This window comes from Tumebacillus permanentifrigoris, from assembly GCF_003148565.1.
GTDB lineage: Bacteria > Bacillota > Bacilli > Tumebacillales > Tumebacillaceae > Tumebacillus > Tumebacillus permanentifrigoris.
This window is the reverse complement of the sequence record NZ_QGGL01000020.1, coordinates 1-57,671: the sequence shown is the minus strand read 5'-3', so window position 1 is coordinate 57,671 and position 57,671 is coordinate 1. Positions and strand designations below refer to the sequence as shown.

Here is a 57,671-nt window from a genome sequence, read left to right as displayed (position 1 = left end):
GCGGTTGCAGATCGCCAGCATGATGTGCGTCTTGCCCACGCCCGGCGGGCCAAAAATGTAGAGGCCCTTGAACGGATCGGCTGCCGTCTGACCTCGCCCGCCGAGGTCGATCCCGCGTTGCAGTTCTTGGCGACCCGGGTTGTAGCAGTCCGCGAACTCGAGCGCGGCTGCGTAGAGTTCTGGGAATTTCCGAGCTTGTTCGGACGGGAAATTGTCGAATCGGAATCGTTTATCGGCAGCGCTTTTCTGCGCGTATTCGTTCAAGCTGTCGATCTGGCGGCGTTCCACGAAGTTGTGGTACTGCGGGCAGTGCGTGGTGCGAATCGTCAGCTGGTCGTTGTAGACTTCGAGATAGTCATACAAGCCTTGCGCGTCGCCTTCCTTGCCACATTGCTCATAACCTTTGCAGGCCCCGCAGACTCTTTCTTGCTTGATCTGATCGAGCAGGAGGATGGCACCGCGTTGGATCGCCCCTTCGCTCACCTCCATCGACCGCAACTGCGGAACTTGGTCGCGGAAGAACTCCGGGGTGTACTGGTTGCGGCTTTGAAACTGTCGAGCAAATTGCAGCGTCGATCCGATGTGATCCAAACGTCCTCCTCCTCTCCGTATGTCTGATGTTTACATACTAGCACGGAGTTATAAAAGATGCACACCGCTCGTCTCCGGCTTGAGTTGAAGAATCCGCGTGGCGACGCCCTGCATCGCAAATGATCGGCGCATCGCGTCGCCAATCTGCAATTCATCCCGGGTGGTCAACGCCAACAACGAAGGTCCTGATCCTGAGATCGCGACGGCAAAAGCGCCTGCGTCCTTGGCCGCTTGCGCTGCCGCCTCTCCCCCCTTGATCAGCGGGAAACGGTACGGTTGGTGTAGATGGTCCTGCATCGCATCGGTGAACACCTGCTGAATCATCGCGAGGTCACCGCTTGCCATCGCGGCGGTGAGCAGGCTCGCGTTGCGCACGTTTTGCACCGCATCCCGGTAGGAAACTTGCTCAGGCAGGACACGTCGCGCCAAGCCGGTCGAGAGCATGTAGCCTGGCACCGCCACCACACAGGACAGCCCTGGTGGTGGCGTGAAGCGCAAGGTGTGCAACCGCGCCGTGGGGTTATTTTCGAAAAGTCCACTGGCGACAAAGCCTCCATAGATCGCGGGGGCCACATTGTCGGGGTGGCCTTCGATCTCGACGGCGAGCCGCAGCAATTCCTGACGGTCGAACGGACGCCCGTCGATCAAACAGGCTGCACAGAGTCCGCTGACGATCGCCGTCGCACTGGAACCGAGTCCGCGCGTGACCGGGATCTCGTTGTAGAGGTGCAAGCGTACGCCGGGAGCAGGTCGTCCTCGTGCGGAAAAGTAGCGGGCGAATCCGCGATGAGCCAGGTTGTAAACGGGCACGCGGGGCACATCCTCCACGCCTTCGCCTGACACTTCGATGCGAACGGAACGGTTGGGCCGTTCCTCAAACTCCAAGATGTTATACAAGGAAAGTGACATTCCGAACACGTCAAAGCCCGGTCCCAAGTTCGCCGTCGTCGCCGGCACCCGAATTCTCACGCTCATGCGGCGCGACCCCTTTCTTAGCTGTAGCCGACGATCTCCGCTTTGCGGACACCGTGCATCTTCTGGAGGCTGTCGGTCAACTCATCGAGCGAGCCGACCAAGTTCTTGACGTCCACCGTCATCGTCAGGTGTGCCGCTTGACTCATCGGAATGCCTTGGTTGATCGTGATGATGTTGCCACCCGTCTGGGCGATGGAGTTCAGCACCGAGGACAGAATGCCTTGGCGGTGTTCGAGAATCAGGGACAACGTGATCAGACGACCCTGTCCCTCTTCTTCATATAGAAAGACCAAGTCGCGATATTTATAAAAAGCGGAACGGGACAGCCCGACTTCGTTGACCGCTTCGTGTACGGTGTTTGCTTCGCCGCGTGCCAGCATGTCCTTGACCTGAACGGTCTTGACCATCGCTTCGGGCATGATCTCTTCCGCGACGAGGAAAAATTTACGTCGTTTCATATTCATCGGAACCACCCCTTTCGAAATTGTAACGAATTCATGTATCTCGAATATACTCCATCTGTGGCGGACAGTATACCCCCAAAGTAAAGACCCTCCGAAGTTTTTTCGGAGGGTCTTTTGCTTATACGGTTTGTGCGTAATGTGCGCGACGCTTCTGAATGTTCGGGGTGACTTCCGGCTTGATCTGCACGGAACGCTCCACGTAGATCTGATGCCAGAGCAAGAACATCAGCACGGTCCAAACTTTGCGGGCGTTGTCACGCACGCCGTTTTTGTGTTCTTCGAGCAGGTTCAGGACGAACTTTTTGTTGATCAGATGGTCGACATTGGACGAATCGATCAACTCGCGCGCCCAGTTGTAGTGCTCGTTGCGCAACCACTGACGGGTCGGGATCGGGAAGCCCAGTTTCGGGCGTTCCGCCACCTCGCGCGGCAGGATGTCCTTGACCGCTTCGCGCAGCACGTATTTGGTGGTGCCATTCATCAAGCGGTACTCCATCGGGATCTTGGAGGCAAACTCAAAAACTTCCTTGTCCAAGAACGGAACGCGCAACTCCAGCGAGTTCGCCATCGTCATCTTGTCCGCCTTCATCAAGATGTCACCTGGCAACCACGTGTGGAAGTCGATGTACTGCATCTGCGTGACCGGATCATAGTTCGACGCACGGTCATAGTGCGGTTGCGTGATGTCGAGGTAACGGCGCAGGTTCATCGTCTCCGGGTTGAGGCGCACAAATTCTTCCTTCATCTGTTCGCCAAAAATAAACGCGTTGCCGACGAAACGCTCCTGCAAAGTCTTCGAGCCGCGCATCATAAACGAGCGCCCCTTCAAGCCTTCTGGAAGCATAGAGGCCATGCTGCCAAGCGAACGACGCACCGACAGCGGCAGGTAGTCAAACATTTTCAATGACAACGGTTCACGATAGATCGTGTAGCCGCCAAACACTTCGTCGGCCCCTTCGCCCGACAACACGACCGTGATGAACTGACTCGCAAGTTCCGAAACGAAGTACAGGCCGATCGCCGACGGATCTGCAATCGGTTCATCCTGGTGGAACATCAGCTTCGGCAGCGCTTCGAGATACTGCTGCGCTGTGATCGTCACATCACGGTGTTCGGTGCCGAGGATTTTCGCCGTCTCGCGAGCATACGCCAGTTCAGACTGACCGCCTGCCCCTTCGAACCCGACGGTGAAGGTTTTGACTTGCTCCATTTCCTTGAGCAGTGCGACAATCGTCGAAGAGTCAACGCCAGAGGACAGGAACGCCCCGCGTGGAACATCGGAGTTCATGTGCGCCTGAACGGAATTGCGCACAATCTCGCGGGTTCCCTCGACGTAGTAAGACAGTGGGCGTTGTTCTTCCTCGAACTTGAGGTCCCAATAGCGCTCCATCGCCCGAATCTTGCCGTCCTTGATCACCATGTAGTGCGCGGCAGGCAGTTTGTGGATGCCTTTGAACATCGTCAGCGGGTCTGGTGCGTACTGGAAGGTCAAGTAGTTCCAGAACGATTCCGGGTTCACTTCACGACGCACACCCGGGTGTTCCAGCAAAGACTTGATCTCAGAACCCCAGAGGATCGCATCGTCCGTTTCTGTGTAGTAGCAAGGTTTGATCCCGAAGTGGTCACGAGCGACCATCACATGCCGGTTTTTGGAGTCATAAATCGCGAAACTGAACATTCCGCGCAACTCTTTGACACAATCGACGCCCTTTTCTTCATAGAGATGGACGATAACTTCCGTGTCAGAATCAGTTTTGAACTGATGACCGCGCTCCAGCAACCAGCGGCGGATCTCTTGGTAATTGTAGATCTCCCCGTTGAAGGAAATCCAGACGGTGCCGTCCTCATTGGAAAGCGGCTGGTGACCGCCTTCTAAGTCGATGATCGAGAGCCGGCGGAATCCAAGACCTATGTTGTCCTGCAAATGAACACCCATGTCGTCCGGTCCACGGTGGACGATCTGGTCGCTCATCCGCTCCAACACCGATTGATCGACCGGTTGACCCGTCTTGTTAAACAAACCTACGATGCCGCACATATCTATGTAAAACCTCTCTTTCGTTACGCCCAAGGTGTGCCAAACTACTTTGTAGTGTACCCCCAGTCATTGTGCCCGTCAATGTTAGGAGGCAGACAGTTTCCTGATGATTTCCATGACAATCTCCTCAATCTCGCGCCCTGTGGTAGGGAGGGTAAGTTCCGCAAAATCATAGAGCCCGGCACGCGTTTCCATCAATTGGACGATCCGTTCGCTCAGGTCGTCCGCTTGCAACAGCGGACGGTTCGGGTCATCGGCAACCCGCCGGACGATCTCCGCAACCTCTGCTTGAAGTCCGACGACGAAGCCGCTTTTGCTCATCCATTCACGGTTCTCAGCGGCCAGCACCGCACCGCCACCCGTCGTGATCACCGCTTGCGGCACTGCGGACAATTCGGTCAGCACGGCGGTTTCCAACTGACGAAAATACGCCTCCCCGTCCGTAGCAAAAATCTCGGGGATCGGGCGTCCCACTCGCTTCACGATCTCGTGATCCGTATCGTAGAGCGCCCAGTTCAGCTCCTCGGCCAATCGCTTTCCGACCGTGGTTTTGCCCGTCCCCATGAAACCGATCAGAAAAATGCGCTTCTCCACAGTATTCGCACCCGCCCTCGTCTTTTGGTCTCATCGTATCGCTCGTTGATCGGACACGTCAACGACTCGACAAGATGTCGAAAGAAATCAGTAGAACCCCGCTCGGGTCTTGCATAGAATCCAATGTGTGATCTTCTGTAGACCTATACGTTCAAGAAGTGGGGGAAACGCACCATGAGCTATCAAGTGCTGTCCGGGAAAATTGAAGGGTTGCGCGCGGAGATGATCCGCGCTGCCGAACGTGCCGAGAGTTTGCATGACCCACAACTCGTTGCGATCAGCCAACAACTTGATCACTACCTTTTGCACGTCCAAATCCTTAGCCAACGTCCCCCACACTCAAAACGTTCCGGCTATCGTGACTGATCGGCAAGACCACTTCCACACTCGTTCCTTGACCCATACGGCTGTGGAAACGGATATCTCCTTTGTGATCCTTGACGATTTTCGAGCTGACCATCAGCCCTAGCCCCGTCCCGCGTTCCTTGGTCGTATAGAACGGCTCGCCAAGCTTCGGAATTCGATCCGGGTGAATCCCACATCCCGTGTCGAGCACTCGCACCCGCACCGCATCCTCCCCCTCTCGCTCGGTGAGGATCATCAAGTCACCGCCATCTGGCATCGCTTCGATGGCGTTTTTCAGGATGTTGACAAACACTTGCTTGAGTCGGTTCACTTCGCAGGTGATCGGGGGCAGGTCATCCGCGAACTCCGTGAAGATCTGTACATTGTTGATGATCGCCTGAGTCTCGATCAACGCGGTGATGTCGCCCAACAAGTCCCGCAGTTCGGCACGGCCATAGGTGACGGCTTGCGGTTTGGCGAGCACGAGAAACTCGTTCATGATAAACTCGATGCGGTCCAGTTCAGACAGCATGATATCAAAGTAGTGGTCAATTTCCGCAAAACGTCCCTTTAAGAGCTGGGCAAATCCCTTGATCGAGGTCAGCGGATTGCGGATTTCGTGCGCCACACCTGCCGCGAGTTGCCCGACGACCGCGAGCTTGTCCGACTTGCGCAACAGCTCCTCGGCGCGGCGTCGTTCCGTGATGTCGCGCCCGATCACGACGATCCCCATCACATCCCCCAGCGCATCGAATACCGGCATCCCTTTCATATCAATCCAGACATAATGGCCATCAACATGCAGCTGGCGGTATTCGCGTTGCATCGGCTCCTTGCTCTGGTACAGCAAGGCGAGACTCTCGACCACCAGTTGATGGTCCTCTGGGTGGACTTGGTCCACGTTGTAGCGCCCGATATAATCCTCTGCATCAATACCAAAAATCTCCTTCACAGAGGGGGAAACATACTGCAAGACAAAATCGTTGTCATACAAGGCGATGATGTCGGTGGTATGCTCCGTGATCAGACGATGCAGGGACTCAATCTCGCGCAAGGCTGTCTCGACGCGCTTGCGTTCGGTAATCTCCCGCCCGATGCCAGCCAACAACGAAAACTCCCCATTGGCGTCGGAAATAATCGAGACAGTGATGCTGACATCAATTCTCGTGCCATCCTTGCGCACTCGCACCGTCTCATAGTCGGTGAGGTGGTTGTCCTGTGCCAAGCGTCGCCGGAGTTCCTGCACCTCCGCTTCGCATTCGGAGGGAATCAGCAAATCGAACGGTTGCCCGACGATCTCTTCAGCTGACCACCCATAGATGCGTTCAAAGGCGGCATTTACCCGAATCACGATGCCTTCATGGTCGATGAGATAGATCGCATCGGTCGTGTTGGAGATAAAGGATTCGAGATGTTCCTTGGTTTTGACGAACTCTTCGTGGGCGCGAACCTCCTCGCTAATATCCTTGGCAATTCCGTATACGCCGACGATCTGGTCGTCCACCACGATCGGTAGATTGGTCACATCGAGATACAAGTAGTGTCCTTCGCGATGTACGATCCGACAGCGATAGTGTTGCGCCTCACCTTGCACGGTGCGTAAAAAACGACTGTGAACCTCCTGTGCGTCTTCGGGAGCGATAAATGGCAAAATCGATTGGTGCATCGCATCGTTCAGCGTAAAACCGGAGATCGCGACACACATCGGATTGGCCTCGATAAAATTCCCCTCTAGATCACAGGAAAACACCATGTCTGGATGGTTCTCGAAGAGCGAGCGGTAGCGTTGCTCGCTCTCTTCGAACACCCGCTTGGTCAAACTGCGCTCCAGCACCATGTCGTCGCGCTTTTCTTCCATATATTCGCTAAATTTATCCTCGCTCTGTTGCAAGGCTACTTTCAGACGTTTAATCTCGATCGCTTGGCGCCCCAACAGCCCGTATACGATCAACCCAGAGATCAGTCCGAAGCAGAGGTCAGCCCCCAGGCTTAACTTCGTGAGCAGGATGTCACGCCCTGTCATCCAGAAAAACGCTTCATGAAAGAGCACCACCCCGACGCCCCACAACATCATATACACCGTGAGGGAGCGAATCGGTACCATCCGCGTATCCAATTCTGTATCCTTGTTCAATTGTTCGCGCATCCCCTACGTGTCCCCCTCTCGATTCTTAAAATGTAGATTGACAGTTCAAAAGTATTAGCTTCAATATCCAATATTTATGAGTACTCGTCAACGTTTGGGCAAACGGGCTCTGCAAATTTCGCCCCCGAATCTGTGAAAAGGCACCCTGATGGGTGCCTTTTTCATTACAGGGTTACAGCGTGAACCGCCCAATCTGCTCACGTAAGGATTGTGACATCTGGTTTAGTAAATGCGCTTGTTCACCAAGTTCTTGCATGACGACGACTTGTGTCGTGGACAACTCTGAGATGGCTTGAAACTGTTCATACGAGTCGCGCGTCACGGCGGAGATCTCCGATATGGTCGCGGCCACTTGCTCAGAACTGGATGCCATCAATTCCGAGGAGGAGGAGATCTCCTGAATCTGCCCCGCGATCTCATGCGAGGACGCGATGATGTGTTGAAACGAGTCGTTCGTTTCCTGCACGACAGTTCGCCCGCGCTGCACATCTTGGATCACATCGTCCATCGATTGGACAGAGTTTACGCTAGCTTCTTGAATTTGCTGGATCAGGTCGTAGATTTCCTCCGCCGACTTCGCCGTTTGTTCGGCTAATTTCCTCGTCTCGTCGGCCACAACGGTGAAACCACGCCCAAACTCCCCCACGCGGGCCGCTTCAATTGCGGCGTTCAGTGCCAACAAGTTGGTTTGACCCGCGATCACTTTGATAACCTCCACAATTTGATGCACCTGTTTGGAGCGGGCGTGCAACTCCTGCATGTTTTCTGCGGTGAGTTGCACGGAGTCCTCGATTTTCCCCATCTGGTACACGACCTTGTCGATCGCCTTGTTCCCATCTGCCGCACTCCGAGATGCTGTCTGCGAAAGCTCCGAGACCTCGTGGGTCGAATCGGCGATGCGTTGAATGTCGTGACTCATCTCGTTTATCGCGTCTGAACTTTCCTCTGTTCTGCTCAACTGGTGGTCGGCCCCTTTGACCGACTCCTGTATCGACAAAGCCAGTTGCTGGTTGGCTTTTGATGTCTGGTCGGCGATGGAAACCAGTTTGTCAGAGGTGACGCTCACTTGTTCCGCTGTCAGCTTGCTGGAATTGATGACCAGTTTGACTGCCTCCATCATCGAATTGAAGGCCGTCGCCACATCCCGCATCTCATCACGCGTCTGGACAGGAATTCGAATCAGCAAATTGCCAGTTGCCACTTCATGTGCGGATGTGCTCAAGGTACGAATGGCATTCATGATCGACACGTAAAAAGCGGCAAACACATAGAGCACGAGGACAAAGACAACGAGCACGAAACTCATGACAAAATACTTGATGGAAGCATAATGTGCCCTTCGCTCCACCAACAACTGATCCAACTGCTTGGCTTCTACTTGATAGAGGGCGTGGATGTCCTCCAGCGTTTTCGCTGCCTTTTCTTCATATCCGAGATGTGGGTTTTGGAGTTGCTGTGCGGCAATGTATGTGGTGTTTAGCTCTTGTTTGAACGCCGAGAACGACTGATCGAAGGGGTGTATGCGCTGCTCCAGATCAGCTTGAAGCGGGGGATTCTGTGCAGAGATGACGGTTGCGCCCTGTTTGATCGCATCGAAGCCCGACGTGATCGCGGCCATTTTGTAAATCAGTTGGGTCGTTTCTGCGTTGGTGATGCCTTGGCGACTGTCCAACCCGCGACCTAGTTCACGCAACTGGGAGATCTCCTCAGCGAGAGACGGCAACCTCACCATCGTCGCATCCATCAGATAGTAGCTGTCTAGATCTGGATCTAGGATCAAATTGGACTTGTCCCCTACACGGGACATCAACGCGAGCAGATCCGCAAGCAACGCCGTATGTTGATCATATTGGTTTTGGACGGTCGCACCTGCCGATCCTGATGCAAGGTCTGCCCACTTTGCTTTGATCTTCGCCCAGACTTCCTGCGTCTCAAAACGGTTTGCCAGATCCTGCTCCACAACATCCACTTCGTGAAGAGCCTGCTCTACATGGCTGTGTGCGGCTTGTAGTTGATCGGTTGCCACCGTCCCACCGCTTTGCGTCACATCAACCACACGGCGGTTCTCCTGCACGCGGGTTATCACCTCGAGAACCGCGTTGTTGTAACGTAATCCCATCCGTTCTTTTTCAGCAAACACGATGTCCTTGTTCAATTGTCCGAGCAGAAAGTACATTGTAACTGCCACCAGAAACAGCATGAGCAAGCCTACCAAGGCAAATTTTTGCGAGTACCGTAGCCTGTTTAACATAGCAAGGCACGGATACAAAACAGTTTGCACAGCGGTCCCTCTCCCCGTCCTATAAATTTCTCTAAATTTATATTTATATCCTAGTGTTTCATATTTTTTGATATGTGTAAAGCATGATCTCCGAACTTCTTACTATTTGAAAAAAGGCACGTTCCCACAAGTGGAAACGTGCCTTTTTGCAGAGTTCTCCTCCATCGCTTTCCCATCTAGTTGCTTGTGGGTACTTGCCCCCAGTATTTTTGCAATTTGATCTTGGCAAGTCCCACCGTCCCTGTACTGTTCAATGCGAGTTTGCCTCCACCGAGATCTGTGACGAGCACAGAATACGTGCCCGGACCACAGGGCACGTTTTGCAACGGCCCACGCCAAGCAGGGTTCATCGTGAGCTGTTGACCCGCATGTCGCAATCCCGCCTCCGCGAGAGCAGAGGCTTGCTCAGCGGCGATGAACGCCTCCGTCATCTGCAAATCCTTGGTGTTGAGCGAGAGCAATGCGCCCAGCAACAGGCTGGCGAGGGTGAGCAGCGCGAGTGGGAGCACGATCTTCATGGCGACACCTGCGGCACGGCGAGTTGTTCCTCCAGTTCAACTGTCGCACGACCGACCTGCGTGGTGAGTTGCAGGTGGAGGAGCGGCGGGCTGGCATCAAGCGCCCAGCGGCAGACGGTGAGTTTTGCCCCGATCACCGTGTTGCCAACCCCCTCCTCCACCCGTTGCAGCAGACCCGTTCGGGTCAGTTGGTATTGAACCAGCCGGTCGTGAACGTCTAGAAAAGACACTCCATTGCTCTGCACCTTGAAACTGTGCCCGTCGCGTACCTCCCCTTCCACCTTGCGAAGGACAGCGAGGGCTTGCTCGCGCGCTTCAAGCCGTTCACTGGCACGGGTGTACGACTGGACGGTAAAAAGCAACCCACCTGCGATCACCGGAAGCAGAAGCGCCCAGATCGTCAGCGCGATCAGCAACTCAAGGAGCGTGAGGCCCTGCTCCTTGTTGAGGTTGCGTCTCATGAGATAGAGTCGCCCAACGTTGGACATAGGTACGGCCTCCTTCTTGCCACGTGTACGTGAATGTGATGCGCTTCAGTCCGCTGGCTGGATCAGGCGTGATCTCCGTGGTTTCTGTGGCACCGGCTACCGCAAGTGTGCGGGTGCCCACGATCGGTGTGGAGGAAACGCGGGTCAGTTCAATCATTGAGAATGCTCGCCGGGAGAGCAGGAGTTCCGTTTGGGTTCGACGCTCCATTTGTCCGCAGGCTTGCCAGAGTTCGGTGATCAACAACAGCCCGAGAGAGAGGATCAAGAGTGCGAGCAAGGTTTCGAGAAGCACGAAGCCTTGCTCGTTTTTAGGGAAAAAACGGTGTGTCATGGATGAACACCTTCATAGACAACCGTCCCCGTCGTCAGGTACACGTTGAGATCTGCAGCTTCGCGGAGCTTGTTGAGGAGGCGCACCTGCCCGCCTCCTGTCAGCACGCCGGTGGCGTCGAAGCGAAACACGGCGGCTGACGGTTCTAAGTAGCCATTCAGGTATTGGATCGTGTCCGGCAGTTTGACTTGTCCGGTGAATTGACCGTTGCGCCAGAGTTGGTATTGGGGTTTAAAACGGTTCAACCAGATCTCTTGGACATCTGCGCGCGACCAAGCGGACATCTGGTCATTGCGCATCTGCGTGGCGAGTTGACGAGCTGATACGTCGAGCTCATAGTGTTGAAACAAGCGTTTGAGACTGGGAAAAGTCATGGCGAACAGCGACGAGAGGAGGAAGAGCGTGACCAGGAGTTCGAGGAGGGTGTAGCCGTGTTCGGCGTGGAGAGGGTGCGGTTTTTCCGTGGAGATATTCGATGGGATTTTCGTGGAGATCATAGACCGAGGGCTCCGTGCTTGGTGCAATCGACGGTGACGGAGCTTTTGTCAGCGGAGAGTGTGAGGTGGTAGGTGCCACCTGCAGGGCAGATGGGGAGGGATTGGAGGTAGTTGGTGGTGACCAACTGTTGCAAGCGATCCGCGTCGGTGAGTGCGTTGGGGTAGCCATGTTCGGTGAGATAGTAGTTTTCCAGTTGGGCGCGCAGGAGGCGTTGGTTGCCTTCGCAAGTGACTTTTTGCGCCTTGTCACCAGTGCCGCGCAAGTTCGGGATGGCAATCGCGATCAGAATCGAGATGACAAAAATTGTAACGGCCAGCTCGATCAAAGTAAAGCCGCGTTGGTCGCGCCAGAAGGAGCGAAGCGTTTTTTTCATCATGTGAATCTCTCCTCTCAGGTGTCAGATCGATTGAAGCAAGTCCAGCATCGGCCAGAACAGGAACAGGGCCACGAGCCCAACGAAGCCGCCGACGATCAACAACAGCAAGGGTTCCACCAGTTTCAACAACATGTCCATCCTCCGTTTGCGTCGCTGGGCCAACTCCTTGGCGGACGTCAACAGGGCTCGTCCGAGATCCCCCGTCGCTTCCGCCACTTGCACAGAGAGCACCAGTGCGTCATCGAGCCGTTCCCTGCTCAGCGTGTTGCTTAGAGTTTGTCCACGGAGAATGCCAGCACGCACGCGTTGTGAGACTTCCACTTGGGCGCGGGGCATGGCAAGACCCGCCTGAATCTCCAACGCCTGCAACAGCGGCACACCCCCTTCCAGCAACACGCCTAGAGTGACCGCCCATTGATGCGTCCGGTCGATCCTATGATACGTCCGCAACAACGGCAACCGCTCACGAGCGGCACGCACAGCCAGCAGAAAGACGCTGGTCAGGAGTGCCAGCAGCCCAAGCAGCCACACATCATGTCTCGCCAGTGCGAACATCAACAGTGGGCCAGGCCCGATCTGCACCCCCATACTTGCGTACAAGTCGGCAAAGCGTGGGATCACGAACTCAAACAAAAAGCCGGTCAGACACACCAGAAGTACGCTGAGCAGAGCAGGATAGGCCATCGCTTGCCGCCGCTCCTTGCGCCACAGTTCCCGCTCCGCACAGGAGGCGGCGGCTCGTCCTAAGTTCGCCGCCAGATCCCCGTTGTGCTCGCCCGCTTGCACCAACGCGAGAATCAACAGCGGGGCCTGTGCCACGCGCATCGACTCGGAGAGCTTGCGACCTGCACGCAGATCTCGATCCAACCGCAACGACAGCGCTCGCTGTCGCTGCTCGCCCCGTGCAGCCAGAAAGCGCAAGGACTCCAGCAGTGGCACCCCCGTTTCCAACAAGCGCCCCAACCGCTCCGCATACCGCCCCCATGCGGCCTCTGACAGTTGAAACCTGCTTGGCGCAAGGAAGATCGCTTGGCGGCGCAGGATGTCCACTTTTTTGCGCAGGAGACGTGCCGCCTGTTTGTTCCAGGCGGTCGTTTCGTGACGGTCGGTCATCGGAGTCCTCGCTGATCGAGGTGGCGGTCATACGTTTGGTCGTCGATCAACCCGTGATCGAGCCACTCGCTGAGGATGTCTGGGAGCAGACGACATCCATCGCGACGAGCCCGCACTGTGAGTTCGTGCGCATCGGCGCGGTGGTACAGTCCTTGGCGAATCGTCTCGCTGATCGGCAGGCATTCGAACACCGCCCGACGCCCCTGGGCCGTTTCGATCAAACGCTGTCCGATCACCCCGCGCACGGAAGTCGCCACCACCTGTGGCGCGATCCCGAGGTCAATCAGTCGCAGCAACGCCCCCACCGCGCTCTCGCTATGCAACGAAGTCAACACGAGATGCCCGGTCAACGCCGCACGAGATGCCGCCTCTGCTGTCTCCCCATCACGGACTTCACCGACCATCAGCACATCAGGATCTTGGCGGAGGATCGAGCGCAACGCGGTCGGAAACGTCAGTCCCATGCGCGGCTGAATCTCGACTTGGTTGATCCCTGGCAATTTGATCTCCACCGGATTTTCCAGCGTCGAGATGTTCACACCTGCGTGCTGGAGATGCAAAAGCGTCGCATAGAGCGTGGTCGTTTTTCCAGAACCGGTCGGTCCCGTGACCAGTACCATGCCGTGCTTGGCCTCCACCCACGAACGAAACAGCCGCAACTGTTTCACATCGAACCCCAGTTCGTCCAACGCATGCCGGGCGCGATTGGGCAGCAGGCGCAAGGCTAATTTCTCGCCGTGAATCGTCGGTAGCGAAGAGACGCGGACATCAACCGATTCCCCTGCCCCCATCCCCAGACGGAAACTCCCGTCCTGCGGCAGTCGGCGTTCGGCGATGTCCATGCGCGCCATCAATTTGACGCGCGATACCGTTTGCTCCAGCGTCCCCTCGCCAGATTCCCAACTCTGCAATCCCCCGTTCACGCGCACCCGAATCGCATAGTGCTGTTCCTCCCCTGGCTCGATGTGGATGTCGCTCACCCCGCTGGCATACGCGTTGCGGATCAGCCCTTCGATCGGGTCGGTCATTGCTTGTTCAGACTCATTCATGTTGTGGTAGCTCCTTTTTTCCCTTGGTGTCGGATGCGCATCTTGATTTGGAATTTACCATCAAAATTCGTGCTTGGCAAAGGGTATTTTACTCAAAAAACAGAAGTAAATAAACCCCTCCACTTCGTTTAACAACCGAAATTGTGCAAGCGGAGATGGAGAGTTTCGCGTCACTTTGACCGATCCTTTTCATTAGAATGCTCGACAATTCTTCGATTGAGAAATTAATTATCATTAAAAACATTTATCATCTCTTCAGTATCGGTTGTGAAAAAAAGTTATGTTCACCTGCCACCACCTGACTCATTTAACTCAGAAAAAACAAAACCCCGCGCATGAGGCGCAGGATTTCTCGGCAAATTTTTCTCAACTTGTAACAATTCTAGCAGGAAAACGCCTCCTCCAAAACGAAAGGGTAGGCCAACGCTGTTCCATCGCGCACGAAGCAACTCCGAATGTTCCCCAGCATCTTCGCCGTATACCATCACCCAAATTCCACCCCTGCGATCCTTACCAACCGGTCTTATCACACCCAGTTACGCCATTGCAAATGTGTAGGCAGATTCAAAAAAGCACCCAGACACAATGCCGGGTGCTTTCAATCTCAATCCCTTACAGCGGTTTGGTTTGCTCTGGCAGATAGCGGATCAACTGCTCGATCCCACGACCCCGATGCACCGACTCGTGTGCGACCACTGCTGCCTCCTCCACCCATCCATACGCCCAACTCTTCGGTGAGACGTCCGGGAAGTGTTGCTGGACGGGGATCACACCATCCTTCAACGGCCCGCGGAACAAGGCGATGTCAAACAATTTCGCCGCCTCTGCACGCGCCGTCGATGCGTTCGGGTTGAACTTGCCTTTGTCGTCGCCGTCCACCCAGCGCAACGCCTTCGCCGTGCCGATGAATTCCTTCGCCCAGTTGTCCTTGGTATCGTCGAAGGAGTCGAACGACAGCGCCTGCACTCCGCGCATCGCCAACACCAAGCACACCAACTCCGCGCGCGTGATCGGAGCGTCTGGACGGAACGACCCGTTGCCGTCACCACTCATGAAACCCGCGTGCGAAACTTTGTTGATGTACCCTGCCGCCCAATGGTTCGTCGGCACGTCAGAATAGGGTTTGACCAGCGCCGTTCCATCTGTCAAATTCGCCACACGTGCCACGACGGCCGCCGCTTCTGCGCGGGTGATCTGCGCATCCGGGTGGAACAAACCATCCGGGTAGCCGACCAAGTAGGGCTGATCGATCTCCGTACCGGTTTTGAACTTGATTTTCGGCGTCTCCATCTTCCATTTTCCATCCTCTTCCACTACGCAGGACAGTTCGTAATTGGTGTTCACCACCACGTCCGCTTTCACCTTCAAGTTAAAATGTGTGACGCGTGCTCCATTCGACTCGACGTCCTTCAAGTTCCACGTCAACAAGCGAGTGCCCGAGTCCCACGTGGCCCCACCGTTCTCGTTGGGGTCGATGTCCAGACCTTCTGGCAGTTTGACTTTCAGTTGGACGTGGGAATTGTTGCGGTTCTCCACATTGTGGTAGAGGATGTGGTACCCGATCTCCCCGCCTGCACCCACGCTCTGGTAATCCTCGACCATCTGTACACTGAGCTTGTCGTCCGCCGCCTGCACGACACTTCCTGCCGACACAAACCCGAGATAGCCACCCGCCACCGCACTAGATGCCAAGACCAACGCCATTTTTTTCAAGTAAGAAGCCACTCAAAACCCTCCCATGAATGATCCGAGATTCAATTTTCAATTCATGTGAAGTGTACGGCTGAATACTCAAGCAAATGACCATCAAATTCTTGCAAAAAGTTCGCCGTTTCGACGAACACAAGCCCGAGGAAGGAGGTGGTTCACTCCGTGTGGATCATACTGATCGTCCTGTTCGCTATTGTCACCGTGGAGCGGCGTTGGTTTGCCGATCCGACCGCACCCCCCTCTCACCTCGACGATGACGAATGGTGGTGAGCGGCAACTTCCAAGACAAGAACAAGGCAACGAGCAAGAGGATCAGCACGATCCCGAACACATTTTCGTAGGAGAAGGCTTGTAACAAACTCCCGCTGAACACCGGCAACAACGACAACGGTGCTGTACACATGTTGAGATACGCGACCAGTCGACCACGCGTGTGGTCGTTGGAGATTTCCAGCAGGTAGTTGGTGAATCCGATCCAACCACCGCTGACCACGCCCATCAGGCAAAATGCCAGCACGACCAATGACTGTTGCCCCACACCGCCCGCTTGCTGCCCGGCGTACAGGATGAGGATCGGAACCCCTACATTGGTTAGCACCGCCCAGCGAATCGTCGTGCGGTTGTCAAACTTCTCGCTGAGCAGTCCGAACAGCAGTCCGCCCACCATCCCACCGACGATCTGCGCGATGACCAATCGCCCGATCAAGTCCATTTCGACCCCTGGCATCTCTTGTACATATAAGATGTAGAACGGCATCGCCAACTGGTGTAGCCCGATCAACATCTGAATCAAAGTCAACCTGCGAAATGGCAGGTTCTGGCGCAGCGTTGCCGCGAGCGTCTGCGAGGGCTCGGAACGCTTTTTTTCCGGTTCGAGGGGCACCTCGCTTCTACGCACCCCTTCTCTGACATATAGAAAGGACAGAGTCGAACAGGTTAGCAGCAGAAACGCCATCGAGAACACGATCAGGAAGTTCAGTGGATAGGGAAACCGCTCCGGGTGGCTGAGCACGTGCTGGATCAACAGGCCAGCGGCAAAGGAGCCGACCGCTCCGAGCGTCTGCATCAACCCGAACAGTTTGCCGTGATTTTGTGGACGAATGGTACGTCCGAACAAATCCATCCAAGGAACTTGAATCAGCCCTTCCCCGAGGCAGAACAGCGTATGCCCGATGAAAAAGCAGATCAACACCCACGGAGATTGGGAGTTGAAAAACAACATCCCGATCACCAGCAAGAAGCCGAACCGACAAAACAAATAGGTGCGGAACACAAAACGGTTGAGGCGCGGGATGCGGTGCATCCATTTGGCGATGAACACTTGTGGCAGGACAAAGCAGAGGTGGCGTATCGCGGTGGCAAGCCCGATCAGCAGCGGTGAGCCGCTCACGTGCTGGAGGAACAAGGGGATTAAGATCGTGGCATCGAGGAACGTCAGGGCGACGAAGTAGAGCGCACCGTCGACTGTCAGCCCTTTGAAGTTTCGTCTTTCCAGCGCCGAACTGAACCAGTTAGGACGCACACTGGGACGCATGGGAAATAAGCCTCCTCTCAGGATTAAGCAAACAAGTCTACACGCGCAATGGGAAAAATTCATTGCGTGCGTTACAATAGAGAGAACGATACAGGGCTAGCGATTTCAAAAGCTTCGACTTGGAAATCGTAGCGAATGCTGGGAGGTGCGTTGTTACACTCATGATTCCTTCACTCCTTTTAGTTTTGATCGGCATGCTCGCCGGATTTTCCGGCTCGATCGTCGGGCTCGGCGGTGGATTCATCGTCGTGCCTGCCCTCGCGTTCTTGCATGGTGACTTGGCGCCCGCGCACATCACGGCCACCTCGATGGCGGTGCTGCTGTTCAACTCGATCTCGAGCACGATGGCGTACACCCGCCAGAAGCGAATCGACTTTACTGCTGGGTTGTCATTTGCAGCCGCTTCGATACCCGGTTCGATCATCGGGGCGTTGGCGGCTGAGCGGATGACGGGCAAGGGCTTTTTTGTCGGGTTCGGCTGTTTCTTGATCACCATCGCCCTGTTCTTGGTCTTCAAGCCGAAAAAGCCGTTGAATCTGGGCCTGCCGGTTACGGTGCGCCGCTCGTTTTTCGATGCGGGTGGCACGAAGTTTGAGTACGAGTACAATTTGTGGTTGGGTGTGGCCATCTCCTTTTTTGTAGGATTCTTGGCTTCGCTGCTCGGTATTGGCGGCGGTTCGTTGCTGGTGCCGACGATGACGCTGCTCCTGTTGTTCCCGCCGCACATCGCGACAGCCACCTCGATGTTCACGATCTTCCTGACGGCGATCGTCTCGACGGGCACGTACTGGATGCGTGGCGACATCGAATGGTGGCTGGTCCTGTTCTTGGCACCAGGTGCATTCCTCGGAGGACAACTCGGAGCGCGCGTTGCTGCCAAGTTGCCAGCGAAACTGATCTTGCGCATCCTCTCCGTGATGCTGATCGTAGTGGCTTTGCGCCTGATTACAAAATGATACGCCAGTCGTACACGAAAAAAGAACACAAAAAAACAGGACGAAGGCAATCGTCCTGTTTTTATTTGCCGAACTTGTAGGCATTGCATTGAGGCGTCTCCCCTGCAAACGAGAAGATGACGCACCAGAGGTCGGGATAGTGCCAGTGGGATTGGTCGTAGTCTGACGGAACGGCAGGTGTGGTCGGATGGCTATGCACCAGCGCGAGCGGAATTTCACCACGCGAGGACACTGCACGCAAGACCGCAATCCAATCCTGCGGCTGCACCGCATACCGCACCAACCGATCCTGCGCCGCATTCGGCAAAAACGTCCATGTCCGCACGTCGCGTCCATGCCCGCTCCACAACCCGACGCCCTCCTCAGGGAGTACGTTGCACAGATCTGTGACTGTGTGATGCAACAGAGACGCTGAAATGGCTAGGGAGTCAGGATGATGAACATCCCCAGCGTCCCTAGCGTCCCCAGCGTCCACCTGTCGCAACGCAACGGGTCGGAACCTGCCTTGGCTCATGCAGTCCGACTATTCCACGAAGTCGAAGCTGTATTCGCCAATCTCAATGGTATCGCCTTCCATCGCGCCATTTTTGCGCAGTGCGGAATCGACACCTTTTTCCTTCATGATCCGTTGGAAGCGCTTGACCGCATCGTACTGCTCGAAGTTGGTCATCTTGCACAACTTCTCGATCCAAGGCCCGTTGACCACGTAGGCTTCATTGTTGCGCGTAATCCAGAAGCGATCCACATCGTCTTCGAGACGGTAGACTTTGCGCTCGTCCTTGTCTTCCACTTCCTCAAGGTCGATCGTCGTAAAGTCTGGTGCCGTATCGAGCGTATCGGCAATCGCAAAGAGCAGTTTATCAAGACCTTGATGGGTAACCCCGGAGACTGGATAGACCGGGTATTTGCCTTCCGTCTGCTCGATGAACTTTTGCAAGTTCTCCTCGGCCTCTGGGAGGTCCATCTTGTTCGCCACGACGATCATCGGGCGCTCCTCCAAACGGTAGTTGTAGAGGCGCACTTCCTCGTTGATCTTGATGAAGTCTTCATACGGGTCACGACCTTCCGTCCCCGCCATGTCCAAGACATGGACGATGACGCGGGTACGTTCGATGTGGCGCAGGAATTGGTGACCCAAGCCCTGACCTTCGGACGCGCCCTCGATCAGACCGGGCAAGTCAGCCATGACAAAACTACGTCCATCCGGCACGCCGACAACGCCCAGATTCGGGGTGATCGTCGTGAAGTGGTAGGCCGCGATCTTCGGTCTGGCAGCCGAAACGGATGCGAGCAAGGTCGATTTCCCAACGGACGGGAAGCCTACCAGACCAACGTCTGCCAACACCTTCAACTCGAGTTGGATGTTGCGTTCTTGGCCCGGTTCGCCCTTTTCCGCGATCTCTGGCGCTTTGTTGTTCATCGTGGCAAAACGCGAGTTCCCGCGTCCACCGCGACCGCCGCGCGCCACGACCAACTTGTCACCGTGTTGGGTCAGGTCGCCGAGAAACTCCAGCGTATCCGCATCGGTGATCACCGTGCCCGGCGGGACTTTGATCGTCATGTCGTCCGCTTTGGCACCGTGTTTGTTGGAGGTTTTGCCGTACTCGCCGCGTTCGGCTTTGAAGTGGCGCTTGTACTTAAAGTCAAGCAGGGTGCGCAGACCCTCGTCGACGACGAGGATGATGTCGCCACCCTTGCCACCGTCACCGCCACCAGGACCGCCCTCCGGGATGTACTTCTCGCGGCGGAATGAAACGATGCCGTTCCCTCCGTCGCCGCCTTTTACGTAAACTCTAGCTGTATCCACGAACATTGTGCCTTCACCTCTATTCTTGCAACTGAAAACGCACGCGGTATTCGATGCCGTCCTCGACAGGTTCCTGTACAAGTTCGACCCCTTCACCCGCAAACGCCATCGCCCATGCTGCCCAATCGTGCGGCACATCGGCGAACCAACCTATCTCATAGCCTTGACGGAATGAGACAATCCATACATCAATCGGCAACGGCTCAAGCAAAGTCTTGGACGTTTCACCCAAGCTGTCGAGCAAACTTCCGAGCAAGCGGACGGCGAGCCATTCGGCCGCCTCAGTCGGTTCCTCCTGTTGCTCATAGGAGACATGCAGTTGCAGCATCTGAAACTTGATGTCACGGGAGAGCACCACATAGGACACCATTGAACTTGGGATCGCCGACCATTCCGTATGGCGTTGGGCTTCTTTGACCAACGCTTGGATGGGATCATTGAGCCTCTCGTATTTCTTTAATTGAGAGTATGCCTGCAGCAGTTGCACCTGATTCATCAGATCATGGCGGTAAATGCGCAGAACTTCCAAGCTGTCTTCCATCATCGCCCGCATATCGGGCGCGGAAGTTCGCCGGTGTCCATTCATGCCCGTTCAACTCCTTATGTAAAAAAGACGGCCCTCCGCAGAGAGCCGTCTTGTCTCAGCTTACGCTTCGAGAGCTTCAGCTTGTACAACAACCGGATATACGCTGACACGTTTTTTGTCGCGACCCATGCGCTCGAAAGCAACACGGCCCTCAACTTTTGCGAACAGGGTATCATCGCCACCCTTGCCAACGTTGACGCCCGGGTAGATCTTGGTGCCGCGTTGGCGAACCAAGATGGAACCCCCGGTGACCACTTGACCGTCAGCGCGCTTAACGCCCAGACGTTTCGCATGGGAGTCACGTCCGTTTTTGGAGGAACCTACCCCCTTCTTGGACGCGAACAATTGAAGATTCAGTTTCATCATTAGTTTCACCTCCTAGAGATTTTTCTCTACGACCTTCACGAAGTCAGGATAGGTATCCGCGACTTGGTTCAGGCCTAAAACCATTGCTTCGAGAAGCAATTGAAGTTTGTCGTCAGCCGTCTGATCAGCCAGAACAGGAATGGAAGACTTTACGTCACCGGGTGCTGCATCATCGTCTGTCGCGAGCGTTACGCCGAGCAGGTGCTCTGCGGAATTGATCGCGTTGATGACGAGCATCGATACAGCTGCACAGACGATATCCTCGCCATATTCAGCCGCACCAGCATGTCCTTGAACCGAGAACCGGTTCACCCGCCCTTGCTTGTCCCGCCAGATGATCGATCGAATCATGCGCAGTGACTACGCGTTGATTTTTTCGATTTGTACTTGGGTGTACGGTTGGCGATGACCTTGCTTGCGACGGTAGTTCTTTTTGGACTTGTACTTGAAGACAAGGATCTTCTTGGCTTTGCCGTGCTTCAGGACTTTCGCGGTAACGGTTGCGCCTGCAACAGTCGGGGAACCGACTACGACGCCGCCTTCCTTCGAAACGAGCAAGACGTGGTCAAGAGTTACGTCTGCGCCATCTTCAGCTTCGAGCTTTTCGATGTACAGAACATCACCTTCTGCAACTTTGTACTGCTTACCACCGGTTTGAACGATTGCGTACATGTGTGCACCTCCTCATTAAAAGACTCACTACCCACGAGGTACTCCGAAGAGGTTTGCGACCCGGGCTAGGTGGTAATACGTGTGTGACACCACAGCACGCTTACTAAAATATCCTATCATATGCGCTAGTGGCTGTCAAACCATTTCCCTTATAGTAGAAGTAGCGGATTCCCGACAAAAAACACCCCGCCATTTACATGGGGGATGTTTCGAGAACGACCGCTCGACCAAAGGTCCGGTTGACTTGTGTGATCTTCACGGAGACCTCCTGCCCCACGTGCAAGCCTCCATGTTGGATATCCAACACATAGCCTTCGACGCGGGCGATGCCGTCGCGCGGGTTGTGTGCATGGATTTCGTCGATGCGCACCGGGAGCACCTGTCCAAGTTGGACCGGCAGGGCGCGCAATTCCACCTCTTCGACGGTGCCTGCCCACGAGATGCGGTGTTCGGCGAGATGCAGGGAGTCGCGGCCCTTGATGAAGACTTTCAATCCCCACTCCTCTTCCATCCGACGCAGGTTTTGTCCGCTCGGGCCAATCAGATTCGCTGCAACAGCCGGATGGCACTCGACCAGCACCGCTTCGTGATCCTTGGAACGCAGATAATCAGCGAGTTCGCGCTCGATCCGCCCTGCTGTGGTCTCTTCAGATAGCACCTTGCCCTTGCCTTCACAGTACGGGCAATGGCGGTGCAAGACTTCATCTAGCGACTGCCTGACCTTTTTGCGCGTCATCTCGATCAGTCCCAGTTGGGTCATCCCGAGCACATGCGCACGCGTGCGGTCTCGACGAATCGCCTTCTCCAACTCTTCACGGATCTTCTCTTTGTGCGCGGGGTCGCGCATATCGATGAAGTCGATGATGATGATGCCGCCGATGTCGCGCAGGCGCAATTGGCGCGAGAGTTCGCGCGCCGCCTCCACGTTCGTCTTGAACACCGTTTCTTCAAGTGAGGACGTACCGACAAACTTGCCGGTGTTGACATCGATCACCGTCAACGCCTCAGTTTGATCGATGACGAGATACCCGCCAGAACGCAACCAGACTTTGCGCTTCAGCGCTTTTTCCAACTCTTGATCGATGCGGTGGGCGGCGAAGAGATTCTCGCGGCCCTTGTAGAGATGCAAGCGCTCCAACAATTTCGGGGAGGCATGACGCAACAAGTCCCGCGCCGACTCGAACAAGTCGAAATCGTCGATCCAAAACTCCTCGACATCCTCTGTGAAAAAGTCGCGCACGGAGCGCGAGAGCAGATCGAGATCGCGATAGACGAGTTCCGGGACTTTCGCCCCTTTCGCCTGTCGGAGAATCCGTTGCCAAGTTCCGTTCAGAAAGTGATAGTCTTGCTCCAACAGTTGATCGGTCACACCCGTTGCCGCCGTGCGCACGATCATGCCGACCTCTGGAGCGCGCACCCGCTCCGCCATCTGTCGGATGCGTTCACGCTCCGACTCTTGTTCGATCCGGCGTGAGACACCGACGTATGGAGACTTCGGCATCAACACGATGTGCCGACCGGGCAGCGAGATGTTCGCAGTAACGCGTGCTCCCTTGGTGCCAACCGGCTCCTTGGTGACTTGCACGAGGACTTCCTGGCCCTCCTTGATCACTTCGGAGATCTGCGGCTTGCGGTCCGGGCTGAGTGTTCCTGGATAGAGGGGTAACGCGTCATCGAGGTAGAGAAATGCGTTTTTCTCCACCCCGATGTCGACGAACGCCGCCTGCATACCCGGCAGGATGTTCGCTACGCGCCCCTTGTAGATGTTGCCAACGTGCGGCAGAGCAGATGTCGCTTGCCGTTCCGTGTAGTATTCCACCGTGCGACCGTCCTCGAGGATGGCCGCGCGCAATTCTCGTCTGTCCTGACTTACCAAGATCTGTTTGCGCACTTGTCACCTTCCCCTTTCTGCACTATCGAATTCTATCACATCTTCGACAAACGGTTGTCATTTCCTTTTCTACCACCATCCAGCAGTTGACGGAGCGTCAGGCGCATCCCGTTCTCTTCGAAGACGCTGTGTACCAGATCTTCTTCCTCAAGCACAGTCTGCACTTTTTTTCGCTCATCCAAAACATAGATCATGTGATACGCGTCTGGCGCGAACTGTTCGATCACTTCGCGCACCTGCATCGTATCCGGCACCGCCAGCGTGCGCACTTCTTGGGCTCGACGTGGCACGCCCCGCCGCTTGGCGTCGAGAAACCGTATCATGTCCACACGCATCCCCTTGCGCAGTTCCCACGCCGAGAACAGCAAGAAGGCGCCGAGCATCAGAAACGCGAGGTTCGGATAACCCGCCCACAGCGAGAGCAGCCCGAACAGGATCAAGAGCACGGCGATCCCAAACGACATCCGTATCGACACCTCCGTCGCCGCCCGGAACCCTCGTGTGCCCGATGTCGCGGCACGCAAGATTCGACCCCCATCCAACGGCAGGGCAGGCAGCAGGTTGAAAAAGCCAATCATCAGATTGCCTTTGATAAAAAACTGTGTCAGCCCGTCTGACCACCAACCCGCCGCGTGCAACAGCACCCCGACGAGGATCATCAGCAAGTTGTTCAATGGCCCGGCAATCGCGATCGCCACCTCGTGGCGCGGGTTCCAGCCCATCGCCCCGTGTTCCAGTTTGGCCACCCCGCCATAGGGCAGAATCTGCATCTCGCGGATCTTGTACCCATAGGAGGTGGCGACAAAGACATGGCCGAGTTCGTGAACGATGACGATCGTGAACAGCACCAATGTCTCCACGATCATCCCTGCTCCGAGGCTTGCCAACAGCAAGAGCAGGAACAAGGGATGTACGCGGACTTTCATGCCCGTCGGCCAAAACGCAGGCTTGGACATCTCCCGGATCACGCCCCGCCCGGTGCCTTCGTGCTGCTTGACCCACTGGTGTTCGCCGGCTTCTCTGTGGCGGGAGCAGCAGGAGTCGGTGTTGTCGGGGCCGAGGTTTGGCCCGTTGTGGACGCGTTCAGCAGATCGTTCGGGTCGAGGTAGGCACCGTCATTTTGATAGGCAAAAAACAGCGTTGCTGTCCCCTTTTTCGCCAGGGCACCGATTTTTTGGTCGCTCGCGACGGCATCATTGGCCGCTACATCGACCGAGGCCAAATGGCTGTAGACCGTGCGCCCATTCGTGCCGCCGTGGTTGATCGTGACGGAATACTCATCGCCTGTGCCCTTCTCAATTTTCTCCACCGTGCCTTTGGCGGCGGCATGGACGTCCGCGCCGAGTGCTGCGGTGAAGGTGATGCCTTGTTGTTCCTTGCCATCGTAGGCATTTTTCACTTTCGCGCCTTGGACAGGCAGGACCAAGGCAAATTTCGCCTCGGGTGCGGGGTCAGTGACAGTCCCTGTGCTCGTGCTCATCGCAGGCACCGCAACTTTGTCGGAGATATTCGATTGCCACCACGCCGTCAGCCCTGTGAGGTTGCTGTCGTTGGTGAGATGCTGTGTAACATACGCTTGGACACGGCTCGCGGTTGGCGACTCGCTATGAAAAGTGAAGTAGAGGATGCCAGTCAGTGCAACAGCGCCGAGGATCTGCATCAAGCGATGCATCGGCAGACCTGTCGTACCTGCGTCCTCCCCCTCCTCATAGTACCTCCGCCCCGCACCATAGGGGCTGTCATAGTAACGACCTTGTCCACCTGCTCCCCCGACCGCACCACCACGCGCGCGCAGGAACTCCTCATAACTGCGCGGACGCGTAACCGAATGGATCGGCGCTTGGGTGAACACCGGTTTGGATTGTGTAACATCCCACTCGTCTTCTGCACTGAACAGGCTGGAGCGCGTTGTGTCCGCCGGGTATCGCTCATAGCTCCACGGGCTTTGCTCCGATTCTTCCTGCTTGCGTTTGGCTTTCCAGAACTCAAACTTTGCCATCTAGATCCCCCTCGTCCTCTACCGTTTCTAGTTCCATCCTATGACCCGGTGGACGAGTTTATGAAAGCACGAAAAAAGCGAGCGACCCGCTGGTGCGGATCGCTCGCCTTTTCGTAGAACCTAGAGTCCGATCATCTTCTTCATCTTGGAGAAAAAACCACTGCGGTCGTTGAGCACGAGCAGCGGCACCGAATCCCCGAGGATGCGGCGGGCGATGTTGCGGTAGGCCATGCCAGCCTTGGCATTCGGGTTGAGCACGACCGGCTCACCGTTGTTGCTACCTGCGATGACACCCTCGTCGTCGGGTACCACGCCAAGCAAGTCGATCGCGAGAATCGAAACGATCTCGTCGATGTCGAGCATCGTACCATCATTGACCATATGCTGACGAATGCGGTTGACGACCAGTTTCGGTTGGTGAATTTTCGCCGCTTCAAGCAATCCGATGACGCGGTCGGCGTCCCGAACGGCGGCTGCCTCTGGGTTGGTGACGATGATGGCGCGGTCTGCACCGGTGATCGCCAAGCGGAACCCAAGTTCGATACCAGCCGGGCAGTCAAGCAACACGAAGTCGAACTGTTGCTTGAGCTTCTCGACGATCGGCTTGAACGATTCCGGCGTCAGTGCCGATTTGTCCTTGGTTTGTGATGCCGGCAGCAAGTACAAGTGATCAAAACGCTTGTCCTTGATCAACGCTTGCTCCAGACGGCACTCTCCGATCACGACATCGACGAGGTCGTAGATGATGCGGTTTTCCAACCCCATCACCACGTCCAAATTGCGCAGCCCGATGTCCGTATCGACCAGACATACTTTCTTACCGGACAGAGCCAGCGCCGTGCCAATGTTGGCGCTGGTGGTCGTCTTGCCCACCCCGCCCTTGCCGGAAGTGATGACGATTGCCTCTCCCACTAGTACGTTCCCTCCTCTTAGTCCTCGCGGGCCCTAATGCTATAGAGGTGGTTCATCTTGTCCACCGCCATCTGGCCGTCGCGCAGGTACGCAAACTCCATCTCCGTAGCCGACATCTCGCGCTGTTGTTCACGCGTGAGGTCAGGCGAGCGCGAGATCACATCACAGATGCGCAACTGCGTCGGCTGAAAGAAGACGGCGGCGATGATTGCCCGCTCGTTGCCACGGCACCCCGCATGTGCGAGGCCCCGCAATGTGCCCATCACAAAGATGTCGCCCGAGGCGTGCACCTGTCCACCGGGGTTGACATCGCCGATGATCACGATATCACCCTCATGCTCTACAATCTGGCCGGAACGCACCATGCCGTGGTAGAGGTGTGGGGGGTGAACGACCTTGGTCTTGGCCAGCAGATCTGCTGTCGATTGAAATTCCTGAATGATCAAATTCCCGTGGCTCGCAAGCGTAACGCGAATCTTCTCCTGCTCCTGTTCCGTCAACTGCCGCGACCCGCTCTGAATGGTAACATGCACCAGCGGGCCGGTGAGCAGTTGGCGGTGGGAACCGTTCAATTTATCCTCAAGATCTTCCACTATCTCTTCGAAGGAGCACTGATCATGTAGGATGAAGACCAGTCCATCACGGATGCCCTTGATCGTCACGGGCGTTCTGGTTCGATTGAGTTCGCATCCCGCTTGATGTCCCATACCGGCCCTCCTGTTCCATCACTTGCATCAGTTACTAATTCGCGGAGGCTTAGGGTTTTTCCTGCTTTTTGTCATCCGTGTTCAGGTCCTTCTTGAAGTACGCATCAAAAATCGCTTTGGCGACGGGACCGACGGTGGTCGAGGAGTGACCGTTCGCTTCGTTATCTGGGATGATGATCGCCACAGCAATCTCCGGGTTGTCATAGGGCGCATATCCGACGAACAAGGAGTTCTCCGTTTTGAGCGCCCCACCTGTCTCCGCCGTCCCTGACTTGCCGGCGATCACCGGGGAGTAGTTGGCAAACATGTTGAACGTCCCATAAGACGCATGGGTCACGTCGTACATGCCCTTTTGCACCACTTTCAGTTGGTCTGACGTGAAGGGAGTTTCTCCAGCCACTTTCGGTTGAACTTCCTGTTCGGAGCCGTCTGGAGCGATGACCGTTTTGACGACGTGCGGTTGCATCCGCTTGCCATCGTTGGCGATCGTCGAAACATAGGACGCCAACTGCATCAGCGTGTATTTTTCATTCTGACCGAACGAGGCGAGCGCCCAGTCGAAGATGTTGCGTTCGGTGCCCAGTTGCCCTTCATTTTCAAATGGCAAGTCAACGCCAGTCGTTTGCAAACCCAAACCAAGGGACTTGTGGTAGTCCATGATCTTGTCCAACACACCGGGCATGACATTCGCATAATAAGATTCCAGTTGGGTGAAGTTCATGCCCGGACGCCAGCCCGAGAGATTCTGGAAGGTCTTGATCATGTAGACGTTGCTGGACTTGGCCAGCGCACTGTAGGCGTTCACGTACCCGAGATTCGAGGCCCAAGACCGAATCTCTTTGTCCCCTAGATAGATGCTACCCGGGTCTAGGATCGAAGCGAACGGGTCCCGAATCGCGCCTTCCTTCATTCCGATCAAGACGGTGGCCATCTTGACGGTCGATCCGGGGAAATACAGCTCCGTGATCGCCCGGTTTTTCTCTGCGGGGGCAAAATTCTCGGCATACTTTTTGTTCGTCATGCCATCGATCCACCACGTCGGGTCAAATGACGGGTAGCTGGACATCGACAGAATCTCACCTGTCTTTGGATTCATCGCGATCGCCGCGCCTTCCTTCACAGTCGGGATCTGACGGTGCAGGTCCTGAACGGTTTTGGCGAGCGCTTTGTCGGCCGCTTCTTGGATATGCTTGTCGATGGTGAGCACGAGGTCATGGCCCTTCACCGGATCTTCCGTCCGCTTGTCCTTGAGCGGTTGGTAGTTGATGTTGACCTCGACTTTTAGCGTGCCGTCTTTGCCGTGCAGAAGGTTCTCGTATTGCTTCTCCACACCCGCCGTGCCGATCATGTCGGTCTGTTGGTACTCGTCTTTGTGTTCCTTCCAGAAGTCCATCGGGATGTTGTTCAGATACCCGATGACGTGCGAGGCGGTCGTTCCATCCACATAATCGCGTATGGGTTCCACGACGACGTTAAAGCCCGGCAGTTCATCCGCGTGTTCCCGAACATACGCCACTTGCTTGTCGGTGGCGTTTTTAACCACTTTGCGCGCCATGCCCAGCGAGTACATCTCGCCATAGGGGTCCATCGCGTTCCACAGTTCATCCGGTTGCATCGCAAACACTTCGTACAGGGTCGCATCGAGCATCAGTGGATTCTGGACATCATTGCTCAAGCGCTGGAAAGTGATCGTAAATGCAGGTTTGTTGCGTACCAATTCGGACTTGTTCCGATCAAAGATCAGGCCGCGTGGGGCCGGAATCGATTGCGTGATGTAGCGGTTGCTCTCCGCTGATTTGAGCAATTCTTGACCTTGCGACAGTTGCAAAAAGCTCAGTCGAAAAATTAAAACGGCCAAGGAAATGAAGATGACCAGAAACATCAGGTTCATCCGCTTTCCTGTGACCGAATGTTTATCCCGCTCTAGATTGGTCACTGGTGTACTCCTTTCTGTACGTACCCCTATGCTTGTAGGTATCACCTACTTCGGTTTGGCACGACTTGATTCCTCCTGCTTGGACTTAGAAAAATGTGATGAAAAACCGACTCTGTTACCAGAGTCGGTTGGGTTTGCCAGCTATGGCTTTTTCTGATGCCTCTGGAGCGTAGACGTCTGGTAGTGGAAATACGCATCGAACATCGTCCGGGCGAGCGGCCCAAGCGTGTCTGAGGAGTGCCCATCGCGAACGTTGTCCGGGATGAGGATCGCGATGGCGATCTGCGGGTTGTTATAGGGGGCGTACCCGACAAATAACGAGTGTTCCGTGCCTCTCCCCGTCTCTGCCGTGCCCGTTTTCCCCGCGATCTTCACCGGGTACCTGCCAAATACCGAGTAGAACGTCCCATAGGTCTTGTTCGTGACATCGTACATGCCCTGTTGCACGGCATGCAGATGCTCCGGCGCGAAACTGAGCGTGTTTTGCAACACCGGATGGATCACTTCTGGGGTTCCGCTGGGTGGGATGATTTCCTTGACGACGTGCGGTTGCATGCGTTTGCCGTCGTTGGCGATCGTCGAGACGTACTGCGCGAGTTGGAGCAGCGTGTAGTTCTCCGTCTGCCCAATCGCGGCAAAGGCGATGTCTGACACGTAGCCTTCACGCGTGATCTGCCCCTCCGCTTCATACGGCAAGTCGATCCCCGTCGTGGTAGGTCCCATCCCGAATTCCTTGTGGTAGTTCATCACCTTGTCCATCGTTGCCGGCAAACGGTTATGTAAAAAGTCATTGACCTGCGCTGTCGGCATGTCCTCGCGATACCCTGCGAGTTTCAAAAAGGAGCTGATCATGTACACGTTGGAGGATTCGGCGAGCGCTCGATAGGAATCTGCGTAGCCGATCGATTTCCATGACTTGATGTAGTTCGGCTTGCCATTCGGGAGGTATCCGACTTGAATCCGACCTGGGTCATAGATGACCGAACCCGGTCGGATCGTGCCTTCCTTGAATCCGATCAATTCGGTCGCCATCTTGACGGTGGAGCCCGGTTGATAGACTTGTTGAATGGCACGGTTCATCTCCGCAGGTGCGAACTGCTCGGTGTATTCCTTCTCTGTGACACCCTTGATCCAGATGTTCGGGTCGTAGCTGGGGTAACTCGCCATCGCGAGGATCTCCCCCGTCTTGGGGTTCATCGCGATCGCCGCACCGTTGTGTACCGTGCGGACGGTGCGTTTCAAGTTCTCTACGCGTTCCGCCAACGCTCGTTCCGTTGCCGCCTGCAAGTTGGAATCGAGGGTGAGCACCAAGTCATGACCTTTGATCGGTTCGACGAGGCGCTGGTCTTGGAGCGGTTGGTTGTAGATGTTGACCTCCACCTGCAGTTTGCCAGCCTTGCCGTGAAGATACTGTTCGTACTGCTTCTCCACGCCAGCGAATCCGATCTGATCAGACTGCTGGTACTCGTCCTTGTGCGTTTGCCAGAAGTCGCCAGGGATGTTGTTCAGGTAGCCGAGGATGTGACTGGCAAAATTGCTGCGCTCATAGTGGCGGATCGGCTCCACCACCACATTGACACCGGGGAGATCGACTTGGTGTTCCTTGATAAAAGCGACTTGTTGGTCGCCGGCATCCGAAACGAGCTTGCGCGCTGTCGAGAGCATGTAATGCTGGCCTTTGAGATCCATCGTGTTGAGGATCTCCTCCGGCTGCTTATGCAACACGGGGGCCAACATCCCGGCAATTTTGGTCGGGTCCTGCACATCCTTGCTGAGGATGGTGTACAGGACGGCAAATGACGGCTTGTTCGTGACGAGCACGTTGTGGTCACGGTCGTAGATCAGCCCGCGTGGTGCTGGAACGTATTGCTGGATGTAGCGGTTCGTCTCCGCCCGCTGGAGATACACACTGCCTTGAGCCAGTTGGATAAAACTTAGACGGACGATGAGTATAGCTAAGGCCACGAAGACGAGCACGAACAAATAGTTCAAGCGTTTCCCCGTGGCCTTTTTCAGTTCTTCGTCGAGCGAGTTCTGGTTGAAGTGATACACGTCCTGCAACTCCTTCTGAAGTGGAGATCTCAGCGAGGACTTACAGCGTTTCGTCTGCTAACGTACTGCGACGATCGGACGCCAACAAACGCACCGACGGCACATACAGGATCAGCGCAAAGATACCGTTCCAGATCATCATGCGCACACTGTGTGTCACAGCTGCCATCATGTCGATTCGCTGGAACCCAAACAACCGACCTAACCCATACAGAGTCATCTCTTGCAGAAACGTGTAGGCAATCACGATCAATGTGACCATGATCAACTGACGCGCCCAATAAGAACGGAATGTCGACCCCGCAAAGTAGCAGATTAGCGCATAGGTGAAGGCGTGCGGACCCAAGTACGTACCAAATAGAATGTCTTGGACGAGCCCGATCGTCAACCCTGTGTATAGCGCGAGCATCGGCCCGCGCAGGAGACTGACGTACAAGAGCATGACCAACACGATGTTCGGTGCGATAAACGAGAACGGTTGCACTTGCAAGACGGTGGATTGGATGACGAGCATGCCCATCATCGTCAGCATGATCCAAACGGGATGCATCGGCCGACCTCCTTATTGACCGGTCTTGGCCTGATTCACCACATAGAGGAAGTCCATGTTGTTAAGATTCGCCGCAGGTTCAACTTGGGCGATCTTGGTGAGGCCGAGCTTGTCGTTTTCGATGGAGGTGATCTTGCCGATGATCAGACCAGGTGGGAAGATATCGGACACATTCGACGTGACGACCGAATCGCCGAGTTTGACCTTCTCCGCCCCAAGCTTGATGCCAGACATCTCCAGCATCGGTTTGCTCGTCTGGGAGACATCAACAGAGGAACCATTGAGAATCCCGTACCCCAACTCATCGCTGGTCACTTTGGCGGAGATGCCCATCTTGCCTTTGTCTGTGATCAACAGCACCTTGGCGTGATAAGGCGTCACTTCATAGATACGCCCAACCAAACCGTGGTTGGCTGTGATCACCGCCATGTTTTTTTGAACCCCGTCCTTGGTGCCGACATCGAGGGTGACTTCCGAGTTCCATGTCGACGGCGAACGCCCGATCACGTTGGCGGCGATCAATTGCAGATCGCTCACGCTGTTGCTTTTCAGCCCTAAGTCCTCTTTGAGTCGTTTGTTCTCCTGCTCCAGTCCCTGAATGCGAACGCGCATCGACGAATAGTCGTTGAGGTTTGCCTTTAATTTGGCATTTTCTTCGTACAGTTGTTTGATGTGCTGCATATCTTCGAAAAAGCCCGCCACATGTTGCACCGGAGCATAGACGGCCCCTTGCATCCATCCAAATGCATCGATAAGCATTTTTTCCGGCCATGTCGGGTTCTCGCGTTCACGCAAGGTCAACCCAACCAAGGCGGCAAGCAAGATGAAGCTGGCCAGCAGCACCATCAACCGTTTGCTTGTAAAAAAACGGGTCACCCGTTACCCACTTCCTTTGCAGTTCCGGTTGGCTGAGCGTCTGAATCAGCGAGCACGGCGCTTTTTGCCGTTGTCGTTGGACTTGAACATGTGGCTGTAGTCCAGCGATTTGCCGGTTCCGATCGCCACGCAGTCCAACGGATTCTCCGCGACGAGCACCGGCATGCCAGTCTCCCGAGAGAGCAGACGGTCGAGATTGCGCAACAGTGCACCACCGCCGGTCAAAACGATCCCGCGGTCCATGATGTCAGCCGCCAGTTCTGGCGGGGACTTTTCCAACGTGATCTTCACCGCTTCGACGATCGAGTTGACCGTGTCTGCCAACGCTTCTGCGATCTCTTGCGCCGTGATCGACAGCGTCTTCGGCAGACCGGTTACGAGGTCGCGACCACGGATGTCCATCGTCTCTTCCTTATCCGGCGGAATGGCCGAACCGATCGTGAGCTTCAGTTCTTCGGAAGTACGCTCCCCGATCATCAGGTTGTACGCCTTCTTGATGTACTGAATGATTGCTTCGTCCATCTCATCACCCGCAACGCGGATCGAACGGGAGGTTACGATCCCGCCGAGCGAAATGATCGCAACTTCGGTGGTACCGCCGCCGATATCGACGACCATCGAACCGGTCGGTTCGCCAACAGGCAGACCCGCCCCGATCGCAGCCGCCATCGGTTCTTCGATCGTCATCGGGTCACGAGCGCCCGCTTCACGAGCTGCGTCCTCAACTGCACGTTTTTCCACCGCCGTAATGCCGGACGGAACGCACACGACGACGCGCGGTGCTGGCAACCAGAAGCCTTTTTGCTTGATCGCTTGGCGAATGAAATGGCGGAGCATCGTGGCTGTGGTGTCGAAATCCGCGATGACACCATCCTTCATCGGACGAATCGCCACGATGTTGCCCGGCGTTCTGCCGATCATCTGCTTCGCCTCTTCACCTACTGCTTTGATCTCACCGGTGTCGATGCGCGTCGCTACGACGGAAGGTTCGCGAATGATGATGCCTTTGCCTTTTACATATACGAGGGTATTGGCCGTACCAAGGTCAATGCCCATATCTCTTGAAAATCCTTTAAACATCTAGCCTAACTCCTTCCCGACATGTGACAGGGCTTATTATGTTAACACTTGACTATTATACAGGAAGCAACTGGTCATGCCTAGTCTAACCAGCCTTTTTCCCGCATGCTACAAAAGGAATGCGACCCGATCACGATATGGTCGAGCACATCGACGCCGAGGATCTGCCCACACTCAATGAGGCGGCGGGTCACTTCGAGGTCTTCGTAGCTTGGAGTCGGGTCACCGCTCGGGTGGTTGTGCAGGCAGATGATTGCCGAAGCACTGCGCTTGATCGCCGTCTTGAAGATCTCACGCGGGTGGGCGATCGTGCTGTCGAGCGAACCGACGGAGACGATCTCTTCGCCGATCAGCCGACGCTTGGCGTCCAGATGCAACGCCACAAAGTGTTCCTTCAACTGAAACCGCAACCTGTCCATCATGTAATCCGCCGCATCTTGGGCGGAGAGAATCCGTGGCCGTGACACGTTGGAGAGCCGGGCAATCCGACGTCCGACTTCAATCGCCGCCTTCACTTGCGCAGCTTTGGCGAGTCCGACGCCGGGGATGTCTGTCAGTTCTTCCAGATCGGCTTCGAGCAGATCGCGAATCGAGCCGAACCGTTTCAATATCTGTTCGGCGAGGGCGACCGCCGAACGACCGCGCGAACCCGTTCGCAAGAGAATCGCCAACAGTTCGGCGTTGCTCATCTGCTCGGGGCCTACTTGGCGCAACCGTTCACGCGGACGGTCCTCCTGAGGAATTTCACGCACGAGCACTGACGACGCAGCCACGTAGCAGGCTTCGCTCATCGCGGCAGGACGTTACATCCAAACGTGGCGAGATGGTCAGCGACCAACGAGACTGGCAGACCGACCACGTTGAAGTAGTCACCATCGATACGGGTGATGAACTGTGAGGCCTTGCCTTGAATGCCATAGGCGCCCGCTTTGTCCATCGGCTCGCCAGTGGCGACATAGGCGTCGATCTGTTCGTCGGTCAGCGCCTTCATCACCACAGTCGTACCTCGCACATCGCGCACGACACGGTGTTCTCCACCTGCTTCCACCAGCGCGATGCCCGTGTATACCGTGTGAGAACGACCTGACAAAAGCCGCAAGATCCGCTTGGCATCTCCTTCGTCCTCCGGCTTGCCGAGGATGACATCGTCACAGACGACGATTGTGTCCGCACCCAAAACAAGCCCGGCATTCAAAGTATTCGCGACGGCGCTTGCTTTTCTGTACGCCAACTCCTGAACGATTTCCACGGGCGGCTGTCCGGGCGCAAAAGACTCGTCCGCCTCACTGACCAGAATGTCAAACGTCAGTCCAAGGCTCCCGAGCAGCTCCTTGCGCCGCGGGGAACCGGATGCCAAGATCAACAGGTGCTCCTGCATAGTGGTTGCCCTCCGATTTTTGGGAAATCTGGCTTTATGTAGTGTGTCCTAAAAGAGAAAAACTATCTGCGCATACTGGTACATTCTACCGAGAATCATGCACCCTGTCCAGAACAAGAAAAAACCCGCCCTCGCGAGGGCGGAGTTTGTTTTTACTCACCAAAAAGCAGTTTAGCACCGGAGATTCCAGGGCTGGTCATCTCGAACGGATTCAGGATGACATCGAGCTCCTCTGGGGTTAGCACACCACGTTCGGTGCAGATGTCGCGCACGGAACGACCGGTCTGAATCGCTTCCTTGGCGATCGAGGTCGCCGTCTCGTAGCCGACGTGCGGGTTGATCGCCGTGACGATCCCGACGCTTTTCTCCACCAGTTCTTGGCAGCGCTCGACATTGGCTTTCAGCCCTTCCACGAGGAACTTGCGGAAAACCTGCAAGGCATTTTGCAGAATCGAGAGCGACTGCAGGAGGTTGAACACCAGCACGGGCTCCATCACGTTCAACTCCAGCTGACCCGCTTCAGAGGCCAGCGAGATCGTGTGATCGTTGCCGATGATCTGGAACGCCACTTGGTTGACGACTTCGGCCATGACCGGGTTGACTTTGCCTGGCATGATCGAAGACCCCGGTTGACGCGGCGGCAGTTCCAACTCGCCCAAGCCGGTGCGCGGACCAGACGCCATCAAGCGCAGATCGTTGCAGATCTTCGAGAGGTTGACTGCACAGATCTTCAAGGCGCCCGACACTTCGGTGTACGCATCGGTGTTCTGCGTTGCATCCACCAGATGTTCCGCGCGTTGCAAGTCGAGACCGGTGATCACACGCAGGTGCTCCGTCACTTTGACGATGTAGCGCGGGTCGGCGTTCAGACCTGTTCCGACCGCCGTCGCACCCATGTTGATCTCACGAAGGTTGTCCAAGGAACGCTTGACGCGCTGGACATCACGACCGATCACGCGGGCATACGCTTCGAATTCCTGCCCCATCCGGATCGGCACAGCGTCTTGCAAGTGTGTGCGGCCCATCTTGATCACTTGGTCAAACTCGACCGCTTTCAGCGAAAACGCTTGGTGGAGCAGTTCAAGTTGCTCGATCACGCCCTTGGCGAGGTTCAAGGAAGCGATCCGAATCGCCGTCGGGAACACATCGTTGGTGGACTGTGCCATGTTGACGTGTGTGTTCGGCGAGCATTGCATATAGTGGCCACGCTCGCCGCCGAGAAACTCAATGGCACGGTTCGCGATGACTTCATTGGCGTTCATGTTCATCGAGGTGCCTGCGCCGCCTTGGATCGAATCTACAATGAATTGATCATGGAGATGACCTGCGAGAATTTCATCAGACGCTTGCGTGATCGCTTCGCCAATCTCACGCTTCAAGACGCCAACTTCCATGTTGGCGATTGCCGCCGCTTTTTTGACAGCAGCGAGCGCTCTGATCATCTCCACATGTGGTGGAATACCGGTAATCGGGAAGTTTTCAACTGCGCGCAACGTCTGTATGCCATAGTAGGCTGCTTTCGGGACTTCTTTTGCTCCAAGCAAGTCTTTTTCAATCCGCACATCGGTCATCAGGGGACATCTCCTTTTGGAACGCGATCCTATTCTTGCCGTTTATTGTACCACACTTTTGCAAAAAAGCACTCTGTCCACGGTGGACAGAGTGCTGGATCGCTCTGTTACTGCACCGAAATCAGTTGTTCGGTGAACGTTTCATAGGCGACGAAAAACGCAGTCAATTTCGCTTGCCCATCCAGCAAGTTCGGAGTGCCAGAGAGCGCACCAACCGCCGCCTCAAGTTGCTTGTGCAGGGTGTCGCATTGCGCCGCCTCCTCTTGCAGACCTGCTTTTAGCAGCAGGGCATGCCATGACTTTTGATCGGCGCTTTGCTGGGTGAGTGCCGTCTTCAAGGCGCTGAGTTTATCCGCATCGGGCTTGGCCGAGGTCAGCAACGCCATCGCGTCGAGCCCGAGTTTCGCTTCCGCTTGCAGACCTTGCACCACAGCGTGCGCTTCGGCATCCTTGAGGTTGGCGATGTAGCCTTGGCGCGCAGGAATCTTGAACTCCTTCGCATAAAAAGTGACCTTGCGCTGGTTGAGTTCCGCTTCAAACACCGCTCCCGTTTTTTTGTCTGATGCGACAGCGGCGTACAATTGAAAGGGACCGGTTCCGCGAATCACACTGGCAATCCCTTTGTTGGTGAAGTCCTTCTGGGCTTGCGCTGCTTTGGCTGCATCTGGGAAGGAGCCCAACTGCCAGACGATCATCGACTGGCCTGCGAGTTCTGCGGCCCCTTTGACCTCTGGTCCGCTGCGGGCCTGACCTGGTGTGGCGGGGATGGTTGTGATCGTCGGTTCGGTAGACTGGTCTTTGAACAAAACGAGCAACAGCACCCCAAGCACAACGCCGGTCACGATGGCGAGCAGGGCGGGTAGCAAGTAAGCAGGTTTTGCCCCAACTGCCCGTTCACTGCGCAGGGCAAGTGCTTGGCGCGGATTGAAGTTGCGCAGGTGGCGCGAGGGAAAGCGGATGCCCGAACGGTCTTGGTTCGGGGTGATATGTTCACGATCTGACATCTGACGGTTCGGCTGCGTGTTGAGATTAGGCTGGTCCATGTCATCATCGACTCCTTCGGCTCTCTGAACTCTTGTACTAGAATCTATGAGAAACCGTAGAAATCTATGACAGGAAAAAGAGAAAAAAAAACCACCAGTTTGGCTGTAACCAAACGGCGGATTGCATCGTCTAACAGGTATAGAAAGCTTTAGTTCAGCACGTACACTTGCACCGTTCTGCGTCCGAATTGCAACGCTGCAGCTTGTGAATCAAAGTGCAGGTCAATTCGGTTCCCCTTGATCGCTCCACCTACATCGCTAGCAACTCCGTATCCATAACCCTCTATGTAGAGTCTCGTTCCCAACGGAATTACACTAGGATCAACTGCGATGGTACCTTGACCAGCGGCGCCGCCTGTAGCGGTGCGCGATCCTGGCATCGAGTAAGCTGAAGCGGCCATCGTCATCATCTTGGAAGCTTGCATGTTTTCCCCGCTGCGGGACGCCACAACAATCGGGCGCTGCTTAGTTCCGAAACCAACCACTTGGTTGACCGGCTCTGCGGTGGTCTTACGATCTTCCTTGCGGTCCACGGCTTCACCATTCTCATAGTAAACCGTCGTCGTGATCTGGACCTTCCCTTCCACACCGGGCGTCAGCACGTTCTCTGTGCCAGTGTATTGTTCGGCATCTGGCTGGCGTTCGGTCTGAAAAGGTACTACTTCTTCCGCGACTTTGACTTCTTGGGTGCGACGGGTGATCGCGATCGTCTGTCCGCTTTCAATGGAGGTTGTTGCAGTAAGACTGAGTTTATCGGCTTCATTCAGGGTGATCTGAAGTTCCTTGAGCACGTCGGCGACGGTGTCGGCGAGCGTGTGGACGGAGACCGGGTCTTTTGTGCCATCTTGTATGACGATTGCTTTTGCGTGTTTTACTAGAATTTGGGTACCGTCAGTAAGTTCCTTCGTCACTGTAGGTTGCACCAAGTCATCTTTCCCTACCTGAATTCCTTGCTTCTTCAGCAGATCGGCAACCGTTCCCAACTCAAACCCTTGGACGGTTTGCTTATTGCCATCGACATCGACGGAGATCGTTTTGTAGGCCGTTGCGGCCGTGGCCGAACCCCCGATGAGCAATGCAACTGCTGCGGCAGACAGGCAATAGATCGACTTTCGGTTGACCTTGCGCACTCAACCACCTCGTTTCATTTGTTTGTTCGTAATCCCTAAGAACTAGGAATAAAGACCCCCCATTACCTGTTGGACAAATGATGGAATTAGTATAACCCGACAATTCCATCTTGGCAATGGGGGAAATTGTCACTTTCAGAAAATTACCACGATTCGACGAGGTTCGAGCGGCGTGTCGGATCATAGGTATGGATAGGAGACGGAGCCGGCAAGAGATCGAGCGCATGGGGTGCATAGTAGATAGTAAAGTCGATGTCAAGGCTGACAACGGTCTTGAAAATGTGGTTGTTCAGGCTCGACAAAATGGGTTGATTGAAGACCGGGAGCGGTGACGGTGTGACCGGCTGGCTAGGCGTCGGTGTTGGTTGCGGCGCAGGCTGCGGTGTCGGCTGGGGTTGTGGAGAGTGGATGCCGAGCACATCGCGGATGTTTGGATTGGTGCCAGGTATGAAGAGATGTGCAATCTCTTGATCGAAAACCGATTCCGCTTCCTTCTGGCCGATCAGACCTGCGGTATACCGATTGAGCCCCTGTTGAATGCGGAGGTTCGCGAGGTCTTTTTCGTGCTGATTAGTCAGCGTAGGGACGGTGACACGGATATTCTCAGCGTAGCGACTGAAGTCGGTCTGGGAGAAAATCGGTGTTAGATCGTTCAGCAATTTGTCATTTGCGATGTCGGCCGAGAGCTGTTTGCGGATCTCGTCGGCTGTGAGCGAGGCGGCGGAGAGCTGTGACCGCAGTTTTAGCAGTCCAACCTGGAACGGATTCTCAGTCGTGGTGAGGGGGGGAACTGTAGTTCCTCCTGTGTCGTCACCTGTAGTTCCTCCAGTGTTATCACCTGTGGTATCCCCAGTGTCGTCACCTGTGGTTCCTCCAGTGTTATCCACCGTGGTTTCCCCAGTGTCGTCACCCGTGGTTCCTCCGGTTCCTTCACTCGTTGTCCCCCCAGTATCTCCACCCGTGGTTTCCGTAGATTCTTTGGTGGGGCTAACTTTGCTTGGGGTCTTCGTGCTGCCTGTGTTTTTGCTGCCATCAGAAGTCGTGATGGTTACTTTACCAGTTCCTGTGCTAAGCTTCACACCAGGGGTGATGTCCTGCTGTTCGGCTTTGAGCGTCCATTTGTTAAATGTGACGAGGCGAGTCATCGACGAGAATTGCGCGAGAAACTTTCGCACCTGCTGGTAGTCTCCTTGAATCGAGAGCTTTCCATTGAACGTTTGCATCGGCAACTGCTCTGCTGCAGGTTTGGTCGTTGTTTTAGACGCCGTTTTAGACGACACTTTCGCCTCTGCTGCTTTTGCCGTCTCTGCGTTGGGGTCGTAAAATGAGATGCTCTTCACGACCGTTCCTGATGCTTTGGCATCACCATGCAATTCCTGCAAAAAGCGCGCCTGCTCCAACTGTGCTGGCACCAACAAGGCCAGCGTCCTTTTTTGCTCATCGGTCGTGCTCGTCGGCAGCGCTGTCGCCATCAATTGTTTTCGCTGTGTCTTCGCGGCCTGCAGTTGCTTGCGCAGACTGTCGACTTCGTACATTTTCGGTACAAAACCAAAATATGCAACCAAGGAACCGACAAGAACCAACAAACCGACGCAGAGGATGACCCACCGCCGCAGATTCCACGTTTTGATGTTCATGCAGAAGGGCCTCCTCTCTAAAATTCCTGTGCCTTGCGCGCTTTGACCGTGATCTCCAACTGCGCCGAATATCCGCCACCCGATTCCTTCGCGGCATCCAGTTGCACGATGTTTGTGATGACGATGTTCTCCACCCACACCTCGTTATGCAACAGCTCCGCGTACTCCTCAACCAGACCTGCTTCATTGGTGCGCAACTTGAGCACCATTTTTTGCTTGCTCGTGTCGACGTCGAGGAATTCCACCTTCGTTTTCTCCGACAGTTTCGAAGCCAGATTGTCCAACATCGCGGTGTAGTTGTTCTGATCAAAAATCAACTTGTCCACCGCTCCCATCAGCGTCTTGAACTTGCGCGTGTCCGCGTTCACGGTACGCTCCGCTGCCAGCACCGTGTTGTCCTGCTTGACTCGATTCAATTCGGCGTGCAGTTCATTGGACGTGCTTGCCAGAGATACATAGGAGTAGATCGTCGTGCCCGTCCCAGCAACCAGCAACACCGCAGCGGCGAGGATGCCCAGCAAGCGGTAGCGTTTGGCCGGGGACTCCTTGGGCAGGAGGTTGATCTCCACGTCACTTCACCTCCTTGAGCGCCAAGCCGATCGGAATCGCGTACTCGTGTACGATCTCCTTCAAATGCTCAATCTCCTCAGTCCATTGCAACGCTTCCAGCGGCATCGTCGCGGTGGTGATGTTGAGGAAACGCTCCTGCAGATAAGCTTGCAAGATCCCCGTCTTGGGCAACACCCCGGAAACGATGATGTTGGTCAAATCATCCTCTCGATTGTTCAGCGTATAGCGATAAAAGTTCATCGAGCGCTCAACTTCATAGGCCAGATCGTTAGTGAACGAGCGAAAATCAGTGTTGGTCTCGAAGTACTCGAGAATCTCCAAGACATGCATCGGTTTCGGCAACTCGCGGTCAATTCGGTAGTCCTCCAACGGCACGGGCACATTGCGGGTAAACTTCAACACCTCGCCGTCAAAAATGTGGATGTCCGTCCAATCCTCGGCGATGTCGACAAACATCGTGATCCGCCGTTCAATGCTCGGGCACAGCTTCGAACAGGTCCGTGAGAGTGCCAGCGCACGAATGTCGACGCTGGCGGGTTTTAATCCGGCTCGCTTGGCCGCTTCCACCACCGGGTCGATGACAGCACGAGAGGAAGCGATCAGCGCGACATCGGCCATCCGACTGATCTCGCCGCCATTCAGTGGATCGGCTTCGACCTGCGAAACCCCGATTTTTACAAAATCGTACACCGGGTCTTCAAATGGCAAGTGGATGCTGTTCTGCAACTCGAAGTGAATCACTTTGCGCAACTGCGCCTCTGACAAATCGGGCAATTGCAGTTGGCGGATGACGACGTATTGGCTCGGGATCACCAAATTAACTTTGGTGGTGCGGATGTTGCCTTGACGCATCGTCTCCCGGATAACATTGGCCAGCGTATCGACCTGCACGATCTTGCTTTCTACCATCACACCGAGCGGAATCGAAGACTGCACGATCTTCTGCAGACTGAAGGTTCCGTTTTTTTTGCGTATTTCAGCGATCAAGACGCGGTGTTCGTTGATCTCGATTCCGAGCGCGGTTTCGGAGGTGATGCTGAGCATGAAACTCCCTCTCTTCTATATAACTAGGGTCTTTGTACTGCATCGATCGTGTCAGGCAAGGTGTATCGAATCGCGCTCGTCGGCTTCTCAGCGCGCACGACCAGCGATTCAGCCGTCTGCCCTTGCTCGCCTTGTGTCGTCTCCAAGCAGACCTGCACCGGGTTGTCTGGTGGGATCACCATGCAGGGTGTTTTCGATTGATTGCGGAACGTCGCTTCGAACTGATCCGGCTGGTTGTATAGCATGTACAACGCGATCTCCATCGCTTGTTCCATCTGAAATTCGGTCTGTACCTGCCGCTCATGCCTGAGCGATTCCTCCCCTGAATTGTGCACGGCGAGGGTGACACCACCGATCATCATCCCGAGCACGGTGACCACGAGGAGCACCAGCAGCAGTGCAGAGCCCCGTTCATTTCTCCACGCATCGCGCATCCTATCGCCCCCAGTTGTAGCGAGCAACCGTCGTGGTCAACTTCGCTTGATTCGGATCGTCATCCGCTCCTACGGTGACGGTGACATCAAAGGTATCGCCCGTTTGTTTGACATCAACTTGACCGTGCTCAGTCAGGGTCACGGTCACATTGTCCCCCGTGCTGTACAACACCCGCGATCCATCCTGTTCGTAGGCGACCTCGATCCACTCTTGGTTGACGTCGTTGGCACGTGCCGTTCGCAGGTGGAATTTGTGGTCGGCCGACTCCACCCATTGCACGGTCGGGTCGAGCCGCCGGAGGTCCTGTGTCAACTGACTGACGATCAACGTGGCTTCCTGCTGGTTCAAGGAACCTTGTGAAGTCCTGTAAAAGTTGGTCATCGTGCTGGTGGAAAACGCTGCCACCGCTCCAAACACGAGCCCCATCAACGCCAGCACCACGAGCAGTTCGATCATCGTCACGCCGCGTTCGTTTGCGTGTGGCCCCTTGCCAAGCATTACGGCGTCCCTCCTAGCCCGGACTTTTTCCGAACGGTCGTCGTCAGCGTCGTCAAGATCGTGCGCTCGCTTGGTTGTGCCAAGTCAGGTCCGGTCACCTCGACTTGAACCACGACCAAATCCTTGTAGGCGATCAGAGTTCCGTCGGAAGCTGGCAACTCTTGTGGGAACATCTTGACTTTCGTTTGCAGGTTGTCTGGTTCGTCATACTCCACGGACTCGCTCTCTTCAGTGGATGTATAGCCGGTCTGTTCGAGTTCGTTTTTAACTTCCAGAATCCGTTGCTCCGCGACGAGAACGCCTCGATTTTTCTGCTCGTCTTCCTTGTACCATCGGTAGACGGTCGTGCCAATGCTCGTCAACGGGATGGCGACCAGCACCAAGATGACGACCGCCGCCATCATTTCAAGCAGCGTCATACCGCGTTCGTTTTTCCAGGCCTGTCCCATTCGCACGACCTCCTCTCCGATTTATAGAAAAAGCGTCCGATACACGTTCCATACGGGCTGACCAAAGGCCCAAGCGGTCAGCGTTCCCAGCAGGATAAACGGTGCAAAAGGGATCGCTTGACGAGCTTGAAGTCGTCCGGTCCATTTCAGCGGCAACCCGATCACCGTGCCCCACACGCAGGAGAAAAACAGCGCGAACAACACCAGTTTCCATCCCACTCCGAGCCCGATGACTGCAAAAAGCTTCACATCTCCTCCGCCCATACCGTTGGGCACCATGGCGAGCAGCGTCAACAGTCCACCTCCGACGAGAAAGCCCAGCAGATAGACCCACACAGGTTCCGGGTGCAAAAACAAGCGCACCAGCAACAGCAAGGCCATCGCCGGGAACGTGATGCGGTTCGGGATCAACTGTGCCCGTAAATCGGTCAGCGTAACGGTGATGAGGATTGTAAAAAGGACTACGACAGCACCCGTCTCCGGGTTCCAGCCACCATGTACGACAACAAACGTCAGCAACACCGCCGTTGCCATCTCTCCCAACGGGTAGAGCCAGGAGATCGGGTGTTGACAAGTCCTACACCGTCCGCGCAGAACCAGCCACGAGAGGATCGGCACGAGGTCTCGCCCTGTCAGTCGCGTGGCACAGGACGGGCAGTGCGAATAGCGCGGGTTCCACACCGATGTGCCCTCCAAGGTGCGCAAGGCGAGCACGTTCAAAAAGGAACCCAGAAACAAAAACACAACAAACAAGTAGCTCCAAAACACGATGTTTTCCATAGCGCCTCACCTATAGCAACTGCGTGGACAATCCTGTCCACGCAGTGCCGGGTATGATCTTGATGTAGAAGAACTTAGCAAAGCCTACCAAACCGAGTTGCTGTCTTGCGTCAACCAGTAGCACCTCGTACTACCTTTTTACACTTACTGCTCATCTCCACTATCATCCGCGCCGCCCGTGTCGTCAGAACCGTCTGTGGTCGTATCCGTGCTTTCCGCCTTGGCCGCGTCCCCGTCATCGTGCTTGTACGTGACGGTGCCCTCCGTGGGGTCCAGCGTGTACGTACCACCATCTGCAGCATAGCTGAACGTGCTTTCATTGAGTTTCGTGTCATCTACCGTCAGACCGGACTTGGTCAGGACTTCCTTGAAGTCGAATTGCACATCGTCTTTGTCCTCCGATTTGGTTGCTACATACTTCTCCCCTGAGATGACCAGACGGTGGGCCACTTCGCTCAGCGTTTGCGCGTTGGCGTTGCCGGTCGATTTTTCTGCGTCCTGTCGGCTGTTCAGAATCGAGGGGATGCCGATCGCCGCGATGATGCCCAGGATGACGATGACAGCCAGCAACTCGATCAGGGTGACGCCTCTTTCTTCCTTGAGCTTGTTCACAAGTTTTCGAAGCAGTGCCATGAAATTCTCCCCGCTTTCCCCTAATGTGGACGACCCGTGCTCTTGTAAATTTCAAACATCGGTGCAATCGCAGCGGTTACAATCACCCCGACCACGATCGCGAGGAGGAGCACCATGATCGGTTCGATCATCGGCCGCAACTTGTCGACCGTCGTCTCCACATCCGCTTCATAAAAATCAGCGATCTTGCTCAGCATTGCATCCACGCTGCCCGTCTGTTCTCCGATCGCAATCATCTGCGTAACCAAGGGCGGGAACATTTTTTCCTCGCGCAACGGTGTCACCATCGACTGCCCAGCGCGCAACGCCTCCCGCGACTGACGCAACGCGTTGGCATAAACCTCATTGCCAACCACGTTCGCCGCCACCGTGAACACCGTCAAGGCCGGCACGGCACTTTGCAAAAGAGTCGCCATCGTGCGAGAACTTCGGGCGATCGCCGCCTTTTGAAAAAGCACACCAAACACGGGCATGTTCAATTTAAAGAGATCGAACGCAAAGCGGCCCTTGGGCGTTTTTACCGCAGCCCGCAAGCCCAACACCAGCGCACAGATGCCGAGCAGATACCAATACCACCAGTGGATCAAGTGGGTGGATGTGCCCATGACGATCCGCGTCGACAGCGGCAACTCCCCGCCAAGCGCATGCAGATTTTTCACAAAATTCGGAATGACGTTGACCAGCAGAAACACGGAGACGAGCACCGCGACCACGCCGATGACACTCGGGTAAGTCAGCGCGGACTTGACCTTCTCCCGCGTGTTATGCTCCTTCTCCAGCATCGAGGCCAGCCGGTCGAGCACATCCTCCATGTTCCCCGTGATCTCTCCGGCACGCACCATATTGGAAAAAACAGACGGAAACGCCTGGTCATGTTCGCGCAAAGCTTCAGAGAGTTGATGACCGCGCGCCACGTGAGACGCGCACTCGCTGAGAATTTTCTTCAATTTCTTGTTGCTGGTCTGTTCGCTCAAGACGCGCAACGATTCGACCAGCGTCACCCCCGCTTTGACCAATGTGGCGAACTGCCGGAGGAAGGGTACGAAGTCCTTCAGCGGCAGGCGTTTCGGCCCCAGTTCGATCTCGCGCTTCCAGATGCTCGTCTGGGCCTCGTCGATCTGGGTGATGAACAGACCTTGCATTTTGAGGTCCAGCACGGCCGCCTGTCGATCGGCCGCTTCGACCCGGCCCTTGCGCGTCTTGCCTGCTGTGTCCAGTGCCTGGTAGGAATAGGCCGGCATCGCTCTGTCCTCCTCACATCACATTCTGGTGTGGCAACTGCTCGCGGGCGGCATGCTCCGTGATCTCGCCTCGACGCACCAACTCTTGCAGGTGCATCTCCAGCGTCTGCATCCCTTGTGCCTTGCCCGTTTGGATCGCCGTGCGTATCTGGTGGACCTTCTCCGAGCGGATCAGGTTGGCGATCGCAGGCGTGTTGATGAGAATTTCCTGTGCCGCGACCCGCCCGTTGCGGTTCGCACGCGGAAGCAAGCGTTGGGAGACGACCCCCAGCAACACCGCCGCCAACTGCACACGAATCTGTTGTTGCTGCTCCGGCGGAAACACATCGACAATCCGGTCGATCGTCTGCGGTGCGTCGGAGGTGTGCAACGTGGCAAATACCAAATGCCCAGTTTCCGCAGCGGTGATCGCGGTGGAGATCGTCTCCAGATCGCGCATCTCCCCGACGAGGATCACATCAGGGTCCTGACGCAACGCCGCCCGCAATCCATTTGCAAACGTTCGCGTGTCCTTGCCGACTTCACGTTGGTCGACGATGCTCTGCTGGTGGACGTGCATGTATTCGATCGGGTCCTCCAGCGTGATGATGTGCCGACGCATCCGTTTGTTCATGTAGTCCAGCAGGCTGGCGAGCGTCGTCGACTTCCCGCTTCCCGTCGGACCGGTCACCAAAAATAAACCTTGCGGCTTATGCGTCATCTCGATCAAGATGTCCGGCAGACCGAGTTCCTCCGTCGAGGGGATGCGGCTGGACACGACGCGAATGGCCAACGAGAGCGATCCGCGCTGGCAGTACACGTTGATCCGATAACGCGAGACGCCCGCTACCTCCCAGGAAAAGTCAAGTTCCCCGCGCTCCATCAGCGTCTCAAACTGCTCGCGCGTCAACAATTCGCGCACCATGTCCATCGTGTCCTGTGGTTTCAACGCTTCCCCAGGCAGCACGCGCAGATCGCCATGCAAGCGAATCACCGGGGCGCTCCCGACGGTCAGATGCAAGTCGGAAGCACCGCGCTCATGCACAGTAAGCAAGAGGTCTTGAATCATGCGCTGGTCTCCCCTTCGGCCATCGTGGTGCGAAACACTTCAGCGAACGTGGTCACGCCAGCCGCTACTTTGTTCAGTCCGTCGTCAAACATCGTCTTCATCCCGTTCTGGATGCAATGCAGGCGGTATTCCGAGTCGGGGCGCTTCTCCATGATCAGGCGACGGAGCTGCTCATCCACCCGCATGACCTCTTGGATCGCGACCCGCCCTCGGTAGCCTGTGCGATTACAACTGCCACACCCGCGCCCCAAGCGCAGGTGATTCGCGGGCAAACCTCTTGCTTCAAGCAACCGCAGCTCGTCCACATGGGGAAGGTACGGCTCCGCACATTCATGACAGATCCGGCGCACGAGGCGCTGACCAATCACACCGACGATCGAGGAAGAGACGAGGAACGGCTCAATCCCCATATCGATCAGACGGGTGACAGAGGCGACCGCATCGTTCGTATGCAACGTGCTGAACACCAAGTGACCGGTCAGCGCGGCCCGCACCGCAATCTCCGCCGTTTCGCCATCGCGAATCTCCCCGACCATGATCACATTCGGATCTTGGCGCAAGATCGCGCGCAACCCACTGGCAAAAGTCAACCCAGCCGTGTGGTTGACCTGCACTTGGTTGATTCCGTCGACTTGGTACTCAATCGGGTCCTCGACCGTGACGATGTTGACCTCATCCGTGTTCAGACGGTTGAGCGCGGCGTAAAGTGTAGACGTTTTCCCCGAACCAGTCGGGCCGGTGATCAGCACGATGCCGTGCGTGTGACGAAGCAGATGTTGAAAGCGTTCGAGGTTGTACGGCTCGAACCCGAGTTTCTCGATGTCATTGACAGCGGTCTTTTCATCGAGCACGCGCATGACGATTTTTTCCCCATGTGCAGTTGGCAGTGTGGCGACGCGGACATCCACCGTGCGCAAATCAATATCGATATGGAAGCGCCCATCCTGTGGGACGCGGCGTTCTGCGATGTTCAGGTTCGCGAGAATTTTCAAGCGTGCGCAGACCACACCGTGCATGTGCTTAGGCAGCGTGCGTTCCGTGCGCAGAACTCCGTCCACGCGATACCGCACGCGAATACCATCCGCCTGTGTGTCGATATGGATATCGGAGGCGCGCTGGTGCACCGCTTGTTGGATAATCTGGTTGACCATCCGCACGACAGGTGAGTCCTCATCGATAATCTCGCGGTCGACCGCGAGGTCGATCTGCGGTTGCATCGTCTGCATAACTTCCTCGACCGACCCTTGCATGCCGTAATAACGCGAGATGGCGCGCAAGATCTCGTCCTTGGAAGCGATAGCAGGCTCGATGACAAAGCCAGTGCTCATCCGCAGGTCATCGATGGCGTAATAATCGAGTGGATCAACCATCGCCACCATCAGCTTGTTGCCTTCCTTTTTCAAGGGCAACACACGGTACATGTTCGCCAAGCGCTCTGGGATGATCCCGAGCAGACTCTGGTCAAGCCTGTAGCGGTGCAGTTGGACGTGCGGGATGTTCAATTGTAATTCCAACGCTTCAATTAATTGTTGTTCGGTGATAAAGCCCATGTTGAGAAACACATCGCCGAGCTTTTCCTTGCCCGTCTTCTGAATCTGTAGCGCCTCTTGGAGCTGATGCTCCGTGATCAGTCCGGCGTCGATCAACAAGTCGCCGATGCGTTTGCGGATCATGCCTGCACCCCTTTGCTCGCGGTTAGGTCATTTGTCCTCGTTTGTATTGTGTCGTATTTCGACATTTGGTGAACCATTCCTGCATCAGTAATTAAAAAAATATAACAGAACACAACATCTGCTTATTTTTCAAGAGTGTGTATTTGAATTTTGGCAATCGCGAAAAAAAGACCCCTCATGGCAGGATGAGGGGTCTTTTTGATGAGTTACAAAAGCAGCGATCGTGCTTCGGAGATCATGTAGAGCGAGCCTGTGACCAGGATCGCGTCTGTCTCTCCTCGTCGCGTGAGCTCACGGGCGCGGTCAAGCGCTTGTTGCACCGTGTCGTACACCTCGCATGGGACTTGTGGATCAAGTTCGCGCACGACGCGGGCCACATCAGCAGGAACAGCGGCACGCGGGAAGTCAGCGCGGGTGACGATCACATGTGTCGCGTAGCAGAGCACGGGAGCAAGCACGCCAGGAATCGCCTTGTCCGCGAGGATGCCGACGACGACGGTGAGCTTGGTGTTCGGCAGCAGTTCCGCGACTGTCTTCGCCAGCACTGCAGCCCCTTCGGGGTTGTGTGCGCCGTCGAGGATCAGCAACGGATCGCGTTCGATGACCTCAAATCGTCCTGCCCACCGGGTGTTGGCAAGCCCTTGGCGCAAGGCTTCCTCGGAGATCGTCCATCCCATGCGGTTCAATTGCACACAGGCGGCGACGGCGAGCGATGCATTCAAGACCTGATGCGGCCCGAGCATCCCGATCTGGAGCTTGGAAAAAGCGACGTGGCCCGTACCGGCCACCACGTTCGCTACCTGATTTGAAGCCGTGCCGAGAGTTGTTGCTTCTATTAGAGTATCTCCCCTCGACTGTCCGTGTCCAACACGCTCCTGCCAGCCAAACGTCTGCCCTTCTAAACCCAACAGATCGCTGCGCTCTGCAGAAAAATCGCGACCCCAGACGAAAGCCGGGGCGCTTTTTTCCGAAGCAGTGCGTAGAATGACGTCGAGGGCTGGTTCGGTGGCGGTGGTCAGCACCGGGACACCGGGCTTGATGATGCCTGCCTTCTCGGTGGCAATCTGCTCGATGCTCTCGCCAAGGATCGCTTGGTGATCGAGTCCAACGTTGGTGATCAGGGACAGCACGGGGGTGACGACGTTGGTGGAGTCGAGCCGTCCGCCCAATCCGGTCTCCCAGACCACGATGTCGACGCCCGCACGCGAGTAATGCAAGAGCGAAAGCAGCGTGACCACTTCAAACTCTGTCGGGCGGCCGTGCACCGTCTCCGAGACGACCTCCACCGCCGGACGCAGGAGTGCCGCCAGTGCGGACAGCTCCTCGTCGGTGATGTTCATCCCGCCAACCGACATGCGGTCGTGGAAGGAAGTCAGGTAGGGAGAGGTGAACAGCCCGACCCGATAGCCTGCCGCCTCCAAGATCGAGGTCAGGTAAGCACAGGTCGAACCCTTGCCATTGGTGCCCGCCACATGCAGGAATTTCATGTCAAGGTGCGGGTTGCCGAGGTGTTCGAGCATGGCTTCCATGCGTTCTAACCCTGGCTTGATCCCCTTGCGCCCATCAAAGCGGTCAAAGCTGGACATCCATTCGAGAAAGGTAGCCGTCGCATCACAAGCATCCGTTGACGACCGTTCAGCCGTGGCGTTTGAGACGCCCGTCATGCTAGGCGTATCTTGGCTTTTCATTACCCACGCAGCTCCGCGATGCGAGCGGTGACTTTCTCACGCTTCTCTGCGTAGTCGACGAGCTTCGCTTTTTCAGCGTCGATGACTTCTGCCGGAGCTTTTGCCACGAAGCCTTCGTTGCCAAGTTTCTTCTCGATGCGTTCCACTTCGCCGTCCAGCTTCTTGACTTCTTTTTCCAGTCGAGCGATCTCTGCGCCGATGTCGATCAGGCCCGCCAGCGGCAGGAACAGTTCTGCGCCGGTGACAACGTTGGAAACGGCCTTCTCCGGTGCATGCAGGTCGACGCCGATCGTCAGGCTCTCCGGGTTGCAGAAGCGAACGATGTAGGACTCCCCGCGCTTGAGGATCTCTTCGGTCGCCGCGTCCTTTGCCTTGACCAACAGCGTGATCTTGCGGGACATCGGGACGTTCAGCTCCGCACGGGTGTTGCGGATCGAGCGGATGATATCAATGAAGAGAGACATCTCGCGCTCTGCTGTCGCGTCTTCCAAAGTCGTGTCGAATTCCGGGTACTTCGCGGTCATGATCGACGCGCCCGTTTGGGTGGACGGCAGATGTTGCCAGATCTCTTCGGTCAGGAACGGCATGAACGGATGGAGCAGACGCAGCGCTTGGTCGAGGACGTAGACGAGAACGTTTTTCGTGGTGTTTTTCGCCGCTTCGTCTTCGCCGTTGAGCGGCATTTTTGCCAACTCGATGTACCAGTCGCAGAACTCGTTCCAGAGGAACTCGTACAGTGCCGTACCTGCGCCGCCGATGTCGTAGTTGTTTTCCATGCGCTCGTTGACTTCTCGCGCAGTCTCGTTCAGGCGGTGTAGAATCCATTTTTCCGCGATGCCGAGCTTGGAGTTCGCGGTGATGCCTTCGTAGGTGAACGACTCGTCGAGGTTCATCATCACGAAGCGCGATGCGTTCCAGATCTTGTTCGCAAAGTTGCGGCCCATCTCGACGCGCTCCCAGTTGAAGCGCATGTCGTTGCCCGGCGAGAGACCGGTCAGGAGCATGAAGCGCATCGCATCGGTGCCGTACTTCTCGATAACTTCGAGCGGGTCGATCCCGTTGCCGAGCGACTTGGACATCTTGCGGCCCTCTGGGTCGCGGATCAGACCGTGGATCAGCACATCAGCGAACGGTTTCTCCTCCGTGAACTCCAGCGCGGTGAAGATCATGCGCGCCACCCAGAAGAAGATGATGTCATAGGCCGTCACCAACACGCTGGTCGGGTAGTAACGCTTGAGATCTTCCGTTTGCTCCTGCCAGCCCATCGTGGAGAACGGCCACAGACCAGAGGAGAACCAGGTGTCGAGCACGTCGTTGTCTTGGGTCAGGCTCTGTGAGCCGCACTTCGGGCAAACGGTCGGTGTGTCGAGCGAAACGATGGTTTCGCCGCACTCGCAGTACCAAGCCGGGATGCGGTGACCCCACCAGAGCTGACGGGAGATACACCAGTCGCGGATGTTCTCGATCCAGTGCAGGTAGGTTTTTTCGAAGCGCTCCGGGACGAAGTTGACCGCGGTGTCTTCGTTTTTCTGCGCTGCAATCGCCGCGTCCGCGAGCGGTTGCATTTTGACGAACCACTGGGTGGAGAGGAACGGTTCAACGACAGCGCCGGAACGCTCGGAGTGACCGACGGAGTGCAGGTGTTCCTCAATTTTGAAGAGAACGCCCATGTCTTGGAGGTCTTTGACGATTTTCTTGCGTGCGTCGGCACGGTCGAGACCTTGGTACGGGCCGGCATTTTCGTTCATCGTGCCGCTTTCGTCCATGACGTTGATCTGCGGCAGGCTGTGACGGAGGCCCAATTCAAAGTCGTTCGGGTCGTGTGCCGGGGTGATTTTTACCGCGCCGGAGCCGAACTCTTTGTCCACGTAGTCATCAGCTACGATCGGAATTTCACGGTTGGTGATCGGGAGGATGAGCGTTTTGCCGATCAGGTCTTTGTAGCGCTCGTCTTCCGGGTGGACGGCAACTGCGGTATCGCCAAGCATCGTTTCCGGGCGGGTGGTGGCGACGGTGACATGGCCACTTCCATCTGCGAGCGGGTATTGCAGGTGGTAGAGGGCACCTTGGACATCTTGGTAGATGACTTCGATGTCAGACAGCGCCGTGCGTTGCGCCGGGTCCCAGTTGATGATGCGGTTGCCACGGTAGATCAGGCCTTTTTCGTAGAGCTTGACGAATACAGTGCGAACCGCGTCAGAGAGACCTTCGTCGAGGGTGAAACGCTCGCGAGAGTAGTCGACAGAGATGCCGAGTTTCGACCATTGCGAGTGGATGGTGTCGGAGTAGATCTCTTTCCACTCCCAGACTTTTTCGAGGAACTTGTCACGGCCGAGGTCGTGACGGGAGATGCCCTGCTCGCGGAGGGTTTTCTCGACGCGCGCTTGGGTCGCGATGCCTGCATGGTCGGTGCCCGGCAGCCAGAGCGTGTCGAAGCCTTGCATGCGTTTGCGGCGGATCAGCGAGTCTTGGATGGACAGGTTCATCGCGTGACCCATGTGCAGGTTGCCGGTGACGTTCGGCGGCGGGATGACGATCGAGTAGGTCGGGGCGTTTTTGTCCTCGCTCGCTTTGAACAGGTTGTTCTCGATCCACCAGTCGTAGAGCTTGGTTTCGACTGCTTTGGGGTCGTAGATTTTTGGGATGTTGTTGTTGTTTTCTTCCATGTTGACTCCTCCTCAAAATAAAAAAGTCCCTTCCATCCTCGCAAAACTTGCGCAAGGACGAAAGAGACGTTACTTCCGTGGTACCACCTTGATTCGCCTGTTGGGGTTAAGGTTCAGACCAAAGGCGCACTCAAATGAAGATAACGGGTTCACCGGCCAGCCTTAGTGATCCCTTTTTTGACAAAAGGATGTTCAGGTCAGCGACTCCGGGACGACGTTCGAGACGTTCAACTTAGGCGGCCTCGCAGCGGGTCAACCACCCTCTCTGAAAGCATTCAGCCTCTACTCTTTCCCATCACAGTCATATATAAGGTTGTTCTTGTTTGATACATAGTATACACGATGGGGTGGGGTGGTGCTAGGGGTTTTTCTTATAATTTACTTTTAACTGTGGCTTCCATTTCATCCTTGTCTTTTCCTGCGAACTGTCTTTGCATGAAGAAAATTTCTTCGTCGGCATACTTGGAATCCACTGTATTGATGATTTTCTTCGTTTGCCCGTCTATTTTTAGTTTCCCTTGGACAGCTCCGATGATGTTGTACCCCCACTTGGGATTCGGGTTTTTACGCAGGAACACCAGATACAGTTGATTCTTCTTCATGACAGGCGAGCCCTCAAATGCCGACTCCACAATTCCCGTGTTCGGTTGATGTTGTTTTCCATCGCCTGGCTTGTCCATGTTCGGAATCGTTGAGAGGTCCAGCAATCCACCAAATTCAGTAATTTGCATGGAAGTGATTGCGGCATCTCCCTTTAGCGTTTTGATTACGTTGACACTGGAGCGTGTTGAAACTTCTCCAATCGCCACAGGAATGGTTTCCTGATCTAACACCTTGACCTCTGCAATGATCTCCGCATACTTGAAGATTTCCTCTGCGGAGGACATGCTCTCGATCATGCCATGTGTTCCAATGATTGGATATGTCCCTTCTATAACATCGGAAGTTGAAGTGGTTTCGGTAGTCGATGCATCAGTAGATGTTTGAGCAACCGATACCTCCTTCTCGACGCTTGTTTCTGGTATTTGTGCTGGTTTCAACATCGCATATCCTGCTAGGCCAATCGCGCCGACCATAGCTGAGATGAGCCCTTTTGTTATCCGTTTCATCCTAAAACCACCTTTCTATTTCAACGTACCGTAAATACCTTGTACACCAGCTACATCATCCGTTTGTGGAGTCGTAATGTTGTAATAGACATATGGTGCGGAAGTTCCGTACATTAGAGCGGTCGAACTTGGAGCATGATTTAGTCCCAGTGCATGCCCTTCCTCATGAGCGGCAGTATATCTTGCTTTTGCATTCATGTCCTTGTAAAGTGCTGCTTGAGCAAAATAAGCCCAGTCAGCATTTTGATTCATTAGCACTCGCGTCCAATACCAGTTGGTTGTGGTAGGATCAACTTTGGTTGCGTTGTTCCAAAAACTGGTCTGCCCGAGAACTGAAGGATCTCCTACATCTTGATTGTGAAAATCCATTACGGATTGCGCTTGTGTAGTAGTTTGATTCATCAGAACCTTGGTGTTCGAGGTATTATTCCAAGAAGACACACCACTTTGTACAGCACTGTAAAAGTTTATGCTAGTTCCATTGTACACATAGGTCGAGCAATCATTGAAGTAACTCATTTGAAATGGTGTATTTGTATATTTATACCCAAACGTAACATATGCCGACGCTTGGGACGTGATCGTCAGTCCTATTGATCCTAGTAAAGAAAAAACAAACAGCTTACTTGCTTTATTCATCACAAAAAAGCCTCCTTGCATTGCTAAATAAACTTCATAATAACAATATAATAGAGTATATAATGTGTCAATTTTCTCTTTTTGTTGTAGCAAGAAAAACTTATGTGATTTGAGCCTGTTCCTTTCATATTATCTATTCAAAGATGAGCGAAGGCGTTGCTTTTGTTGGCTCTATTGCTAGTACCACTATCCAAAGCGAAAAAATGCCCTTTCATCGTTATCACGAAGAAAGGGCATTTAGGCAAAGTAGTCTAACAAGAGTGGTGCGATCAACAGGACTCGAACCTGCGACCCTCACCATGTCAAGGTGGTGCTCTACCAACTGAGCTATGACCGCATATGGGAACCTTGATATATCAACGATTGTACGTGTTATTGCAGGACGTTCATCACTATTTATATAGGATACTATCATTTAGCACCCCCAAACTGCAAGAAAAATACGCGACACCCTGTATATAGAAAAACCGCCTCCAGTAACGGACACGGTTCCCTAAAAAATCACCTTGTGCTTGAATAACATGAACTACATTGTTTCTTCCATGTGTTTTCAACGTTTAACCATCTTTTCTTTTGGCATCTTATACATGGTTGTCTAACTTTACGAAGAACCCATTCAAGCCTGCTTTTATCAAATTCATACTTAGACTCCGTATCTGATGGATTCGGTGTTTCTTTCTCTAAGATTTTTGATAAGCAAGTAGTACAGTATTTCTTTCCATCTTTCTCCTTGTACCTCTCGTCTCTCTCCCAGAATACACCATCATAGCCCTCTACTTTTCTACACGAAACACAAACCCGACCTTGCTCAATTGCTCTCTGCCTTCCTAGATTCCGTTCCATGACCTCAATACGGATATTATCAAACACACCTGCATCCCGAATCATTGTTTTGCAGCTGTAACAATTCAGATCTCTGAATGGTAAGTCTGGTTTGGTCAACGAAACGCCCGTATACCCTTTCCTATCAGTTTCCCACTTGGCTATTCCATCTACCGAAACTACGTTTTCGAAATAACAATGTGGACATATGATAGTATAGTCAATCCTTTTGCAATCTCTGCAATCGCATGGACGACCAAAATCACAACTAGGCATATGGATACCCCATTTCTTTTCTATCAAATTAACACCTAGAATGATGTTTCAATAGCATCAAATAAAATGTTATATTTCCGAAATTAACTAACATCCCTAATGAGTATGCAGTTTAATTTCCGAAAACCATTTGAATGACCTCTCCAATTATTTACTATACATTCTTTCAGGCAACTCATTCCAAAAGTTGATAAGATAAGCACCGTATTCAGATAAATGAGATTCATCAATATTCAAAACAGCTTTCAGTAGAGTTGTATTGTATAACTCCAACCTATTAAATGAATCTATTAATAGAAAATCTGCATTAAGATTTTTTAGCTCACTAGCTGAATCTCCATCTCCATGCTTTATTACGTTGCATAACAGCCTAAGTTCATTTATCTTTTTCCAGCACTGTAAATTTTCTAGGTCAACATCGTGAGCTTTAAATTCTGATTTTATTTGTCTGATCCCTTTTGAACAAAAATCTTTAAACTCAATATGGTAGTAACGACTGACTTCATCGAATAAAAATTTTCTCACCTGTTGTTCCCAAAATTGATACATCATGGCAATACACATTGCTATTGTATTATATTTCATAAGAGAAAGATTTTCATAGTATTCCAATCCAGCATCAATTGCATTTTGCGCAACATCCGCAGGATCGACCTCATCATAACCATTTCCACCCATGATACAATTGAAGTAATTATCTGACAGTTCATCAGCTTCTTGTTCTATATTACTGAACAATGGGAAGACTTTTTTCGAAAAAGTATTTACATAGAGCTCTATTTGAGATTTAAACATTTCTCTAGATCCATGCCACAAATACAATTGACTTGACACGTTTTTTCCTCCCATTTGTTATCTGTAGTCAAAACACCCTAATAACATCTTGATTTTCATATTTATCATAAACAACATGATAGCACCCTAATAAAAATACAAACAAATCGTTCATATTATTTTTTAAATTAGTATAATCAATCGCATAATGCCTCTGCTCGTCACCTATTTTTTGCACGTTCAATTTGTTGTCGAAGGGATACCTAAATATTGTCGAATCTTTGTCGATATTATGTAACTCAAGTACTGCTTCTCGCATAGCTTTTAGAGTCTTGGAATCCTGCTCAACATATTGTTTACAATGAATCCTGATGATATTTTCTGTTTTACTCCATAGACTCTCCAAAAAATGGCCATCTAGCTTCTTCTGAATTTTCTCATGATCTGCATTCTCTAGAAGATAATGAGTTACTAACAGGGCCTTTAGCATCAACTCAATAGAGTGTCTGTACAAAAAAATCGCCGGATTTATGATTTCATCAGCTTTTTTTAAAAGATTGCTTCCGATTGTATCAATAAGATCGTCGGCTGAGCTTTTGAACATTTCTGAATAGCTACAAAAATTTTCGTTAGGATATGTACTCCTTCTCCAATTCGGATAAGCGTTTTTATTAATGTCGGTATTTACAACAAACAAACTACTCATTCGTTTCCCTCCTATAATTTGAAATCGCTCTATTCACTATACAAAATTCTCTGATATTTTCATAGCATAAAATGTTCATTTCATGCTATTTTGTCTTTCAATCTCAATCGAATCGAGAAAAATTTCAGGGTGAAAGGCTGGATGTCCTCTTAGCCTATGATGGATTCTATTTTGAGTATCAGATGTTTTCCCTCCCCCCCCCATATACAAAAGAACCGCCAAAGTTGGCGGCTCAATTCTTGAATAACGATTCAACTGCTTGCATTTTGTCTTCTTCTGTAGGTTGGGAATATCTCAGGATCATGTCTGCCGAACTGTGCCCACTTGTCAACAACAGTTGAAAACTCCTCAAAAACACCGTTTGAAAATTCCCCAGTTTCGCCGGTCCGAGCAAAACTTTTATCCGTTTTGATCCCCAGT

At 54.5% G+C, this 57,671-nt stretch carries 56 protein-coding genes, 1 tRNA gene and 1 other annotated feature (1 of these 58 running past the window's edge); of the genes, 2 read left to right on the top strand and 55 right to left on the bottom strand.

What is annotated here, in order from left to right:
- From zapE to C7459_RS19240, 5 genes are all read right to left on the bottom strand, one after another.
- Positions 1-591 carry the 5' portion of an AFG1/ZapE family ATPase gene (gene zapE, locus C7459_RS19260; protein WP_109690912.1) on the bottom strand. 396 nt of this gene lie to the left of the window's left edge, so only the first 591 of its 987 coding nucleotides appear in the window; it begins with the start codon at positions 589-591; its stop codon lies off the left edge, out of view.
- Between the two features lie 48 nt (positions 592-639).
- Positions 640-1,566: a homoserine kinase gene (thrB, locus tag C7459_RS19255; RefSeq protein WP_109690911.1), complete on the bottom strand. Its 927-nt coding sequence runs from the start codon at positions 1,564-1,566 to the stop codon at positions 640-642.
- Between the two features lie 17 nt (positions 1,567-1,583).
- Entirely contained in the window at positions 1,584-2,024 is a 441-nt protein-coding gene (locus C7459_RS19250; RefSeq protein ID WP_109690930.1) for an ACT domain-containing protein, read from the bottom strand.
- Positions 2,025-2,148: 124 nt separating this feature from the next.
- Complete coding sequence (gene asnB, locus C7459_RS19245) at positions 2,149-4,068, bottom strand: asparagine synthase (glutamine-hydrolyzing) (protein WP_109690910.1); 1,920 nt, start codon at positions 4,066-4,068, stop codon at positions 2,149-2,151.
- An 84-nt stretch (positions 4,069-4,152) separates the two neighbouring features.
- On the bottom strand, positions 4,153-4,662 hold the full coding sequence (locus C7459_RS19240; RefSeq protein ID WP_245884638.1) for a shikimate kinase: 510 nt from the start codon (positions 4,660-4,662) through the stop codon (positions 4,153-4,155).
- Positions 4,663-4,836: 174 nt separating this feature from the next.
- Between C7459_RS19240 and C7459_RS19235 the strand changes: the two genes are divergently transcribed.
- Positions 4,837-5,028: an aspartyl-phosphate phosphatase Spo0E family protein gene (locus C7459_RS19235; RefSeq protein WP_109690909.1), complete on the top strand. Its 192-nt coding sequence runs from the start codon at positions 4,837-4,839 to the stop codon at positions 5,026-5,028.
- On the opposite strand, the gene C7459_RS19230 is transcribed toward C7459_RS19235, so the two are convergent.
- The 11 genes from C7459_RS19230 to C7459_RS19180 all read right to left on the bottom strand — a co-directional run bounded on the left by C7459_RS19230 (position 4,982) and on the right by C7459_RS19180 (position 17,051).
- Positions 4,982-7,153, bottom strand: coding sequence for a PAS domain S-box protein (locus tag C7459_RS19230; protein ID WP_109690908.1), 2,172 nt, complete (start codon positions 7,151-7,153; stop codon positions 4,982-4,984). The genes C7459_RS19235 and C7459_RS19230 overlap by 47 nt on opposite strands.
- Before the next feature lie 172 nt (positions 7,154-7,325).
- Positions 7,326-9,329, bottom strand: a complete 2,004-nt coding sequence (locus tag C7459_RS19225) for a methyl-accepting chemotaxis protein (RefSeq protein WP_170119565.1) — start codon at positions 9,327-9,329, stop codon at positions 7,326-7,328.
- Between the two features lie 281 nt (positions 9,330-9,610).
- Positions 9,611-9,952: a hypothetical protein gene (locus tag C7459_RS19220; RefSeq protein WP_109690906.1), complete on the bottom strand. Its 342-nt coding sequence runs from the start codon at positions 9,950-9,952 to the stop codon at positions 9,611-9,613.
- Complete coding sequence (locus C7459_RS19215; RefSeq protein ID WP_109690905.1) at positions 9,949-10,440, bottom strand: prepilin-type N-terminal cleavage/methylation domain-containing protein; 492 nt, start codon at positions 10,438-10,440, stop codon at positions 9,949-9,951. The genes C7459_RS19220 and C7459_RS19215 overlap by 4 nt, the downstream gene beginning before the upstream one ends.
- Entirely contained in the window at positions 10,370-10,771 is a 402-nt protein-coding gene (locus C7459_RS19210) for a hypothetical protein (protein WP_109690904.1), read from the bottom strand. The genes C7459_RS19215 and C7459_RS19210 overlap by 71 nt, the downstream gene beginning before the upstream one ends.
- Positions 10,768-11,268 carry a prepilin-type N-terminal cleavage/methylation domain-containing protein gene (locus C7459_RS19205; RefSeq protein ID WP_109690903.1) on the bottom strand — a complete coding sequence of 167 codons (501 nt, stop codon included), beginning with the start codon at positions 11,266-11,268 and terminating at the stop codon, positions 10,768-10,770. Before C7459_RS19205 ends, C7459_RS19210 begins: the two co-directional genes overlap by 4 nt.
- A complete protein-coding gene (locus C7459_RS19200) occupies positions 11,265-11,645 on the bottom strand; it encodes a competence type IV pilus major pilin ComGC (protein ID WP_109690902.1) in 381 nt (126 codons plus the stop codon). The genes C7459_RS19205 and C7459_RS19200 overlap by 4 nt, the downstream gene beginning before the upstream one ends.
- A 21-nt stretch (positions 11,646-11,666) precedes the next feature.
- Positions 11,667-12,758, bottom strand: coding sequence for a type II secretion system F family protein (locus tag C7459_RS19195; protein WP_109690901.1), 1,092 nt, complete (start codon positions 12,756-12,758; stop codon positions 11,667-11,669).
- Positions 12,755-13,807 carry a GspE/PulE family protein gene (locus C7459_RS19190; RefSeq protein ID WP_109690900.1) on the bottom strand — a complete coding sequence of 351 codons (1,053 nt, stop codon included), beginning with the start codon at positions 13,805-13,807 and terminating at the stop codon, positions 12,755-12,757. Before C7459_RS19190 ends, C7459_RS19195 begins: the two co-directional genes overlap by 4 nt.
- A 612-nt stretch (positions 13,808-14,419) precedes the next feature.
- A complete protein-coding gene (locus tag C7459_RS19185) occupies positions 14,420-15,532 on the bottom strand; it encodes an S-layer homology domain-containing protein (protein ID WP_109690899.1) in 1,113 nt (370 codons plus the stop codon).
- 181 nt (positions 15,533-15,713) lie between these two features.
- Complete coding sequence (locus C7459_RS19180; protein WP_170119564.1) at positions 15,714-17,051, bottom strand: MFS transporter; 1,338 nt, start codon at positions 17,049-17,051, stop codon at positions 15,714-15,716.
- A 161-nt stretch (positions 17,052-17,212) separates the two neighbouring features.
- Here C7459_RS19180 and C7459_RS19175 point away from each other — a divergent pair, with 161 nt between their 5' ends.
- Complete coding sequence (locus tag C7459_RS19175; RefSeq protein ID WP_109690897.1) at positions 17,213-18,007, top strand: sulfite exporter TauE/SafE family protein; 795 nt, start codon at positions 17,213-17,215, stop codon at positions 18,005-18,007.
- 61 nt (positions 18,008-18,068) lie between these two features.
- Here the strand turns inward: C7459_RS19175 and C7459_RS19170 are convergent, their stop codons facing one another.
- The 39 genes from C7459_RS19170 to C7459_RS18980 form a co-directional block, all read right to left on the bottom strand.
- Positions 18,069-18,521 carry a M67 family metallopeptidase gene (locus C7459_RS19170; protein ID WP_109690896.1) on the bottom strand — a complete coding sequence of 151 codons (453 nt, stop codon included), beginning with the start codon at positions 18,519-18,521 and terminating at the stop codon, positions 18,069-18,071.
- A 9-nt stretch (positions 18,522-18,530) separates the two neighbouring features.
- Entirely contained in the window at positions 18,531-19,820 is a 1,290-nt protein-coding gene (gene obgE / locus C7459_RS19165) for a GTPase ObgE (protein WP_109690895.1), read from the bottom strand.
- A gap of 13 nt (positions 19,821-19,833) precedes the next feature.
- Complete coding sequence (locus tag C7459_RS19160) at positions 19,834-20,400, bottom strand: Spo0B domain-containing protein (RefSeq protein WP_109690894.1); 567 nt, start codon at positions 20,398-20,400, stop codon at positions 19,834-19,836.
- Positions 20,401-20,460: 60 nt separating this feature from the next.
- Positions 20,461-20,766, bottom strand: a complete 306-nt coding sequence (gene rpmA / locus C7459_RS19155) for a 50S ribosomal protein L27 (RefSeq protein WP_109690893.1) — start codon at positions 20,764-20,766, stop codon at positions 20,461-20,463.
- Positions 20,767-20,778: 12 nt separating this feature from the next.
- Positions 20,779-21,117, bottom strand: a complete 339-nt coding sequence (locus C7459_RS19150) for a ribosomal-processing cysteine protease Prp (protein WP_109690892.1) — start codon at positions 21,115-21,117, stop codon at positions 20,779-20,781.
- Between the two features lie 9 nt (positions 21,118-21,126).
- Entirely contained in the window at positions 21,127-21,438 is a 312-nt protein-coding gene (rplU, locus tag C7459_RS19145) for a 50S ribosomal protein L21 (protein WP_109690891.1), read from the bottom strand.
- A gap of 193 nt (positions 21,439-21,631) precedes the next feature.
- Positions 21,632-23,329 carry an Rne/Rng family ribonuclease gene (locus C7459_RS19140; RefSeq protein WP_109690890.1) on the bottom strand — a complete coding sequence of 566 codons (1,698 nt, stop codon included), beginning with the start codon at positions 23,327-23,329 and terminating at the stop codon, positions 21,632-21,634.
- 35 nt (positions 23,330-23,364) lie between these two features.
- Positions 23,365-24,285: a M50 family metallopeptidase gene (locus C7459_RS19135; RefSeq protein WP_146201053.1), complete on the bottom strand. Its 921-nt coding sequence runs from the start codon at positions 24,283-24,285 to the stop codon at positions 23,365-23,367.
- A gap of 8 nt (positions 24,286-24,293) precedes the next feature.
- Entirely contained in the window at positions 24,294-25,328 is a 1,035-nt protein-coding gene (locus tag C7459_RS19130; protein ID WP_109690888.1) for a M23 family metallopeptidase, read from the bottom strand.
- A 120-nt stretch (positions 25,329-25,448) separates the two neighbouring features.
- Positions 25,449-26,240 (bottom strand): septum site-determining protein MinD, encoded by a 792-nt coding sequence (gene minD / locus C7459_RS19125; protein ID WP_109690887.1) that lies wholly within the window; start codon positions 26,238-26,240, stop codon positions 25,449-25,451.
- Between the two features lie 17 nt (positions 26,241-26,257).
- On the bottom strand, positions 26,258-26,947 hold the full coding sequence (gene minC, locus C7459_RS19120) for a septum site-determining protein MinC (protein WP_109690886.1): 690 nt from the start codon (positions 26,945-26,947) through the stop codon (positions 26,258-26,260).
- Positions 26,948-26,996: 49 nt separating this feature from the next.
- The gene (locus C7459_RS19115; protein ID WP_109690885.1) at positions 26,997-28,883 is read right to left on the bottom strand and encodes a peptidoglycan D,D-transpeptidase FtsI family protein; all 1,887 of its coding nucleotides are present in this window, start codon (positions 28,881-28,883) and stop codon (positions 26,997-26,999) included.
- Between the two features lie 141 nt (positions 28,884-29,024).
- Complete coding sequence (locus C7459_RS19110) at positions 29,025-30,935, bottom strand: peptidoglycan D,D-transpeptidase FtsI family protein (RefSeq protein WP_146201052.1); 1,911 nt, start codon at positions 30,933-30,935, stop codon at positions 29,025-29,027.
- A 40-nt stretch (positions 30,936-30,975) separates the two neighbouring features.
- The gene (gene mreD / locus C7459_RS19105) at positions 30,976-31,485 is read right to left on the bottom strand and encodes a rod shape-determining protein MreD (RefSeq protein ID WP_109690883.1); all 510 of its coding nucleotides are present in this window, start codon (positions 31,483-31,485) and stop codon (positions 30,976-30,978) included.
- A 12-nt stretch (positions 31,486-31,497) separates the two neighbouring features.
- Entirely contained in the window at positions 31,498-32,361 is an 864-nt protein-coding gene (gene mreC / locus C7459_RS19100) for a rod shape-determining protein MreC (RefSeq protein WP_109690882.1), read from the bottom strand.
- A 45-nt stretch (positions 32,362-32,406) separates the two neighbouring features.
- Positions 32,407-33,441 (bottom strand): rod shape-determining protein, encoded by a 1,035-nt coding sequence (locus tag C7459_RS19095; RefSeq protein WP_109690881.1) that lies wholly within the window; start codon positions 33,439-33,441, stop codon positions 32,407-32,409.
- An 80-nt stretch (positions 33,442-33,521) separates the two neighbouring features.
- Positions 33,522-34,214, bottom strand: a complete 693-nt coding sequence (radC, locus tag C7459_RS19090) for a RadC family protein (RefSeq protein ID WP_281272791.1) — start codon at positions 34,212-34,214, stop codon at positions 33,522-33,524.
- A gap of 14 nt (positions 34,215-34,228) precedes the next feature.
- Positions 34,229-34,819 carry a Maf family protein gene (locus tag C7459_RS19085; protein WP_109690879.1) on the bottom strand — a complete coding sequence of 197 codons (591 nt, stop codon included), beginning with the start codon at positions 34,817-34,819 and terminating at the stop codon, positions 34,229-34,231.
- Positions 34,820-34,971: 152 nt separating this feature from the next.
- Complete coding sequence (aspA, locus tag C7459_RS19080) at positions 34,972-36,390, bottom strand: aspartate ammonia-lyase (protein ID WP_109690878.1); 1,419 nt, start codon at positions 36,388-36,390, stop codon at positions 34,972-34,974.
- A gap of 107 nt (positions 36,391-36,497) precedes the next feature.
- Positions 36,498-37,433 (bottom strand): hypothetical protein, encoded by a 936-nt coding sequence (locus tag C7459_RS19075; protein WP_109690877.1) that lies wholly within the window; start codon positions 37,431-37,433, stop codon positions 36,498-36,500.
- Between the two features lie 149 nt (positions 37,434-37,582).
- Entirely contained in the window at positions 37,583-38,563 is a 981-nt protein-coding gene (locus C7459_RS19070; protein WP_109690876.1) for a resuscitation-promoting factor, read from the bottom strand.
- Positions 38,564-38,706: 143 nt separating this feature from the next.
- Complete coding sequence (locus tag C7459_RS19065; protein WP_109690875.1) at positions 38,707-40,200, bottom strand: hypothetical protein; 1,494 nt, start codon at positions 40,198-40,200, stop codon at positions 38,707-38,709.
- Positions 40,201-40,217: 17 nt separating this feature from the next.
- A complete protein-coding gene (locus tag C7459_RS19060; protein ID WP_109690874.1) occupies positions 40,218-40,769 on the bottom strand; it encodes a hypothetical protein in 552 nt (183 codons plus the stop codon).
- Between the two features lies 1 nt (position 40,770).
- Positions 40,771-41,814 (bottom strand): type IV pilus biogenesis protein PilM, encoded by a 1,044-nt coding sequence (gene pilM / locus C7459_RS19055; protein WP_109690873.1) that lies wholly within the window; start codon positions 41,812-41,814, stop codon positions 40,771-40,773.
- Positions 41,815-41,837: 23 nt separating this feature from the next.
- The gene (locus C7459_RS19050; RefSeq protein ID WP_109690872.1) at positions 41,838-42,248 is read right to left on the bottom strand and encodes a hypothetical protein; all 411 of its coding nucleotides are present in this window, start codon (positions 42,246-42,248) and stop codon (positions 41,838-41,840) included.
- A gap of 1 nt (position 42,249) precedes the next feature.
- Positions 42,250-42,747 (bottom strand): PilW family protein, encoded by a 498-nt coding sequence (locus tag C7459_RS19045; RefSeq protein ID WP_109690871.1) that lies wholly within the window; start codon positions 42,745-42,747, stop codon positions 42,250-42,252.
- Positions 42,747-43,196, bottom strand: coding sequence for a PilW family protein (locus C7459_RS19040; protein WP_109690870.1), 450 nt, complete (start codon positions 43,194-43,196; stop codon positions 42,747-42,749). Before C7459_RS19040 ends, C7459_RS19045 begins: the two co-directional genes overlap by 1 nt.
- A 21-nt stretch (positions 43,197-43,217) precedes the next feature.
- Entirely contained in the window at positions 43,218-43,976 is a 759-nt protein-coding gene (locus C7459_RS19035; protein WP_109690869.1) for a prepilin peptidase, read from the bottom strand.
- Between the two features lie 144 nt (positions 43,977-44,120).
- Positions 44,121-44,609 (bottom strand): type II secretion system protein, encoded by a 489-nt coding sequence (locus tag C7459_RS19030; RefSeq protein ID WP_211320429.1) that lies wholly within the window; start codon positions 44,607-44,609, stop codon positions 44,121-44,123.
- A 20-nt stretch (positions 44,610-44,629) separates the two neighbouring features.
- Complete coding sequence (locus tag C7459_RS19025) at positions 44,630-45,850, bottom strand: type II secretion system F family protein (RefSeq protein WP_109690868.1); 1,221 nt, start codon at positions 45,848-45,850, stop codon at positions 44,630-44,632.
- Positions 45,851-45,863: 13 nt separating this feature from the next.
- Positions 45,864-46,898 (bottom strand): type IV pilus twitching motility protein PilT, encoded by a 1,035-nt coding sequence (locus C7459_RS19020; protein WP_109690867.1) that lies wholly within the window; start codon positions 46,896-46,898, stop codon positions 45,864-45,866.
- The gene (locus C7459_RS19015; RefSeq protein WP_109690866.1) at positions 46,895-48,571 is read right to left on the bottom strand and encodes a GspE/PulE family protein; all 1,677 of its coding nucleotides are present in this window, start codon (positions 48,569-48,571) and stop codon (positions 46,895-46,897) included. The genes C7459_RS19020 and C7459_RS19015 overlap by 4 nt, the downstream gene beginning before the upstream one ends.
- 206 nt (positions 48,572-48,777) lie before the next feature.
- The gene (locus C7459_RS19010; protein ID WP_109690865.1) at positions 48,778-50,259 is read right to left on the bottom strand and encodes a bifunctional folylpolyglutamate synthase/dihydrofolate synthase; all 1,482 of its coding nucleotides are present in this window, start codon (positions 50,257-50,259) and stop codon (positions 48,778-48,780) included.
- Positions 50,259-52,925 (bottom strand): valine--tRNA ligase, encoded by a 2,667-nt coding sequence (locus C7459_RS19005; protein ID WP_109690864.1) that lies wholly within the window; start codon positions 52,923-52,925, stop codon positions 50,259-50,261. Before C7459_RS19005 ends, C7459_RS19010 begins: the two co-directional genes overlap by 1 nt.
- A gap of 50 nt (positions 52,926-52,975) precedes the next feature.
- Positions 52,976-53,233: a binding site (T-box leader), on the bottom strand.
- A gap of 63 nt (positions 53,234-53,296) precedes the next feature.
- Complete coding sequence (locus tag C7459_RS19000; RefSeq protein ID WP_109690863.1) at positions 53,297-54,034, bottom strand: hypothetical protein; 738 nt, start codon at positions 54,032-54,034, stop codon at positions 53,297-53,299.
- A 15-nt stretch (positions 54,035-54,049) separates the two neighbouring features.
- Entirely contained in the window at positions 54,050-54,673 is a 624-nt protein-coding gene (locus C7459_RS18995; protein WP_170119563.1) for a matrixin family metalloprotease, read from the bottom strand.
- 261 nt (positions 54,674-54,934) lie between these two features.
- Positions 54,935-55,010, bottom strand: a tRNA-Val gene (locus tag C7459_RS18990).
- Between the two features lie 908 nt (positions 55,011-55,918).
- Positions 55,919-56,605, bottom strand: coding sequence for a hypothetical protein (locus C7459_RS18985; protein ID WP_245884635.1), 687 nt, complete (start codon positions 56,603-56,605; stop codon positions 55,919-55,921).
- Between the two features lie 28 nt (positions 56,606-56,633).
- Positions 56,634-57,251: a hypothetical protein gene (locus tag C7459_RS18980; protein ID WP_109690861.1), complete on the bottom strand. Its 618-nt coding sequence runs from the start codon at positions 57,249-57,251 to the stop codon at positions 56,634-56,636.
- Positions 57,252-57,671: the final 420 nt, after the last annotated feature.

Coding starts and splice junctions, on each gene's coding strand:
- thrB (WP_109690911.1), bottom strand. CDS start 1,566: ATGAGCGTGAGAATTCGGGTGCCGGCGACGACGGCGAACTTGGGACCG.
- C7459_RS19250 (WP_109690930.1), bottom strand. CDS start 2,024: ATGAAACGACGTAAATTTTTCCTCGTCGCGGAAGAGATCATGCCCGAA.
- asnB (WP_109690910.1), bottom strand. CDS start 4,068: ATGTGCGGCATCGTAGGTTTGTTTAACAAGACGGGTCAACCGGTCGAT.
- C7459_RS19235 (WP_109690909.1), top strand. CDS start 4,837: ATGAGCTATCAAGTGCTGTCCGGGAAAATTGAAGGGTTGCGCGCGGAG.
- C7459_RS19230 (WP_109690908.1), bottom strand. CDS start 7,153: ATGCGCGAACAATTGAACAAGGATACAGAATTGGATACGCGGATGGTA.
- C7459_RS19225 (WP_170119565.1), bottom strand. CDS start 9,329: ATGTACTTTCTGCTCGGACAATTGAACAAGGACATCGTGTTTGCTGAA.
- C7459_RS19220 (WP_109690906.1), bottom strand. CDS start 9,952: ATGAAGATCGTGCTCCCACTCGCGCTGCTCACCCTCGCCAGCCTGTTG.
- C7459_RS19215 (WP_109690905.1), bottom strand. CDS start 10,440: ATGTCCAACGTTGGGCGACTCTATCTCATGAGACGCAACCTCAACAAG.
- C7459_RS19210 (WP_109690904.1), bottom strand. CDS start 10,771: ATGACACACCGTTTTTTCCCTAAAAACGAGCAAGGCTTCGTGCTTCTC.
- C7459_RS19205 (WP_109690903.1), bottom strand. CDS start 11,268: ATGATCTCCACGAAAATCCCATCGAATATCTCCACGGAAAAACCGCAC.
- C7459_RS19200 (WP_109690902.1), bottom strand. CDS start 11,645: ATGATGAAAAAAACGCTTCGCTCCTTCTGGCGCGACCAACGCGGCTTT.
- C7459_RS19195 (WP_109690901.1), bottom strand. CDS start 12,758: ATGACCGACCGTCACGAAACGACCGCCTGGAACAAACAGGCGGCACGT.
- C7459_RS19190 (WP_109690900.1), bottom strand. CDS start 13,807: ATGAATGAGTCTGAACAAGCAATGACCGACCCGATCGAAGGGCTGATC.
- C7459_RS19180 (WP_170119564.1), bottom strand. CDS start 17,051: ATGCGTCCCAGTGTGCGTCCTAACTGGTTCAGTTCGGCGCTGGAAAGA.
- C7459_RS19175 (WP_109690897.1), top strand. CDS start 17,213: ATGATTCCTTCACTCCTTTTAGTTTTGATCGGCATGCTCGCCGGATTT.
- C7459_RS19170 (WP_109690896.1), bottom strand. CDS start 18,521: ATGAGCCAAGGCAGGTTCCGACCCGTTGCGTTGCGACAGGTGGACGCT.
- obgE (WP_109690895.1), bottom strand. CDS start 19,820: ATGTTCGTGGATACAGCTAGAGTTTACGTAAAAGGCGGCGACGGAGGG.
- C7459_RS19160 (WP_109690894.1), bottom strand. CDS start 20,400: ATGAATGGACACCGGCGAACTTCCGCGCCCGATATGCGGGCGATGATG.
- rpmA (WP_109690893.1), bottom strand. CDS start 20,766: ATGATGAAACTGAATCTTCAATTGTTCGCGTCCAAGAAGGGGGTAGGT.
- C7459_RS19150 (WP_109690892.1), bottom strand. CDS start 21,117: ATGATTCGATCGATCATCTGGCGGGACAAGCAAGGGCGGGTGAACCGG.
- rplU (WP_109690891.1), bottom strand. CDS start 21,438: ATGTACGCAATCGTTCAAACCGGTGGTAAGCAGTACAAAGTTGCAGAA.
- C7459_RS19135 (WP_146201053.1), bottom strand. CDS start 24,285: ATGTCCAAGCCTGCGTTTTGGCCGACGGGCATGAAAGTCCGCGTACAT.
- C7459_RS19130 (WP_109690888.1), bottom strand. CDS start 25,328: ATGGCAAAGTTTGAGTTCTGGAAAGCCAAACGCAAGCAGGAAGAATCG.
- minC (WP_109690886.1), bottom strand. CDS start 26,947: ATGGGACATCAAGCGGGATGCGAACTCAATCGAACCAGAACGCCCGTG.
- mreD (WP_109690883.1), bottom strand. CDS start 31,485: ATGCATCCCGTTTGGATCATGCTGACGATGATGGGCATGCTCGTCATC.
- C7459_RS19095 (WP_109690881.1), bottom strand. CDS start 33,441: ATGTTTAAAGGATTTTCAAGAGATATGGGCATTGACCTTGGTACGGCC.
- C7459_RS19085 (WP_109690879.1), bottom strand. CDS start 34,819: ATGCAGGAGCACCTGTTGATCTTGGCATCCGGTTCCCCGCGGCGCAAG.
- aspA (WP_109690878.1), bottom strand. CDS start 36,390: ATGACCGATGTGCGGATTGAAAAAGACTTGCTTGGAGCAAAAGAAGTC.
- C7459_RS19075 (WP_109690877.1), bottom strand. CDS start 37,433: ATGGACCAGCCTAATCTCAACACGCAGCCGAACCGTCAGATGTCAGAT.
- C7459_RS19065 (WP_109690875.1), bottom strand. CDS start 40,200: ATGAACATCAAAACGTGGAATCTGCGGCGGTGGGTCATCCTCTGCGTC.
- pilM (WP_109690873.1), bottom strand. CDS start 41,814: ATGCTCAGCATCACCTCCGAAACCGCGCTCGGAATCGAGATCAACGAA.
- C7459_RS19050 (WP_109690872.1), bottom strand. CDS start 42,248: ATGCGCGATGCGTGGAGAAATGAACGGGGCTCTGCACTGCTGCTGGTG.
- C7459_RS19045 (WP_109690871.1), bottom strand. CDS start 42,747: ATGCTTGGCAAGGGGCCACACGCAAACGAACGCGGCGTGACGATGATC.
- C7459_RS19040 (WP_109690870.1), bottom strand. CDS start 43,196: ATGGGACAGGCCTGGAAAAACGAACGCGGTATGACGCTGCTTGAAATG.
- C7459_RS19035 (WP_109690869.1), bottom strand. CDS start 43,976: ATGGAAAACATCGTGTTTTGGAGCTACTTGTTTGTTGTGTTTTTGTTT.
- C7459_RS19030 (WP_211320429.1), bottom strand. CDS start 44,609: ATGGCACTGCTTCGAAAACTTGTGAACAAGCTCAAGGAAGAAAGAGGC.
- C7459_RS19025 (WP_109690868.1), bottom strand. CDS start 45,850: ATGCCGGCCTATTCCTACCAGGCACTGGACACAGCAGGCAAGACGCGC.
- C7459_RS19020 (WP_109690867.1), bottom strand. CDS start 46,898: ATGATTCAAGACCTCTTGCTTACTGTGCATGAGCGCGGTGCTTCCGAC.
- C7459_RS19015 (WP_109690866.1), bottom strand. CDS start 48,571: ATGATCCGCAAACGCATCGGCGACTTGTTGATCGACGCCGGACTGATC.
- C7459_RS19010 (WP_109690865.1), bottom strand. CDS start 50,259: ATGAAAAGCCAAGATACGCCTAGCATGACGGGCGTCTCAAACGCCACG.
- C7459_RS19005 (WP_109690864.1), bottom strand. CDS start 52,925: ATGGAAGAAAACAACAACAACATCCCAAAAATCTACGACCCCAAAGCA.
- C7459_RS19000 (WP_109690863.1), bottom strand. CDS start 54,034: ATGAAACGGATAACAAAAGGGCTCATCTCAGCTATGGTCGGCGCGATT.
- C7459_RS18995 (WP_170119563.1), bottom strand. CDS start 54,673: ATGAATAAAGCAAGTAAGCTGTTTGTTTTTTCTTTACTAGGATCAATA.
- C7459_RS18980 (WP_109690861.1), bottom strand. CDS start 57,251: ATGAGTAGTTTGTTTGTTGTAAATACCGACATTAATAAAAACGCTTAT.